At 60.1% G+C, this 56,449-nt stretch carries 51 protein-coding genes and 1 tRNA gene (2 of these 52 only partly in view); 24 read left to right on the top strand and 28 right to left on the bottom strand.

All coding sequences use genetic code 11. The features are described from left to right. From tusC to HBR94_RS04750, 3 genes are all read right to left on the bottom strand, one after another. Window positions 1-116 carry the start of a sulfurtransferase complex subunit TusC gene (tusC, locus tag HBR94_RS04760; protein ID WP_057441431.1) on the bottom strand. It extends 235 nt beyond the left edge of the window, so only the first 116 of its 351 coding nucleotides appear in the window; its start codon is at window positions 114-116; the stop codon falls past the left edge of the window. Between the two features lies 1 nt (window position 117). Next, entirely contained in the window at window positions 118-510 is a 393-nt protein-coding gene (gene tusD, locus HBR94_RS04755; protein WP_057960002.1) for a sulfurtransferase complex subunit TusD, read from the bottom strand. A gap of 87 nt (window positions 511-597) precedes the next feature. Next, a complete protein-coding gene (locus HBR94_RS04750; RefSeq protein WP_029293588.1) occupies window positions 598-1,269 on the bottom strand; it encodes a Bax inhibitor-1/YccA family protein in 672 nt (223 codons plus the stop codon). Between the two features lie 152 nt (window positions 1,270-1,421). Between HBR94_RS04750 and HBR94_RS04745 the strand changes: the two genes are divergently transcribed. Next, window positions 1,422-1,512 (top strand) — tRNA-Ser (locus tag HBR94_RS04745). Between the two features lie 128 nt (window positions 1,513-1,640). Here HBR94_RS04745 and HBR94_RS04740 read toward each other — a convergent pair. From HBR94_RS04740 to HBR94_RS04705, 8 genes are all read right to left on the bottom strand, one after another. Beyond that, window positions 1,641-2,705: a tyrosine-type recombinase/integrase gene (locus tag HBR94_RS04740; protein WP_170044279.1), complete on the bottom strand. Its 1,065-nt coding sequence runs from the start codon at window positions 2,703-2,705 to the stop codon at window positions 1,641-1,643. Window positions 2,706-2,709: 4 nt separating this feature from the next. Beyond that, window positions 2,710-2,946, bottom strand: coding sequence for a DUF4224 domain-containing protein (locus tag HBR94_RS04735; protein WP_170044278.1), 237 nt, complete (start codon window positions 2,944-2,946; stop codon window positions 2,710-2,712). Window positions 2,947-2,957: 11 nt separating this feature from the next. Further along, the gene (locus tag HBR94_RS04730; protein ID WP_170044277.1) at window positions 2,958-3,188 is read right to left on the bottom strand and encodes a hypothetical protein; all 231 of its coding nucleotides are present in this window, start codon (window positions 3,186-3,188) and stop codon (window positions 2,958-2,960) included. A 393-nt stretch (window positions 3,189-3,581) separates the two neighbouring features. Next, complete coding sequence (locus tag HBR94_RS04725; RefSeq protein ID WP_170044276.1) at window positions 3,582-3,848, bottom strand: hypothetical protein; 267 nt, start codon at window positions 3,846-3,848, stop codon at window positions 3,582-3,584. Next, the gene (locus HBR94_RS04720) at window positions 3,845-4,192 is read right to left on the bottom strand and encodes a hypothetical protein (protein ID WP_346342835.1); all 348 of its coding nucleotides are present in this window, start codon (window positions 4,190-4,192) and stop codon (window positions 3,845-3,847) included. Before HBR94_RS04720 ends, HBR94_RS04725 begins: the two co-directional genes overlap by 4 nt. 16 nt (window positions 4,193-4,208) lie before the next feature. Beyond that, a complete protein-coding gene (locus HBR94_RS04715; protein ID WP_170044275.1) occupies window positions 4,209-5,219 on the bottom strand; it encodes an NAD(P)-dependent alcohol dehydrogenase in 1,011 nt (336 codons plus the stop codon). 54 nt (window positions 5,220-5,273) lie between these two features. After that, the gene (locus HBR94_RS04710; protein ID WP_057959929.1) at window positions 5,274-5,570 is read right to left on the bottom strand and encodes a helix-turn-helix transcriptional regulator; all 297 of its coding nucleotides are present in this window, start codon (window positions 5,568-5,570) and stop codon (window positions 5,274-5,276) included. Between the two features lie 347 nt (window positions 5,571-5,917). Next, window positions 5,918-7,291: a transposase gene (locus HBR94_RS04705; RefSeq protein WP_170044274.1), complete on the bottom strand. Its 1,374-nt coding sequence runs from the start codon at window positions 7,289-7,291 to the stop codon at window positions 5,918-5,920. 567 nt (window positions 7,292-7,858) lie between these two features. On the opposite strand from HBR94_RS04705, the gene HBR94_RS04700 reads away from it, so the two are divergent. The 4 genes from HBR94_RS04700 to HBR94_RS04685 all read left to right on the top strand — a co-directional run bounded on the left by HBR94_RS04700 (window position 7,859) and on the right by HBR94_RS04685 (window position 16,636). Next, window positions 7,859-8,983, top strand: coding sequence for an HDOD domain-containing protein (locus tag HBR94_RS04700; RefSeq protein WP_170044273.1), 1,125 nt, complete (start codon window positions 7,859-7,861; stop codon window positions 8,981-8,983). 93 nt (window positions 8,984-9,076) lie between these two features. After that, a complete protein-coding gene (locus HBR94_RS04695; protein ID WP_170044272.1) occupies window positions 9,077-13,627 on the top strand; it encodes a PAS domain S-box protein in 4,551 nt (1,516 codons plus the stop codon). Next, window positions 13,627-14,574, top strand: a complete 948-nt coding sequence (locus HBR94_RS04690) for a diguanylate cyclase (protein WP_170044271.1) — start codon at window positions 13,627-13,629, stop codon at window positions 14,572-14,574. The genes HBR94_RS04695 and HBR94_RS04690 overlap by 1 nt, the downstream gene beginning before the upstream one ends. Window positions 14,575-15,382: 808 nt before the next feature. Further along, entirely contained in the window at window positions 15,383-16,636 is a 1,254-nt protein-coding gene (locus HBR94_RS04685) for a ferredoxin reductase family protein (RefSeq protein ID WP_170044270.1), read from the top strand. A 142-nt stretch (window positions 16,637-16,778) separates the two neighbouring features. On the opposite strand, the gene HBR94_RS04680 is transcribed toward HBR94_RS04685, so the two are convergent. The 3 genes from HBR94_RS04680 to HBR94_RS04670 all read right to left on the bottom strand — a co-directional run bounded on the left by HBR94_RS04680 (window position 16,779) and on the right by HBR94_RS04670 (window position 19,098). After that, entirely contained in the window at window positions 16,779-17,342 is a 564-nt protein-coding gene (locus tag HBR94_RS04680; protein WP_170044269.1) for a histidine phosphatase family protein, read from the bottom strand. Window positions 17,343-17,722: 380 nt separating this feature from the next. Beyond that, window positions 17,723-18,562 carry an endonuclease gene (locus tag HBR94_RS04675; protein WP_170044268.1) on the bottom strand — a complete coding sequence of 280 codons (840 nt, stop codon included), beginning with the start codon at window positions 18,560-18,562 and terminating at the stop codon, window positions 17,723-17,725. 68 nt (window positions 18,563-18,630) lie between these two features. After that, window positions 18,631-19,098 carry a helix-turn-helix domain-containing protein gene (locus HBR94_RS04670; protein ID WP_170044267.1) on the bottom strand — a complete coding sequence of 156 codons (468 nt, stop codon included), beginning with the start codon at window positions 19,096-19,098 and terminating at the stop codon, window positions 18,631-18,633. A 71-nt stretch (window positions 19,099-19,169) separates the two neighbouring features. Here HBR94_RS04670 and HBR94_RS04665 point away from each other — a divergent pair, with 71 nt between their 5' ends. Further along, the gene (locus HBR94_RS04665) at window positions 19,170-19,691 is read left to right on the top strand and encodes a DUF2938 domain-containing protein (protein ID WP_169990000.1); all 522 of its coding nucleotides are present in this window, start codon (window positions 19,170-19,172) and stop codon (window positions 19,689-19,691) included. Here HBR94_RS04665 and HBR94_RS28460 read toward each other — a convergent pair. From HBR94_RS28460 to HBR94_RS04655, 3 genes are read right to left on the bottom strand one after another with little or no spacing between them, the layout of a single operon-like run. Further along, window positions 19,644-19,892: a DUF6434 domain-containing protein gene (locus tag HBR94_RS28460; protein ID WP_222931998.1), complete on the bottom strand. Its 249-nt coding sequence runs from the start codon at window positions 19,890-19,892 to the stop codon at window positions 19,644-19,646. The two genes, HBR94_RS04665 and HBR94_RS28460, sit on opposite strands and share 48 nt — an antisense overlap. Window positions 19,893-19,946: 54 nt before the next feature. After that, window positions 19,947-20,468: a GNAT family N-acetyltransferase gene (locus tag HBR94_RS04660; protein WP_170044266.1), complete on the bottom strand. Its 522-nt coding sequence runs from the start codon at window positions 20,466-20,468 to the stop codon at window positions 19,947-19,949. Window positions 20,469-20,518: 50 nt separating this feature from the next. Then, window positions 20,519-21,124 carry a hypothetical protein gene (locus HBR94_RS04655; protein WP_170044265.1) on the bottom strand — a complete coding sequence of 202 codons (606 nt, stop codon included), beginning with the start codon at window positions 21,122-21,124 and terminating at the stop codon, window positions 20,519-20,521. Between the two features lie 146 nt (window positions 21,125-21,270). On the opposite strand from HBR94_RS04655, the gene HBR94_RS04650 reads away from it, so the two are divergent. The 3 genes from HBR94_RS04650 to HBR94_RS04640 all read left to right on the top strand — a co-directional run bounded on the left by HBR94_RS04650 (window position 21,271) and on the right by HBR94_RS04640 (window position 22,729). Continuing rightward, window positions 21,271-21,474 carry a hypothetical protein gene (locus HBR94_RS04650; protein WP_169960913.1) on the top strand — a complete coding sequence of 68 codons (204 nt, stop codon included), beginning with the start codon at window positions 21,271-21,273 and terminating at the stop codon, window positions 21,472-21,474. Then, the gene (locus tag HBR94_RS04645) at window positions 21,474-22,271 is read left to right on the top strand and encodes an aminoglycoside phosphotransferase family protein (RefSeq protein ID WP_128593579.1); all 798 of its coding nucleotides are present in this window, start codon (window positions 21,474-21,476) and stop codon (window positions 22,269-22,271) included. The genes HBR94_RS04650 and HBR94_RS04645 overlap by 1 nt, the downstream gene beginning before the upstream one ends. 125 nt (window positions 22,272-22,396) lie before the next feature. After that, window positions 22,397-22,729: a DUF2790 domain-containing protein gene (locus HBR94_RS04640; RefSeq protein ID WP_057959910.1), complete on the top strand. Its 333-nt coding sequence runs from the start codon at window positions 22,397-22,399 to the stop codon at window positions 22,727-22,729. A 319-nt stretch (window positions 22,730-23,048) separates the two neighbouring features. Here the strand turns inward: HBR94_RS04640 and proP are convergent, their stop codons facing one another. The 6 genes from proP to HBR94_RS04610 all read right to left on the bottom strand — a co-directional run bounded on the left by proP (window position 23,049) and on the right by HBR94_RS04610 (window position 31,144). Then, window positions 23,049-24,551 (bottom strand): glycine betaine/L-proline transporter ProP, encoded by a 1,503-nt coding sequence (proP, locus tag HBR94_RS04635; protein ID WP_169960912.1) that lies wholly within the window; start codon window positions 24,549-24,551, stop codon window positions 23,049-23,051. Between the two features lie 130 nt (window positions 24,552-24,681). Further along, window positions 24,682-25,953 carry an FAD-dependent oxidoreductase gene (locus HBR94_RS04630; RefSeq protein ID WP_115128466.1) on the bottom strand — a complete coding sequence of 424 codons (1,272 nt, stop codon included), beginning with the start codon at window positions 25,951-25,953 and terminating at the stop codon, window positions 24,682-24,684. Window positions 25,954-25,955: 2 nt separating this feature from the next. Then, window positions 25,956-27,527: an aldehyde dehydrogenase (NADP(+)) gene (locus HBR94_RS04625; protein WP_170044264.1), complete on the bottom strand. Its 1,572-nt coding sequence runs from the start codon at window positions 27,525-27,527 to the stop codon at window positions 25,956-25,958. Between the two features lie 55 nt (window positions 27,528-27,582). Beyond that, entirely contained in the window at window positions 27,583-28,530 is a 948-nt protein-coding gene (locus HBR94_RS04620) for a dihydrodipicolinate synthase family protein (RefSeq protein WP_057441006.1), read from the bottom strand. A gap of 44 nt (window positions 28,531-28,574) precedes the next feature. Then, entirely contained in the window at window positions 28,575-29,501 is a 927-nt protein-coding gene (locus HBR94_RS04615) for a 4-hydroxyproline epimerase (protein ID WP_170044263.1), read from the bottom strand. A 26-nt stretch (window positions 29,502-29,527) separates the two neighbouring features. Further along, window positions 29,528-31,144, bottom strand: coding sequence for an APC family permease (locus HBR94_RS04610; RefSeq protein ID WP_120733440.1), 1,617 nt, complete (start codon window positions 31,142-31,144; stop codon window positions 29,528-29,530). Window positions 31,145-31,344: 200 nt separating this feature from the next. On the opposite strand from HBR94_RS04610, the gene HBR94_RS04605 reads away from it, so the two are divergent. Beyond that, window positions 31,345-32,112, top strand: coding sequence for an AraC family transcriptional regulator (locus HBR94_RS04605; protein WP_170044262.1), 768 nt, complete (start codon window positions 31,345-31,347; stop codon window positions 32,110-32,112). A 701-nt stretch (window positions 32,113-32,813) separates the two neighbouring features. Here the strand turns inward: HBR94_RS04605 and HBR94_RS04600 are convergent. Continuing rightward, window positions 32,814-33,650 (bottom strand): HAD family acid phosphatase, encoded by an 837-nt coding sequence (locus HBR94_RS04600; RefSeq protein ID WP_169960900.1) that lies wholly within the window; start codon window positions 33,648-33,650, stop codon window positions 32,814-32,816. Window positions 33,651-33,776: 126 nt separating this feature from the next. On the opposite strand from HBR94_RS04600, the gene HBR94_RS04595 reads away from it, so the two are divergent. The 6 genes from HBR94_RS04595 (at window position 33,777) to HBR94_RS04570 (ending at window position 41,362) form a co-directional block, all read left to right on the top strand. Then, on the top strand, window positions 33,777-35,924 hold the full coding sequence (locus HBR94_RS04595) for a TonB-dependent receptor (protein ID WP_170044261.1): 2,148 nt from the start codon (window positions 33,777-33,779) through the stop codon (window positions 35,922-35,924). 168 nt (window positions 35,925-36,092) lie between these two features. Further along, a complete protein-coding gene (locus HBR94_RS04590) occupies window positions 36,093-36,635 on the top strand; it encodes a sigma-70 family RNA polymerase sigma factor (RefSeq protein ID WP_057959224.1) in 543 nt (180 codons plus the stop codon). Next, complete coding sequence (locus HBR94_RS04585; protein WP_170044260.1) at window positions 36,635-37,579, top strand: FecR family protein; 945 nt, start codon at window positions 36,635-36,637, stop codon at window positions 37,577-37,579. Before HBR94_RS04590 ends, HBR94_RS04585 begins: the two co-directional genes overlap by 1 nt. A 102-nt stretch (window positions 37,580-37,681) precedes the next feature. Continuing rightward, on the top strand, window positions 37,682-40,159 hold the full coding sequence (locus tag HBR94_RS04580) for a TonB-dependent siderophore receptor (protein ID WP_170044259.1): 2,478 nt from the start codon (window positions 37,682-37,684) through the stop codon (window positions 40,157-40,159). Between the two features lie 162 nt (window positions 40,160-40,321). Then, window positions 40,322-40,651: a hypothetical protein gene (locus tag HBR94_RS04575; RefSeq protein WP_057959227.1), complete on the top strand. Its 330-nt coding sequence runs from the start codon at window positions 40,322-40,324 to the stop codon at window positions 40,649-40,651. A 462-nt stretch (window positions 40,652-41,113) separates the two neighbouring features. Continuing rightward, on the top strand, window positions 41,114-41,362 hold the full coding sequence (locus HBR94_RS04570) for a DUF1652 domain-containing protein (protein WP_057440802.1): 249 nt from the start codon (window positions 41,114-41,116) through the stop codon (window positions 41,360-41,362). A 3-nt stretch (window positions 41,363-41,365) separates the two neighbouring features. On the opposite strand, the gene HBR94_RS04565 is transcribed toward HBR94_RS04570, so the two are convergent. After that, the gene (locus HBR94_RS04565) at window positions 41,366-41,728 is read right to left on the bottom strand and encodes an NUDIX hydrolase (protein WP_057959228.1); all 363 of its coding nucleotides are present in this window, start codon (window positions 41,726-41,728) and stop codon (window positions 41,366-41,368) included. Between the two features lie 138 nt (window positions 41,729-41,866). On the opposite strand from HBR94_RS04565, the gene HBR94_RS04560 reads away from it, so the two are divergent. The 8 genes from HBR94_RS04560 to HBR94_RS04525 all read left to right on the top strand — a co-directional run bounded on the left by HBR94_RS04560 (window position 41,867) and on the right by HBR94_RS04525 (window position 53,818). Next, complete coding sequence (locus HBR94_RS04560; protein ID WP_170044258.1) at window positions 41,867-42,835, top strand: Gfo/Idh/MocA family oxidoreductase; 969 nt, start codon at window positions 41,867-41,869, stop codon at window positions 42,833-42,835. A gap of 79 nt (window positions 42,836-42,914) precedes the next feature. Next, a complete protein-coding gene (gene lexA, locus HBR94_RS04555) occupies window positions 42,915-43,532 on the top strand; it encodes a transcriptional repressor LexA (protein WP_057440807.1) in 618 nt (205 codons plus the stop codon). After that, on the top strand, window positions 43,532-44,143 hold the full coding sequence (gene imuA, locus HBR94_RS04550; protein WP_057959230.1) for a translesion DNA synthesis-associated protein ImuA: 612 nt from the start codon (window positions 43,532-43,534) through the stop codon (window positions 44,141-44,143). Before lexA ends, imuA begins: the two co-directional genes overlap by 1 nt. Window positions 44,144-44,150: 7 nt before the next feature. Continuing rightward, window positions 44,151-45,566, top strand: a complete 1,416-nt coding sequence (locus HBR94_RS04545; RefSeq protein WP_170044257.1) for a DNA polymerase Y family protein — start codon at window positions 44,151-44,153, stop codon at window positions 45,564-45,566. After that, window positions 45,542-48,640, top strand: coding sequence for an error-prone DNA polymerase (locus HBR94_RS04540; RefSeq protein WP_346342834.1), 3,099 nt, complete (start codon window positions 45,542-45,544; stop codon window positions 48,638-48,640). Before HBR94_RS04545 ends, HBR94_RS04540 begins: the two co-directional genes overlap by 25 nt. A 135-nt stretch (window positions 48,641-48,775) precedes the next feature. Further along, complete coding sequence (locus HBR94_RS04535; protein WP_115128452.1) at window positions 48,776-50,905, top strand: PAS domain-containing hybrid sensor histidine kinase/response regulator; 2,130 nt, start codon at window positions 48,776-48,778, stop codon at window positions 50,903-50,905. 57 nt (window positions 50,906-50,962) lie between these two features. After that, the gene (locus tag HBR94_RS04530) at window positions 50,963-53,500 is read left to right on the top strand and encodes an excinuclease ABC subunit UvrA (RefSeq protein ID WP_169960893.1); all 2,538 of its coding nucleotides are present in this window, start codon (window positions 50,963-50,965) and stop codon (window positions 53,498-53,500) included. Between the two features lie 78 nt (window positions 53,501-53,578). Further along, complete coding sequence (locus HBR94_RS04525; protein WP_032857259.1) at window positions 53,579-53,818, top strand: DUF465 domain-containing protein; 240 nt, start codon at window positions 53,579-53,581, stop codon at window positions 53,816-53,818. A 147-nt stretch (window positions 53,819-53,965) separates the two neighbouring features. Here HBR94_RS04525 and HBR94_RS04520 read toward each other — a convergent pair whose 3' ends face one another. The 3 genes from HBR94_RS04520 to HBR94_RS04510 all read right to left on the bottom strand — a co-directional run. Then, on the bottom strand, window positions 53,966-55,336 hold the full coding sequence (locus HBR94_RS04520; protein WP_169960892.1) for a VOC family protein: 1,371 nt from the start codon (window positions 55,334-55,336) through the stop codon (window positions 53,966-53,968). Window positions 55,337-55,514: 178 nt separating this feature from the next. Next, window positions 55,515-55,829: an SCP2 sterol-binding domain-containing protein gene (locus HBR94_RS04515; protein ID WP_057440819.1), complete on the bottom strand. Its 315-nt coding sequence runs from the start codon at window positions 55,827-55,829 to the stop codon at window positions 55,515-55,517. Window positions 55,830-55,885: 56 nt separating this feature from the next. Continuing rightward, a protein-coding gene (locus HBR94_RS04510) for a histidine phosphatase family protein (protein WP_170044255.1) crosses the window boundary here: on the bottom strand, window positions 55,886-56,449 show its 3' portion. It continues 147 nt past the right edge of the window; 564 of the gene's 711 nt are visible here — the last part of the coding sequence; the start codon falls outside the window, past its right edge — the gene reads right to left on this strand; it ends in the stop codon at window positions 55,886-55,888.

The raw sequence follows: 56,449 nt of genomic DNA, 5'->3' as shown, positions 1-56,449 counted from the left end.
AGCAGCCCGATCGGCAAGTCGAATGCGCCGCCGGCCAGCACCACATCCAGTGCTTCCCGCGCACTGGGCCCGGACCATGGCGCCTGGCGGCTGATGACTAACAAGGATCTGGACATTTCATGGCCCTCCAAAGCAGATCAGGCGGTCGGCGTCCTGAATGGCGTCGTGCAACTGCCCCAGGCCTGACAGCGCCCACGGCGCGTCCAGATTCACCGCACTGCGCTGGTAGCGCGCAGCTTCCTCGGCATTCAACACCCCTCGACGCAGCGCCGCCGCAATGCAGACCACGCCGTCAAGCTGATGCTCGCTGACGAAGGCGCGCCATTGTTGGGCGATATCCTGCTCATCCTGGGGCGTGACCACCGAATTGGCAGCGCTGTAGACGCCATCCTGATAGAAAAACAGCCGCACAATCTCATGCCCGCCGGCCAACGCCGCCTGGGCAAACTGCAGGGCGCGGCGCGAGGAGGGCGCATGGGCGGCGGAAAAAAGCGCAATCGCGAACTTCATGGAACACTCTGTAGGCAAACCTTTGCCAATGATAAAGCCGCAGGCAACAAAAAGCCCGCCGAAGCGGGCTTTTTGATGAGGCTGGGATCAGTCGTCGCGGCTCATGATGCCGAAGATCTGCAACAGGCTGACAAACAGGTTGTAGATCGATACATACAGGCTGATGGTCGCCATGATGTAGTTACGCTCGCCGCCATGGATGATGGCGCTGGTCTGGAACAAAATGCAGACCGAGGAAAACAGCACAAAACCGGCGCTGATCGCCAATTGCAGGCCGCTGATCTGGAAGAACATGCTCGCCAGCACGGCCGCCAGCAACACGAAGAAGCCAGCCGTGATGAAACCGCCGAGGAAGCTCATGTCCTTACGGGTGATCAGCACATAGGCCGACAGGCCACCAAACACCAAGGCCGTCATGGCGAATGCCGAGCTGACCACTTCCGCGCCGCCCTGCATACCCAGGTAACGGTTCAGGATCGGGCCCAGCAGGAACCCCATGAAACCGGTCAGGGCAAACGCCGACACCAGGCCCCAGGCCGAGTCGCGCAGCTTGTTGGTGAGGAAAAACAGGCCGTAGAAGCCGATCAATACCACGAAAATATTCGGGTAGCCGACACGCATCTGCTGCGCCACATACGCCATCACGCCGCTAAATGCGAGGGTGAGGGCGAGCAAGCCGTATGTATTGCGCAGGACGCGGCTAACCTCTAGCTGCTCAGCCTGCACGTTGCTATTAACTGCGTAATCCTGTTCGCGCATGGCGACACTCCTTCAGTTTTGAAACGTTCAGTCGCAAAGATCATAACAGACGCTCTGTAACAAGCTATGCAGAGAGTTTGACAGTGTGTTTCATTCGGGTATTATGGCGCCCGCTGAGACAGGATGGGCTATTATAATCCTGTGTTGCGCAAGGGAAATTGGCAGAGTGGTTGAATGCACCGGTCTTGAAAACCGGCGAACGTTAATAGCGTTCCCAGGGTTCGAATCCCTGGTTTCCCGCCAAGATTCATACGAAAGCCCCGCGATTGCGGGGCTTTTGTGTTTCTGGCGTTCGATAATTGGACAGGGTTTTAAACTAACAGTTTCCGCATCGTTTACGACGCTTTCCGCAACTACTGTCAGATGCTCTATCAACGGGTCGGTTTCACGATCTCGCCAACGCGCCTATAAACCGTCTCGGTTATCCGCTTATCCGTGTGCCCAAGCAGGCGACTGGCATCGCCCAGGTCCAATATCTCACTGGCTGCTTTTGGTCGGATGTCGCGGAACTGGAACTGCCGGATGCTCGCGGCAAGTACGCCGTCTCCCGCCTCTTTAGCAATGGCAATTGCCTTGTTCCTGGCATCGTCAAAGCGTAGGCGTAGCATCGGCTTGGTCACCTGCCGACCATCTTCAGTGATTATTAGGTATGGAGTCCGTACTCCACGCGAGCGCCGCTGCTCTATCAGTCGCTCGACCAGTGTGCCTAGGTCATTAAGGTTTCCGGCAGCGGTAAGGCGGATCCGGAGCTTCTTGGCCGTTTTGCCTTGCGACACCTGCAGGAATTCATTTGCCGCATCAGCCTCGCGCATCGAAAGCACATCTGCGGGGCGCTGTCCGGTCAGGTAGGCCAAGTCCATAGCATCGCGAAGCTCCGAGGCTGCGACTGCGTACACGGCGCTCCAGATCTCCTCTGTTGCGTAGAAGTCCCGAGGCGCCTCCTTGTTCTTGCGCACGCCGGCGGCAGGGTTGTTGTCGGTGAGCCCCCACTCCCGCGCAATGTTGTAGATGTGGGACAGCAGTGATATTTCCCGGTTGGCTCGTACCTTGGCGGTCCGGCTATCCCTGTACTGCGCGATGATCTGTGGCGTAACCGCATCAATAGGGGCGTCGCTGAACGCTTTGCGCAGTTGCTTCAGGCTCAGGAGATTATCGCTCTGCGTCTTGGGCGCCTTGCCTGGGATGATCTCGCGCTCGTAACGGTCAAACACCTGGCCCAGTAGGGCTCCTTTCTTCGGTACCGGCTTGCAGTCGAGCTTTGCCCATTCAGCCTTCGCAATTTCCAGGTCACCCCCGAGCGGAATCTCCACCCGCTTCCCGTCTTCATTCCTCCCGTCGTAGTAATACCCAACCCACTCTTTTCCGCTTTTCAGTGTGCGCACACGCCGAATCATCCTCGGCGGCAGGTCCCTGTTTGCCGCCTTCTTTGCTCGCATCGTTTTATCCTACCTTTGACAAGTCTAGCGACCAGGCTTCGGCCGCGACGTTTTCCGCTGATGGTTTCACGCCGGCCAGCTTCATCCTGGCGTAAACGCGGCCCACCACTGGGCGGCGCGAGCGAGTCAGTACATATTTCCAGCCGTTTTTGTTGAGCCAATCGATCTGCCTGGACGGGATCATGTAGCCCGTTATTGCCGCGATCTCTTCCTCGGCAAGCGTTTCGCTTTGCATTTCCATGGTGTGCACCTCTATGCCCGGGGATTGTCATGCGGGCCAGTAGGCCGCGATATCTTGATGATGTGGATGATGAAACCGAAGGTGAGCAGCATCCAGGCGACGGTGCCTGCGAATGCTGCGACCAGGGTTTGGTCGGTACCGGTGGAGAGCAGCTCCGGCACCTGCCAGAAAAACCAGAAGGTGGACCCCGCCACGTACAACACGATGGCCGTAATGAGCAGGGTGAGTTTCGTTGCGTACATGGGGTGTCCTTGCCGCGCTGGGCGGCAGAAGTTGATAGCGAAGTGCCTCGATGGCGAAGGGTGCAAAAAAGAGCTACAAATACTGTGCAACTTGCTCATGTGTCAGGGAGGGCGCGTGTCACACAATCTCGATGTTCCAGTCGTTCATGCCTATCGGGGGCATACGTTGTTTCTCAAGTTCGAATGGAGGCGGCCAAACGATGACGTACCCGCATTTGCGAGAATCATTGAGCCGGCATCCGTTGATGGGTTGGGCGAAGTCGCCGCCGAGCTGACTGGTCCATGGCCTGACTATCCGGCGGCACTGGGTGACGCAATGGCAGCAGCGGAGCGATGGATCGACAGCCAGTTATCGTGAGTTCGTTCACCGGCAGGCATATAGGGGGATTGGGGTTAGTCTTGTTTGGTGCGGAGGAAGCGCCGGCACTGGCATTGCGCATGTTCGCAGTGCAGCTCGCCAACCCAGTCTGGGAATTGATCGCCCTCGTAACGCTCAATGCGAGAGTGCTTAAGGCCGCTCCGCTTCACATCTTTCACAAAACGCTGCAGGTCTTTGGCGTTGTCATCGCGATCCGGGCTATCCCATCGACTCATTACCAGGAGGCCGCAATCTGTCTTTCCGTGGTCCATCCAGTCGAGGCTATTTGGGGAATCGCTCATGGCGTCAACCGCTTGAACTCGACCACCCATACCCACGGGTTGGCGTTCCAGTCGCCGCCGGTGGACTCCCACAGCTCCCTCCAAGCCGCCGGGTACCAGTCTCGGTAATTCGGTGAAACGTCATCGCTTGCCAGCTCCGGCGGACATTGCAGGCCTTCCGCCCGGATATCGGCGCGGCTGATGTCCTGCAACCGCTCGACGCGCACGTCGGCGATCTCCAGCAGGATGCGGCTGGCCCAGCGGGGCATGTGGATGCTGGGGCGCCATGCGCCGTCATACTCCATGGCTTCAGTATCTGGCTTCCATTCCGCCTTCGCTGGGATCTGATTAGGCGTATGGATCATGCCCATTCGTGCGGGCTTAGATATCCAGGCAAATTTTGCCGAAATGCTGGTTGGTTTCCTGATACTTGAACGCTTCGACAATCTCACTCAAAGGGAAATGACGATCAATAATCGGGCGCATGCCATTAGTATTAATGGCTCGGATCATGTCTTGCTGCTGGCTACGGCTACCCACCAACACACCCTGCAGACGCACTTGCTTGACCAGTGCCGGTACAAAATTCATCGCACCGCTTACACCACTCAATATCCCGATGACGGAGATGTGACCAGCAACCCGAATTGCAATCATCGATTGCTCAAGCGTCGCAGGGCCGCCGACTTCGATGATGTGGTCAACACCACGGCCACCCGTTAGAGCGCGTGCAGTTTCGCCCCAGTTAAGGTCTTTGCGGTAATTGATCACATGATCAGCGCCTAGCGCTTTCAGACGTTCAAGTTTTTCGTCGCTTGAAGAGGTAGCAATGACGGTAGCACCTGCCATTTTAGCGAACTGCAGGGCGAAAATTGAGACGCCACCAGTGCCTTGGACGAGCACGGTGTCGCCCGGCTTGAGTGAGTCATCGGCCATTAGGGCGCGCCATGCTGTAAGGCCAGCGGTGGTAAGCGTCGACGCCTCAGCATGGCTGTAGCCAGTAGGCGCGAGGGTAAAAGATGTGGCTTTGGCCGTCACTTGCTCACGAGCGTAGCCGTCAATGCCATCCCCTGGCACGCTTACAAAGCCTTCAACCAGTGGCGCACCGTTGATCCACTCCGGGAAGAAGGTGCTTACGACCGAGTCCCCCACCTTGAACTCAGTGACATCAGGGCCGACAGCAATGACTTCACCTGCACCATCGGCCATGGGGATGCGTTTTTCGCTAGGGCCCCACATACCGCTGACAACCGCGAAGTCATGGTAGTTGAGTGAGTTGGCGCGAAGGCGTACGGTGATTTCGCCACGCGATGCGGCTGGGACTTCGCTGCTGCCAACCACAACGTTTTCATAGCCACCATTGGGTAGGACGAAGATAGTTTTACTGCTCATGGGGATTCCTTATGTTTTCTAATTACGCGAAATAACGAAATGAAAGTTTAAAAATTACAATTCGAGGATCAGCCTAGCCGCAAAGTCGTCAATCGCCTGCTCATTGCGTCGGTAGTAAGTCCACTTTCCGATGCGGGTGGTTAGAACGAAGCCTGCTCGCTGCAAGATAGCTAAATGTGCAGACGCGGTAGAAGGTGAAAGCCCTGCCTTGTGCTGCAAATGCGTTACGCACACTCCTATCGCAGGATCGCCATGATCCTGAGGTGGGAAATTACTAAGTGGGTCTTTGAGCCACTCCATCATTTGCATGCGAGTGTCATTGCCCAGGGCTTTGAGCTGTTCGAGTATCATGGTCGGCAATGCTACGCTTTTTTCCGAAATGTTCAATAAGTAATCTATGACCCTTCATAAGGGTTTGAAATTAAAAAACTCGTCCAGCCGAATCGGCTCTACTTTTTTGTACATGCCCTGAATGACTGCTTGAACTAACCCGCTCTGGTAGGCATCCCCTATCTATGTTTGAACGTCCGCTTCTGGCCGATTCTGTTGAAAAAGTCGGATTTTCAGATCGCCTGAACTCAGGCACGACCACCACCGGAGAACCTACTCACCACATTGAGTGGTTTTTCGGCCCTTCGGTGACCTTTGCTGCTCTGTTATTGGGTTAATTTGAGGTTTTTTGCTTGGTGCAGGCGCACCTATCCCGTGACTGGTGGCCCTTGAGATGAAAATTTGGCTAGCCGTCGCAGGTTCTGCACCGCAGCGGCCAGCGTGAATTCATCCGTCGCGCCACTCATGCCACGTAGCCGCAGGCGATCCAATTTCAGGATGCGCTTGAGGTGGGCAAACAACATTTCGACCTTTTTACGTTCGTGGCAAGAGCGCTGATATACCGGCGTTGCTGCAATGCGCCGAGCCACATCGCGAGCGGCTTCATGGACGCTGCGAGCGATCTTGCGGAACGCGGTGTTCGGGCAGCACTTGGCTTTCATCGGACACGTAGCGCAGTCGGTCTGCCGGGATCGGAAGATAATGGTGTTGGCTTTGGTGACGTGTGAACGCTCATTCTTGAAGGCTCGCCATTCGCTGCGCAATGGGTTGCCGGCCGGGCAGCGGTATTCCTCAGCCTCTTCATTCCAGTGGAAATCGTTGCTCGAAAAACTGTCGTTCTTGCGCTCGGTTTTGTCCCACACCGGCACATGCGGCTCGATGTCTTTTTCCTCCACCATCCAGGCCAGCATCGGCGCTGTACCGTAAGCAGTATCGCCAATGAGGCGCTCCGGCTTGATGTCGAACTGCGCTTCGACCCGTTCGATCATCGTCTTGGTGCTCTCGACTTCTGCGGTTCGATGAGCCGGTGTGGGTTCCACATCCATGATCACGCCGTGCTCTGTATCGATCAGATAATTCGTGGAGTAAGCGTAGAAAGCTGGGCCTCCTGGAGCAGCGGTCCAGCGGGCTTGAGGATCCGTCAGCGACAGGCGCTTCGGCAGCGTTTCGGCCAAAGCCTCTTCATCAAGTGCCTCAAGGTACTCACGCACGGCGCGGGTCCTCAGAACCGGATCGCTCCAGTTGACCGGTTCACCACCCGGTGCGCCGCGCTGCCGACTCGCATCCGCTTTGATAATGCTGGCGTCCACGGCAAAACCTTCGCCCTTGACCAGACCAGCGTCCATGCAGCGACGCAGCACTTCATTGAACAACCAGCGAAACAGATCACTGTCCCGAAAACGGCCGTGTCGATTTTTGGAAAAGGTCGAGTGGTTGGGGACTTCATCTTCAAGGCTCAATCGGCAGAACCAGCGATACGCCAGGTTCAAATGGGCCTCTTCGCACAACCGCCGTTCGGAGCGGATGCCATAGCAGTAGCCGACGATCAGCATGCGGATCATCAGTTCAGGATCAATCGACGGACGCCCAATCGGGCTATAGAAATCGGCGAGGTAATGGCGCAGGTCGCTCAGATCAAGACACCGATCAATGTTGCGTAGAAGGTGAGTGGCTGGGATGTGATCTTCAAGGTTGAACGAGTAAAACAGTCGCTCCTGCCCACTCGATAACTGTCCCATCATGTTGCGTGCTTCCCTGCTGGCCAATGCGGAGATTTTGCCGGAGGCCAGCCAGGGGAGCTACTTTTTCAACAGAATCGGCCGCAAACCGCGCTACTTTCGACCCGTTGCAGCCATTCGGGAGGTGTTCCCTTGGAAGATGCCAGGATAGTCCATAAGTGTTGGCGTAAAACTAGCCGAAACACGATGGGGCGACTGTCGCTAGGGCCGTTAGCTAAGACTGCTTGGCTCACTGGATCAGAGGGGCAGCGCATTTTTGCGGGCTGAGGCCAGCGAGCAGCAGGCTGGAATCACTCAAGCAATTCCTCTATTGGCGGCGTTCATGCAATAACCCCCGCCAACCTAACTATCTGTGAGCTGCTTGCTTGTATAGTTCGCGGGTCAGGAATAGATTCGATCCTTCAAGGATCCCATCAAGCTACAAGTCAAAGGGAAATTGCCGTGATTTACACAAAATCGCTCGGTAACAACCTCACCCATTGATCTCAGCGACGTCTATGTTTGCTGGTGGCTCATAGTCAGCCACTAAGACATTGCGAGGTTGAGTCTCAAGCCAGTGAGGATTATCTAATGCGCGTGATGATTCTGGATGATGATCCCTGGATATCAGATCTCATAAAACAGCTAGTGTTGAGCATACGTCCGGTTGCTCAGGTCGATTGCTTTATCGATCTCGCTAGCGCTTTAGACGCTTGGCAGCCGAGTACCTATCGGTTGGTGATTGCCGACTGGAATCTACCGGATGCCCCCGGCGTCAACCTGTTGCAGAAAATTCGCGAAAAAGATCAAAGCACGCCGCTGATAATGATCACTGGGCGCGCTGATCGAGAAAGTGTGCTGGCGGTAAAATCGCTGAGGATCAGTGCTTTTTTCACCAAGCCGTTCCAGGTTTCGCGTGTCGTAGAATGCCTGGACGCGCTCCTTCCGCTTGATGAGCCCTCCCGTGCGATCAGTCTCAACACTGAAGACCTGATCAGCTATCTCAGTGGTTTGTCTTCGGGTGATTTGGACCTACCTTTACTGGCCTCGGTAAAAGACAAACTTCAGCTCGGCTATGGCGGGGCGTCAATGGATTTACGAGAACTCGCCAATGATTGGCAGTATGACCCGGCTCTATGCGCCCACTTGATCGCCGCCGCCAACGGTGCCGCGTATCTCGGGCTCGGCCAGCCATGCACGAATTTGAACGGTGCTCTGACACGATTAGGAGGGCTTACCAGCGTTAATTTGGCGATTAGCCAGGCACTGCGACAGACCAGTACTCAACCTGACGGCATGCTGATGACTTTCATCCAGGCTCATCTGGATGATGCCGAGCGTCTAGCTGAAAGGGTTGTGCTCCTAGCTCAACAATGTGGTCTGGATCCCGCTCCGCTGGAAAGTGCCGCCCTGTTGCACCGCATGGGCGAACTCTGTGTGCTGTATCAAACTCAGAAATGGGAGAACCAGGGCAATAGCGTGACCGAAGAAATGCTTACCCACGCTACCCGTGATTTTTCAGCACCTTTTGCCAGTCGCTTGAAAGCGCGCTGGGGGCTACCTATGGTTCTGCGCGAGTTGATAGGCGCAATATATGCTTTGCCCCAAATGCAAGTTCGCCGCGAACAAGTGGTGATGCGCCTTGCTGCCGCCATGAACAACGGCGAACCCGGAGCAGAAATTGACAGACTTCAACGATTAGCCGGCCTGAGCTGAGCGTATTAGTGAATTGCAGGTTGGACGTCTAGCAGCCCCAAAACAGGGTTTGAACTTTAATCTTGAAGGCTGAAGGCCTTCTGCGATGGGACAATGCGGGTGAGAAAACATAAGTTTTTTGCATGGAACTGGGCAGTAGCTATCACTCTGGCCGCGGGGTTAGCGGCAAGCATTCTAGGTGGCTGGATCCTTGAACGCATCAACGAACAGCGGGCTCAAGAAGCGGTTGCAGCGGCGACTGAAGACGCCGCAGATTTGGTTTTAATGCGTCTCAATCTTTACCAATACGGTTTGCGAGGCGCTCGTGGAGTGGTGCTGACAGCCGGTGAATATGGCATTAGCCGTCAAGTGTTTCGCCGATACCACGGAACCCGTGATCTCGCTTTCGAGTTCCCCGGCGCCAGTGCCTTTGGTTTTATTAGGCGTGTACCAACGCGCGATGAAAACGAGTTTCTCAAGCGCGCTCAAACTGACGACGCAGCGGACTTCTCCATTCATCAATTCTCAGCGCATTCAGGCGAGCGCTACGTTATTCAGTATGTTGAACCGGCTGAAGATAACCAGGCTGCCATTGGCCTGGACATAGCGTCAGAGACATCTCGGCGAGAGGCGGCACAATCCTCGATACAAAGCGGTGCGGCACGGATCACTGGGCCCATCACGCTAATACAGTCCATAGGAAAACCGCAGCAGTCTTTTCTGGTATTGATGCCCATCTTTCGCGGCGGAGTGACTCCGCAGACCGCTGCTGAGCGCGAGGCCGCAGCTCTTGGCTGGAGCTATGTCGTTCTGCGGACAGAGGAGGTGCTCAGAAGTCTGCGCATAGAAAACGAGGCGATGCATCTGCGATTAAGTGATATCACCGTCCCAGGTCAAGAAAAGCTGTTTTATGAAAGTACCGACGAATCGGCTCGCAGTGAAACGCTGATGAGCCATCAGATAGAGCGCGAGGTGTACGGGAGGCGTTGGCAAATCGAACTCGACGCAAATTCGCTGTTCATCCAGCGCTTGCATCAGGTCTCGCCAAAAGTTGTCCTGTTTTACGGTGGTTTTCTCACTCTTCTTCTGGCGACCTTGGTGAGTGTCGTGAGTGTCAGCCGTCATCGTCGGCGGGAGATGTTTGCCCAGCAGGCAAGGCTGGCTTCCATCGTTGAAAGCTCGGCAGATGGCATTATCGGACAAACACTCGATGGCACCATCACTAACTGGAACAAAGGAGCTGAGCGCCTTTTTGGGTACACCGCCGAGGAAGCGGTGGGACAGACACTCGTCAATTTGATTGTTCCGGCAGAACTTGTCACAGAAGAAGCTCATATCCTTGCGCAGATTAGGGCAGGTGAGCGTATCGTCAGCTTTGATACCCAACGCCATCACAAGGACAGGCGACTGATCGATGTCTCCGTCAGCATTTCTCCCATTTATGGCGAGGCTGGTCGCGTCATTGGGGCGTCCACGACGTTAAGGGATATCTCGGCGAAAAAAATGGCAGAGGCCCGAATTCTTGAACTCAACTCCAACCTCGAAGAACAGGTTGCGCAACGAACATCCGAGTTGCGGCATCTCAATCTGTTGTTGGACACGGTGCTGCGCTCGGCCACTAAGGTTTCGATCATTGCGACGGATCTCGATGGCGTAATTCGTGTGTTCAACAAAGGCGCCGAGCATTTGTTGGGTTATGACGCCGATGAACTACTAGGCAAAGACACCCCGGCGCTCCTCCATGTCCCAGAGGAAGTCGCTGCACGTGGCGTTGAGCTGAGTGAGGAGTACGCTCAGCCTATCGCAGGTTTCCGTGTGTTTACCCATAAACCAGAGCTTGAAGGCGCAGAAACCCGAGAGTGGACTTACACACGCAAGGATGGCTCGCGGTTTCCTGTCACGCTAGTGGTCACCTCCATGCGCGATGCCGATGGGGTATTGAGCGGTTACCTGGGTATTGCGGTCGACATCACCGAACGTAAAGCGGCAGAAAAGCAGCTGGCTGCGAGCCTGAAGACGACACTGGAACAACGTAGCGAACTGATTGCGGTGCACGATCAACTGCTGTTGGCTGCTGAAGTGGCCGAACTGGGTGTCTGGTCTTGGACGTTGGCGAACAATAAGTTGCAGTGGAATGACCGTATGTTCGAGTTCTACGGACAGCCACTGACGTTGCGCAATACCGGCTTGAACTATATGCACTGGTACTCACGTGTTCACCCTGAGGATGTCGTGGCAGCGGCTGCAAAGCTGAATGCCGCCGTCGAGGGGACTGATGTGTATGACACAGTTTTTCGTGTCGTTCGCCAGGACGGTCAGATCCGCTTTATACATGCTGGTGCGCAGATTGAACGCAGCCCGAACGGTGCGGCATTGTGTGTGACCGGTATCAATCGGGACATCACTGTTCAACGCGAGCTAGAGTCGCATCTGCTTTACGCCAAGGAACAGGCCGATGCAGCAAGTGCAGCCAAGTCTGCGTTCCTGGCTAACATGAGTCATGAAATACGCACACCGATGAACGCCGTGTTGGGTATGTTGCAGTTGGTGCAGAACACTGATCTGAATGGTCGCCAACTCGATTATGTGACCAAGGCGCAGACCGCTGCGAAATCACTGCTGGGTTTGCTCAATGACATTCTCGATTACTCCAAGATTGAGGCGGGCAAGCTGCAACTCGATGTGCACCCGTTCGAGCTTGAACCGCTCATGCGTGACCTCGCCGTTGTGCTGGCAGGTAACCAGGGCAAAAAGGAGGTTGAGGTCATGTTCGATCTGGACTCCAATTTACCCAATGACCTGATCGGCGATAGTTTGCGACTGCAGCAGGTACTGATCAACTTGGCGGGCAATGCCCTCAAGTTCACCCTGGAAGGCCAGATCGTGGTCAGCGTTGAACAACTGATGCGAACGGAAAATACTGTGAGCTTGCGCATAGCCGTTTCTGATACCGGTATTGGTATAAGCCCGGAACAGCTTCAGCGTATTTTTGAAGGTTTCACTCAGGCCGAGGCTTCAACTTCCCGGCGCTTTGGTGGCACTGGTCTGGGCCTGGTGATCTGCAAGCGGTTGGTCACCTTGATGGGGGGGGAACTTCAGGTGGAGAGCCATCAAGGTGTCGGGAGTCGTTTCTGGTTCGATATCACCCTTGATGTAGCGCCGACGTCATCGCTCAGATCGGCCTGGCCTGAAGTCGATTTGCCCATACGAATTCTGGTCGTCGACGACAACGCCATGGCGAGTGAATTGCTGTTACGAACCGTTCGTGCATTCGGATGGATTGCTGACAGCGTGAGTGGTGGTACGCAAGCAGTGGAATGGGTGCAAAAAGCCCAGGCGCTAGGTGAAGCATACGACGTGGTGCTGATGGACTGGCGGATGTCTGATATGGATGGACTGAGCGCTGCGCAATTGATTCAGCAGCAGGGCAACGGATTGCCGCCTCCGATGGTCATTATGATCACTGCTTATGGTCGCGAGGTATTGGCTGACGCACACCAGGCGGGAGATGCCCCCTTTGTGGGTTTCCTCACCAAACCGGTCACTCCCAAGCAGCTAGCCGACGCCGTTCAGCGAGCATTTAACGGCAAAGACCAGCTGCATCCCCCCCTTTCCCGGTCAACAGTTGACAGGCCGCAGCGTCTGGCCGGGCTGCGACTATTGGTGGTGGAAGACAACATGCTCAATCGCCAGGTCGCCGATGAGTTGCTGACAAGGGAAGGTGCCCAGGTGACGCTGGCCGAAGGCGGACTGGAAGGTGTAAGCAAGGTGATGAATGAGGATGTGCCCTTTGACGTCGTATTAATGGATATCCAGATGCCAGATATTGATGGCTTGGAGGCGACTCGTCGTATTAGATCGAACCTACGCTTCGCAACACTGCCGATTGTGGCGATGACCGCAAATGTCTCCAATACCGACCGTGAAGCCTGTCTTGCTGCGGGGATGAATGATCATGTCGGCAAACCTATAGACCTAGAACAACTCGTGGTAACGCTGCTCTTTCAATCGGGCCGTGAAGATAGTCACGCAACTTTAATCTTGGGACAAGTCGATGCAGGAGAAGACGTTTTAGAGTCTCGTAAATCAACTATTGAACGCTTTGGTGGTAACCTCGATTTGATCCGCACGATGCTAGGTACCTTTGGCCCAGAGATGGGAAAACAGCTTGCCCAGTTGCGTGATCATATTCAGCGGCAAGATGCATCGGGGGCCGCGTTTGTACTCCATACCATTAAAGGTAGCAGCGGTACTATGGGCGCCAAGGCATTGTCGTTGCTGGCAGGCGACCTGGAGCACAAACTCAAATCTGCCGATTTAGAGTCTGTAGCGAGTCTTTTGGCCGACCCAATATGGTTTGACGGGTTGAGCAGGTTACTGCAACAAAGCCTTGAGCAAATGAATGCCGATTTTGGTCAGAGCCAGCGTGCAAAAAGTAGTGCTGACGAGGATTCCGTGGCGCCGGCGCAATGGAGAGAGTCCCTCGAGGAGATTTTGCTATTGCTGGAAACGGGTAATCTTCAAGCCATAGAACTGGCAGATGCATTGGCGTCAAAAATACCGAAATCCCTGCGACCACAGTTCGACGAACTGGTTGTCAAGGTGCAGTCACTCGACTTTTCCGCTGCGATGCCGATTGGTCGTGACCTGTTGAGATTTGCCTGATGGAGCAGTTGATGAAAACCTGGTTGCCTCACTCACAGAACCGCCCAAAACTTCTTATTGTCGATGACCTGCCGACTAACATCCGGGTACTGCACGAGCTGTTTCGTGAGGACTGTGATGTATTTATGGCCACCAGCGGTGAACAGGCAATTAGCGTATGCCAAACCCAACTGCCCGATTTGATTCTGCTGGATGTAGTCATGGAGGGTATGGACGGGCATGAAGTATGTCGTCGACTCAAGGTTGACCCTGCGACCCAGGCCATTCCCATCATCTTCATTACCGCACAGCAGCAGGAGTCGGATGAGGTGCTAGGTCTGGAGCTAGGCGCGGTGGACTTCATCAGCAAACCTATCAATCCCACCATTGTCAGAGCACGTGTGCGAACACATCTGACCCTTAAGTTACAGAACGATCTGCTGCGCTCCATGGCGTTGATGGATGGCCTTACTGGAGTGGCTAATCGACGCAAATTCGATGAAGAGATATTGGCGGATTGGCGCCAGTGCTTTCGAGAGCAAAAGCCGCTGTCGCTTATCTTAGTGGATGTCGACTATTTCAAGCGCTACAACGACCGATACGGGCATCTGGCCGGCGATGGCTGTCTGAAATCCGTTGCTCAGGCGTTATCTGAAACGGTTAGACGGCCCTATGACCTGGTCGCTCGGTATGGTGGCGAAGAGTTTGCCTGCGTTCTGCCCAATACAGTTCTTTCTGGTGCGGTCGAGATTGCAGAAAGAATGCAAGCGCGGGTTCGGACATTGGGTATCGAGCATTCTGCTTCTGATGTAGATCGTGTGGTGACTATTTCTCTAGGCGTCGCAACATTGACGCCCACTGGCGAACTGGGATTCGAGGCTTTGATAGAGGCTGCGGACAAGCAACTCTACGAAGCGAAGAGCGGAGGCAGGGCGCGGGTGTCTTCATCTGCAATATCGTCCAGTTAAGAGTTTCTCCTGTTGCTGACTGCATGTTTGGTCGGAGCTTGCTTCCGGCACCAAGTCGGTAAAAGGAGCGCCTAATTAACGCAAAATCAATGGAGATTATCCATTACCTTGCTTTGCGTAAGTTGGCGATCAGGGAAAAGGCATCTGCCCAGTTTGCTGCTTGGCTTTGAGCCGCTGTGGATAGGTCCTTCGTGACTAGAAGCTTCTGGCCGACCGCGGTCATTCGATGAGTCTCAAGACTCGTGGGCTGTTTGGTAGTTTGTGTTCGGTCGGCAGGACGCCGGGGAAGGAGCAAAAACAGTTCCAAAACTAAAACCGCACCCCATGTAGAATGCGGCTTGTAGCTCGGTAACTTTCCTTTAGTAATGGAACTCCGGGAGCCTCCAAGGCCCCGGCCCAGTTGAATTTGCATAGCGGTCTTGAAAACCGGCGAACGTTAATAGCGTTCCCAGGGTTCGAATCCCTGGTTTCCCGCCAAGATTCATACGAAAGCCCCGCGAATGCGGGGCTTTTGTGTTTCTGGGGTTTGATAATTACAGTTTCCACTCGCTCGACCAGTGCGCCAAGAAGGCGAATCCAGAGATTATTGCCGGTGAGCCCTACACTGGACGACCCACAGAAACCCCGCTCCCGAAGACCGCTGTGGCGAGCGAAATCGCGCACGGCTGGGTTCATTCGCATGTTCTCTCTAGATATGACCTGGGTCATCTTCCTATTTCAGTAGCCTGCTAACGTATCAGGTCGCTGACGATTTCAGGGAGGATGAGGTTCAGCCTACGACACCATATTCATAACGGGAGCGTTCACGGTGAAGAGCTGGCACTGCATACTCGGTATCTTAGTGATTACGACACTAACGCTGCTGATTGAAATACCTGTTGATACCTGGCTCACTTCGGCAACTCTCAGCCTGATACTTGGAGCTTGCGCACTGGTTTATATGGCGGCTTCCTGCCTGTTGGCCAGTCGCTGGAGGGTAGTTGAGAATCTATTCGGCGGCTTGGACCGGGTCTATGAGTCACACAAGTGGCTAGGTATCTGGGCGCTTGTATTTGCCACGTATCACTTTGTATTCAAGGCAAATCTGGATGCCTGGAACAGCGTGCCTATTCTGGAGTTGCCAAAATACTGGACGCGGCTAGTGCGCCAGTTGAGCTATGTAGCACTAGGTCTGATCGTACTTCTTGCGTTGAACCGCAATATTCCTTACAGCCTGTGGCGGTGGTGGCACAAGCTCTCCGGGCCATTGTTTCTGGTCGTGATTTTACATTGGTTAAGCTTCAAGTCGCCGATCACTTTGTTCAGCCCTTCAGGCCTCTGGTTGGCGCTGTCCTGCGGGTTGGGTGTGCTGGCAGCCCTTTACAAACTGGTTCTTTACCCCTTTTTTGCCCGTGCTGGCGAGTACAAGGTGAAAACCGTCAATAGGGGCAACAGGGCGCTGCATTTGACGCTGGAGCCCATCCATAAAGGATTTGACTTCAGTGCCGGGCAGTTTGCGTTTCTGGCCATGCAGCAAAAAGGGTTGCGTGAGCCTCACCCTTTCACGATCGCTAGCGCCAACGGTCCGAATGGGCAAATTGAGTTCATTATCAGAGGGCTTGGGGATTACACCAAAAAGCTCTGCGAGTGTGCGAAAGCCGGAATGCTTGCCACTGTCTACGCCCCTTATGGGAGATTTAAACGGGTCTCTCACGCCGAGCGGGAAATCTGGATCGGCGCCGGTGTGGGGATTTCGCCTTTTATTTCCTGGTTGCAAGATCCGAATGCCAAAGACTTCGAAAAGGCAACGCTGGTCTATTGTTTCACCCCCTCGCGCGCCTTCCCTCCGTCCGAAGAGTTGGAAAGTATGGCCACCATGCGTGGTGCGCAATTTGTTCGTAATACGGGGGGGACTGAGCAGTTGGCTGAAACCTTGAGTGACGCGGTGGCTCAAACCAAACCGGACCAAATTCATGTCAGTTTTTGCGGCCCCAAAGGACTACTAAGCAAGGTGTATGAACTAATGGATCTCCATCGAATTCCGAAAGCTAATCTTCACTTCGAACTTTTCGACTTCCGTTGATTCGATAGACTGCCTACTGCAGGTCATGCCAGCTGGTCATCCAGCTCCTGGGGGAGCAGCTAGGCTGCAATCCCTGGAGCCTGTTAGATGATCCGTAAAAACCAGCCTCTACGAAGCGCGCGTGTTGTTCTCTCGACGCGCCTTACTGCTGATTCATCTGATAGACCACTGTGCTCCAGTAGCGGTTTCCGTTACGAATCTGGCGAGTCCAGCCGTTAGCCTCGAGCTGCTTGCCGATCATTCGATTCATAAATCCATGACCGAGCAACAGGACTGGCCCTGCGCTGGAAAGGTCTTGAAGTTGTCGCGCTGCCTTGCCGGCCCTTAGCCTGGCCTGGTGGGCTGATTCGACCGTTCCCGAGAAACCGCACAACCAGGAAATACGCAGGATAAACGCCCACGTAAACCCAGAGAGCTTCGGCAGTCTCCAGCGGCCATGGGGCAGTTGTGCCTCACAGAACACCGGGTCTACCACTGTAGGCTGAAGACACAACGCCCGTACGGAGGAAAGCGCTCGAGGGGCACTACTCGATACGATTACTCGAGCGGTCGCCGCCAGTTGCATGCTCGCCTGCGGGGCGGGCTGGCGGGTGATTTCAGATAAGTTGTAGTGTTCGATCCAGTGTTTCATTTCGAATAATGAAACCTTGCCGAGCATGGTCAGATTCGGCTGGCCATGGCGCATCAGGATGATCTCCCTGTTCATTGTGTTCACGTCCTTGTCTTGCCGCACATTGAGCCGAAAGGGTATCAGCTAGCCAGCAGGTTTGTGGCGCCACAATCATTAAATCAGGCCATCGGATAAGGGCAATCAGCTATTAGCCTTTCTGTGCGAGTTCCTCCGCCAGGGGATCAATGCTGACTTTTTCTTTGTTTTTATTGTGAGAGAGGGTTTTTATGCCTGACCGCTTCTCTGATGCTTTATTGGTTTAATTAAATAAATCCGTCCCCCTAACATGGCTCACATGCCCAGAGTAGGAATGGTCACCTGGCCACACTCTATGAGTTGGCCAGCGGTCACTTGCAGCCCGTCATTGGGTTTTGCGGCGTACCCGGCAAGAAAGCCGGCGGCCACCAAGGCGCCACCTACGACAGCACCACCACACGGGCGCTCTCGAACAGCACCGGACGGACAAGAATTTTGTAGCTGTCAGCATCGAAGGACTGCGGCGGGAGGGTCGACGCCAATCGGGCTTCGGCCTCCGAGGCATAAGTCCCGATGTACCGCCAGTTGTCCACGACGTGGTATTGCTCCATCTGGCCATGGCGTTCGTGCAGCGCAATGGCCGCGGGGTATGGCCAGCGGTGGACGGCCCAGTGCGCCAATGCCTGCAGCAAACGTTCGGTATGGGCTGCATGGGTTTCGTCGCCTCGGCATGCCCCGGCGCATTTACGGATCTGCGCGCGGAAACAGCCCTTTGTGTTGGCTGGCTCTATACCCAACAAGCTATGACAGAGGCGATGCTCGTCGGCGAGCAGCATCAACGCTTCGATTGCCATGCGCCGGCTGCGGAACAGTCCGTACAACTGTGGCCCCTCAGCTAGCGCGGTGGTGTCGATGATCTCGAGTTTGCCTTGGTGCATGCGCAGCGAACACAGGCGTCGCTGCCTGCGCAGGCGCTTGTTCTTCAGGGGCTGCAGCTCTTTGATCAGGCGCGACTCCAGCAACAGTGCACCGATTTCCCCAGCGGTCTGCTGGTACTCGATCCGCTGTGCCTGACGCAGCATGCGGGCTTCTTCGGGAGTGCGCAGGTGTGCCAGCAGACGGCTGCGGATATCGACACTTTTACCGATATACAGCGGCATCGAATCGCCTTGCGCGTAGAAAAAATACACGCCGGGCGCACGCGGCGCAGCTTCGGCCTGGGCGCGAAGGTGGGCAGGGTATTCGAAGGTCAGGGCAGGGGGCGTCGGTCGTAGAGGCATGCCAAATATAGTGCGGCATCAACTGGCGAAACGGGGTGCCGCTGGTCGGGCACCTTGGTGGACACGCCTCAGGGGGTTCGACCCCCTTTGATCTGGGCGGTCTTGAGGTGTGATTGAGACCTGTTGCTGGGATTTCTCCTCACGCTGACCGTCTTCACAGCGCTCAGGATTTTTTGAAAGTTTGCGCACTCGATATGCCGCGCCGCAGGGCAGGCCGCAGCACGCCGCAGTCCATCAAGTATGGCGCTGAGCTGCTGGATCGTACGGTCCAGCTCATCAGCCTTTTCGGCCAGCCGCTGGTGGTCAATGGCCGGCTGGCCATCCGCGCCCAGCATGGTGGCGATATCGTCCAGGGAAAACGCCGCAGACTGGCCGAGGGTGATCAATGACAGACGTTCAAGTACATCCGCAGCAAATACCCGGCTCAGGCCACGGCGACCTATGGAGCGGATAAGGCCTTTTTCCTCGTAGTACCGCAGGGTCGAAGACGGTAGGCCGCAGCGGCGTGCCACTTCACCGATATCCATTTCTTTCATGCTTGACCTCAAGTCGACTTGAACTTGCAGACTGCCGGGATCAAAACCGGCCAAAGGCAAGAGGAAATAACATGGAAACCGCTGAGATGGTACTGCGTATGGTGCTGGTTGGGCTGGGGGCCACGTTGATTATGGACCTGTCAGCGTTGATTCAAGCACGGGTATTTGGCAGCGCATCGCTGGACTACAGGCTTGTCGGCCGTTGGCTGGGCCACATGCCCAAAGGACAGTTTCGCCACGCCTCGATTGTGGCTGCGCACCCTACCTGGCATGAAAGCCTGATTGGCTGGGGGTTCCATTACGTCACCGGCAGCGTCTTCGCGATGGTGCTTCTGGCATTCCAAGGGCAGGCCTGGCTCTGCAGCCCCTCGCTGATGCCCGCGTTGCTGACGGGCTTGATCAGCGTGCTTGCACCGTTCTGCATCATGCAGCCCGCCTTTGGTTTCGGCTTCGCCGCCGCCAAGACGCCGACACCGAACCGAGCCAGGCGCCGAAGCCTGCTTGCCCACCTCACGTTTGGCGCCGGGTTGTTTGTCGCGGGCTGGTTACTGATCCAACTCTTTCCCGCGTCGGTGTGCCTGAGGCAAGGATGACCGAGTCCGACTCCACTGATCCGCCACGTCCCCCATGGTCAAGGGCTCGCCACTCTTGATCCAGGCCATGAACGCCCGATCGAACTTGAATGACCCCCCGCACTCGCCGATCAGGAACTGGCGCACCTTCTGTGTATTCCTGTAATGCTTGTCCAGTGGGGTGGTGCGGGTGATGGGGCCGGAGTGCCAGTCGAAGGTCATTGCCATTCCTTGGGTGATGTAATGCGTTGCGGGTATGAGAAGCGTGACCCTTGTCTACCGGGAAAGATCGCAGCGCATTAGAACCATCCCGATGTCGGCCTTGTCGGTACTGAACGGGATTTCGCCGAGTGCCTCAAATCCGCAGTTTTCATAAAAGCGCTGTGCACTGGTATTGGACTTCAGAACATCCAACCAGATGGAGCCTTCCTTACGGTCTTTTGCGTACTGGTGGATAAACTGCAAGAGTTGCTTTCCGTAGCCTTTGCCCGCCTGTGACTTGAGGAAGTAAATTTTCTGTAGCTCACTGCCAACCTGACCAGGCAGGGGCATAGGTTTGGACCAGTTGACCTTTGAATAGCCTACGGCGTGGTTGGTTTCGTCAAATGCGATAAGCCAGCAATGATGGGCAGGCGACTCGATGGATTTCTGCATTTCGCGGGTCGAGAAATCTTCGTTCAGGAAGTTCTGCATGCCCGCAGCGGTCCAGATTTCAGAGAAATGCTCTCGGTATGTCTTCATGCCGAGCTCCTGAAGGAGGGGGATGTCTTCTATGGTTGCTTCCCGAATGCTGATCACTGCTCTGCTCCTTGCCTGAATTGTCGGACGCAGGTCCTGAATTTTTTCACTCAACAGTTAAATACCGGTGCATAGCGCTCTTCGCGTTTCTTGAAGTGAATCGGCGCCATCGGCACTTTTTCACCGTTCACAAATATAGCCGGGAAGGTGAGGGTGAAATCATCCATATCGCCCTTGCCCAGGGCCGTGCCCTTGCGGCTGCTGCTGGATTGCTTCTTGGGGTCAAAGCCGGTTTTCAGTTGTTCGATACTGACTTGATAGGTCTCGCCTGTCGCCAGCGTAACAGTGACCAACGGCGAATCGGCGCTGACCCACAGCGGCGGGTCAGTTTGTTTGTAAGCCGCCCGGCGCTGATCCGGGGTGTCCAGGTTGCGCAGACGTGGGGGGATGTAAAGCCGGCCAAACAGGCGCAGTTCGGTGTCGGTTGAACGCAGGTTGCCTGGCCAGCTGGATGTTCCGGGCGGTGCTACATAGACCAATACGTGCACCCAATCGAGTTCTTCCGAGAGCGGGGCGTAGCTCATTGCGGCTTTCGGGCCGGGGCAGGTACGTTCGAGTAACGCATGGGTGCCCACTGCCGATTGCGGATGCAGATACGGCCCGTTGCTGCATCCTGCGAGCAGCGCCAAGAGGGGGTAGAGGATGTATTGCTTCATCGGGGGCCAACTCCATTTGCTGTACGGGCGACTATGGCATTTCTGCGGTTGATTCTCATCAGCTCTGTGCAGCATTATTCTGGTGTTTTTCAGGATCGGCGGGTGTAAGTGTGCGGATACCGTCACCATTATCCAGGGATAAACCAATGAAGTACCTGCGCACCTTGAATGCAGCAATGGAACGCTTTCTGAGCCGGTTTCTCCCCACGCAATTCCTGTGCGCCGCCATTGCGTTGACCGCGCTCAACTTCTTATTGGACTACACCGTTGCTTCGTACACCTCTATCTACCTGTCCATGCTCAGTGGTTGGCTGTTTGCCATGAGCTTTCTGAGGTTCCGGGCCCAGTGATGGCGCTGTTTGAGCCTTACCTGAGGCGCTGGGACCTGACCGTCGATGGCGATGCATTCGCCTCGCGCAATGGCAATCTACTGCCCGTTCGCCAGCGCGGCATACCGGCCATGCTCAAAATCTCCCAAGTGGCCGAGGAGCAAGCCGGCAGCTTGCTGATGGCCTGGTGGGACGGCGAAGGCGCAGCGCCGGTGCTGGCACAGGATACCGAGGCTTTGCTGATGGCGCGTGCGCTGGGACCGGCCTCGCTTGTACAGATGGTCAATGGTGGGCGGGATGAGGAGGCCACTCGCATCCTGTGTGGCGTAGTCGCGCGTTTGCATGCACCACGGGCCAAGCCAATTCCCGCCCTGGTTCCCCTGGCGCAGCGGTTCGAGGCACTAGAGTCCGGGGCGGCGAGGCACTGCGGCATCCTGGCACAGTGCGCAAGCACCGCACGCGAACTACTGGCGGCGCCTCAGGATGTCGTGGTCCTGCATGGCGATATCCATCATGGCAACGTGCTGGATTTTGCCGCGTCCGGCTGGCTGGCAATCGACCCCAAGGGCCTTTACGGCGAGCGGGGTTTTGATTATGCGAACCTCTTCTGCAACCCCGATGAAAACGCCCTGGCCCCCGATTGCTTCGCGCGGCGGATCGAGGTTGTCGCCAGCGTGTCAGGTATCGAACGGCGCAGGCTCCTGCAATGGGTGCTCGCCTGGGCAGGGTTGTCGTTGACCTGGATGCTCGAAGACGGTGATGAGCCTGGAGTCACCCTCGGGGTAGCACAACTGGCCGCGTCGGCGCTTAGTCGGTGATGCTTGTTGCCGTTGCAGGCACTGTTTGGTTGCGGATAACAGAAAGGTAATCATCAAGCTACCTTGCTGACAGGGTCGGTTCGTTAATCTCAAGCCTGGAATGAGTGACTTGAGAGGTAAACCCGATGAACCTGTTGAAACTGAGTATTGCTGCATTGGCGTTGTCATTGTCTACGGTCGTGCTCGCCACGGGAGGCAGTGATCGTGCATTTGAGGCGTTGATGAGCGATAACCAGAAAGCCATGGAGGCTTACGCGTTAAAACATGGCAAGGACCGGCCAGTGGTCCAGGACTATCGCTACGGGATGAAACTGGACATCGCCAAGGTGGTCAGCGTGACCCCGCCGATCCGCTCCTGTGACATCGTACCGTCGCGGATGACCTACGAAGATTCGAGCGGCAAGCTCAACACCATCGAATATAAAGTCATGGGGCTGTGCCGTAACAATGGCCGCTGAAAGGACGCCGCGGCGAGCCCTACCCCGCAGGGGAGTAACGCACCGTCTGCTCAAGAAAATGGCCCCACGCGCCGGGTTTTTCTCATAGGGCAGTCCAGTTCAGCAAGCCAGCTTGTATGGTTAGACTTGTAGGGGTGGTGGGACCACAATTCTCTGCCCCAATGAGGTCCCCTGTGGGAGCGGGCTTGCCCGCGATGACGGTGTACCAGTCACTATAGTGGGTGGCTGACCCGCCGACATCGCAGGCAAGCCAGCTCCCACATTGGATTTGTGGTGGGACCACAGTTCTCTGTCCCTATGAGATCCCCCGTGGGATCAGTCAGTCAATCCGCGGATGCTGTTGCGCCAGGTTCTTGCGCTTGGCCTCCAGCTCGGCGATCTGCTCGTCGAGGTCTTCGATTTTCTGTTCGATATTGTCGTGGTGTTCCTGCAACAGCTCCCGAGCTTCTTCAATATCCGACGCCGCCGGCGCCGCGCCGCGCAGGGGTTTGTTGGCGGTTTCCTTCATGGTCAGGCCGGTGACCAGGCCCACCACGGCAATGACCATCAGGTAGTAGGCGGGCATATACAGGTCGTTGGTGCTTTCCACCAGCCAGGCCACGGCAGTCGGGGTCAGGCCGGCGATCAGCACCGAGATGTTGAATGCACTGGCCAGGGCGCTATAGCGGATATGGGTGGGGAACATCGCCGGCAGGGTGGACGCCATCACGCCGATAAAGAAGTTCAGCACCACTGCCAGTATCAGCAAGCCTGCAAAGATCAGCCCCAGCTTGCCGCTGTTGATCAGCATAAAGGCCGGAATCGCCAGGGCCAGCAGGCCGATGCTGCCAGCGATGATAAAGGGCCGGCGTCCGACCTTGTCGCTGATAAAGCCGATCAAGGGCTGCACGAACAGCATGCCCACCATGATTGCGATGATGATCAGCACGCCATGGTTTTCGCTGTAGTGCAGGTTGTGTGTCAGGTAGCTGGGCATGTAGGTGAGCAGCATGTAGTAGGTGACGTTGGTCACCGCCACCACGCCGACACAGGTCATCAGGCTGCGCCAGTGTTGGGTGGCGATTTCCTTGAACGACACGCGGGGGCCGCGTGCCAGGCCTTCGCGGTCACCTTGTTCGAGCTTCTCGACATGCTGCTGGAAGGCCGGGGTTTCCTCCAGGGCGTGGCGCAGGTACAGGCCGATCATGCCCAGGGGCAGGGCGAGGAAGAACGGCAGGCGCCAGCCCCATTCCAGGAACTGTTCTTCACCCAGTACCGACGAGATCCCGACTACCACGCCGGCGCCGAGTACAAAACCGGCAATGGAGCCGAAGTCCAGCCAGCTGCCGAGAAAGCCGCGCTTGCGGTCGGGTGCGTATTCGGCGACGAAGATCGAGGCACCGGTATATTCCCCGCCCACCGAGAAACCCTGGGCCATTTTGGCCAACAGCAACAGGATCGGCGCCCAGATGCCTATCGAGGCATAGGACGGGATCAGGCCGATGGCAAAGGTACTGAGGGACATGATCACGATGGTGGCCGCGAGGACTTTTTGCCGCCCGTATTTATCCCCCAACGCACCGAAGAACAGCCCCCCCAGGGGGCGGATCAGGAACGGCACGGAAAAGGTCGCCAGCGCCGCGATCATCTGTACGCCAGGGTCGGCGCCGGGAAAGAACACCTTGCCCAGTACGAAGGCGACAAAGCCATACACGCCGAAGTCGAACCACTCCATGGCATTGCCCAGCGCCGCGGCGGTGATCGCCTTGCGCATCTTGGCGTCGTCGACAATGGTGATGTCTTTCAACCCGATAGGGCTGACACTTTTCTTGCGCGATTTCATACAGGTCACTCTATTGCTGATCGGTGTCGATGCCATTGTTTTAATGGCATGGTCTATTGGGTCAGATACATGAGGACACTAAATAATTCATCGCTTTATGTTTTTTTCCTATTGCTCCTGCAAGGGGCTATCAGAACCGATCCAACCGATAGGCCGCCAATACGGGTAAATCCTGGGGCTGAGGCACATAAATCGGCGATACCCACTGCGCGATCAGCTCGGCAGTGACGGCCGCTTGCGTCAACCCCAAATGTTGATGCCCGAAAGCAAGCAACACTCTGCCGTCGCACACCCGGTCGATGATCGGCAGCGAGTCCGGCAACGACGGCCGAAAGCCCATCCACGGCGTGGCGTCCTCAGCGCTCAGTTCGTCACGCAACAGGCCGCGGCTGAGCCTGTGCAACTGCCAGGCGCGCTGCATGTTTGGCGGGCGGTCGAGGCCGGCGAATTCCACGGTGCCGGCCAGCCGTAGCCCATCGCTCATGGGCGTCATGATGAACTTGCGTTCCAGTGAGGTGACGGCGAAGGGCAAGCGGTCTTGTTCATGGGGCAGCATCAGGTGATAACCGCGCTCGGTGTCCAGGGGCACCTTTTTGCCGGTCAGCGCCTGGGTGAGCCTGGCCGAGTGTGCGCCGCAGGCGATCACCACCTGGCGTGCGGCCAATCGGCCCTGGTCGGTGATCAGTGCAACGCCCTGGTTCTGAAGCTGGCCGTCCTGGACCTGGCGCTTGAGAAAGGTCACGCCGCTGGCCTTGGCGGCCTCGACCAGTTCGCACACCACGCGATACGGATCGAGGAAATGCCCGGTGCGGGGAAAGAACAAGCCCCCCTGGATCCGCTCGCTCAATTGCGGTGCGGCCTGCTGCACGGCGTCGGCCGACCAGCAGTCCACCGGCACGTTCTGCTGGGTCATGCGCGCTTGCAAACCCTCAATTGCTTGCCGCGATTCGGCACGCTCGAACACCAGCAGCGAGCCGTCCTCGCGCATCAACTGGGGCCGGTCGATGTTCGCCAACAAGCGCTGCCAGGCGCCCAGGCTGCTTTCGTTGAGGGCACGGATACCGGCGACCGTGCGCTGGTAGGCGGCCGGGCGCAGGTTTAACAATAGCCGAGCAAACCAGGGCAGCGCACGGGGCAGGTATTTCCAGTCCAGGCGCAGCGGGCCCATGGGGTCCATGAGCATCGCGGGCAGGCGCATCAGGATCGACAGGTCGGCGATGGGGAACACCTGTTCGGTGGCTAGATGCCCGGCATTGCCGAACGAGGCGCCCATCCCCGGTTCCTGCTGGTCGATGACCACCACGCGCCGGCCCTGGTGCGCCAGTTGCAGCGCGCAGGCGACGCCGATGATGCCGGCGCCGACCACCGCGATGTCGATCTCGGGTTGACGATTGTCGAGCATGATCAGGCTTCTCTCTGGCCGTCGAGCAAGCGTCGCAGCCGCAGCGGATTGCCTTGTTTCAGTGCGTCGGGCAGCAGGCTGTCGGGGAAGTCCTGGTAGCACACCGGCCGCAGGAAGCGCAGGATCGCGGCGGTGCCGACCGAGGTCGAGCGCGAGTCCGAGGTCGCGGGGAAGGGCCCGCCATGCACCATGGCATCACACACCTCGACCCCGGTCGGCCAGCCGTTGACCAGCAGCCGGCCAGCCTTGCGCTCAAGTGCCGGCAGCAATGCCCGTGCCTGTTCAACATCGCCCTCATCCAGGTGCAGGGTGGCGGTCAACTGGCCTTCGAGGTGCTCAGTCACTTGGCGCATTTGCGCGTTGTCGGCGCACTGCACCAGGAGCGAGGCGGCGCCGAAGACTTCGGCCTGCAAATGCGGGTTGGTAAGGAAGTCTTGCGCGTGGGCGGTAAACAGCTGCGCCTGGCATTGGTTCGGCCCTTGCGCCGGCAACCCGCTGGCCAGGCAGTGGGCATGCTCAGCCAGTGCGCCGACGCCCGCCTCATAGGCCTGGAAGATGCCCGGTGTGAGCATGGTCTGCGCCGGGCTGCGTTGCAGCAAGTCGCTGGCGAGGCTGACAAACTGCTGCAGTTCCGGACCTTGAACCGCAATCACCAGGCCGGGGTTGGTGCAGAACTGCCCGGCGCCCTGGGTCAATGAGGCAACAAACCCTTGTGCCAGTGCTTCGCCGCGCGCCTTGAGGGCGCCCGGAAACAGGTACACCGGGTTGATGGCGCTCATTTCCGCGTACACCGGAATGGGCTCCGGCCGTGCCTGGGCCGCCTGGCACAAGGCGATACCGCCACTTTGCGAACCGGTGAATCCCACTGCCTTGATCCTTGGGTCGCTGACCAGGGCAATCCCCACTTCGCGTCCGGAACCGTACAGCAGGGAAAACACGCCCTCGGACAGGCCACACTGTTTCACGGCACGTGCCAGCGCGCGGCCCACCAATTCGCTGGTGCCGGGGTGGGCGCCGTGGGCCTTGACGATCACCGGGCAACCGGCGGCGAGGGCTGAAGCGGTATCACCGCCGGCCACCGAGAACGCCAGCGGGAAGTTACTGGCGCCGAATACGGCCACCGGGCCCAGCGGCACCTGGCGTTGGCGCAGGTCGGCACGGGGCAGGGGCTGGCGGCCTGGTTGGGCGCCATCGACCCGCACGTCCAGCCATTCGCCAGCGCGTACGGTGCGGGCGAAGGTGCGCAGTTGCTGGCAGGTGCGGCCCCGTTCGCCCTGAATCCGCGCGTGGGGCAAGCCGGTTTCGGCCACGGCACGCTCGATCAGTTCATCGCCGAGGGCTTCGATTTCGCTGGCGATGGTTTCGAGGAATTCAGCACGCGCCGCCAGGGATGTCTCGCGGTAGTTGTCGAAGGCTGACCACGCCAACGCGCAAGCCTGGGCCACCTGCTCGGTGGAACCGCCGGGATAGGCCGGCTCCAGCGCAGCATCGGTGGCTGGGTTGATCGCACGGATGGCTGTGCGGGTGCCGGGAATGGAGTGCTGACCGATCAGCATATTGCCTGTCAGAGTCATGGCCTGTTCCTGAAAAAAGAAGGGACGCCGCTGTGTAGCAGCGGCGTACGAGCAGTCAGTCGACGTTCTGTTCTGCCGACCAGTTGGCGTACCACTGGCGGAACAGCGCGTACTGGTGTTCGGCATACCGGCGCTGGGCATCGCTGAGCACATCGCTGTCGTTGAAGTGCAGGCTGTATTCCAGGTCGCCATTGAGCACCATCAGGTGCTTGTAATAGAGCACCAGGTCGCAGCCTTCATCGAAGGACGACAGCACCGCCAGCGCCGCTTCCAGCTCACGGGCCTGGCGCCGGGCCTTGGCATCGCCCTTGGCGGCCTTCTTACTCAGGGCCACCAGTTGCAGGACTTCCCGTGGCAGGGCGTTGCCTATGCCAGTGATCGCGCCGGTGGCGTTGCAGTTGACGAAACCGTGCACCACCTGGGTATCGACACCGACCATCAGGGTCACGTCATCGTCCTTGGAGGTGATGTGTTCGGCCGCATAGCGCAGGTCGGCGCCGCCGCCGAACTCCTTGAAGCCGATCAGGTTCGGGTACTCGCGGCGCAGTTCAAAGAACAGGTCGGCGCGTGTGGCGAAGCCGTAGTAGGGGCTGTTGTAGATCACCGACGGCAGGTTCGGTGCGGCGCTGAGGATCGCCGCGAAGTGGGCCTTTTGCGCAGTGGCCGAAGCGCCACGGGACAGCACCCGTGGGATGACCATCAAACCGTGGGCGCCGACCTTGGCGGCGTGGGCGGCATGGGATATTGCTTCACGGCTGTTGACCGCCCCGGTGCCGACAATGGTCGGGATGCCCGCAGCCACCAGGCGCGCCACGCCTTCCTGGCGCTGGGCTTCGGTGAGCAACGGCCAGTCGCCCATGGAGCCGCAATACACCACGGCGCTCATGCCGATGTCGATCAGTTCGCGGCCCTTGGCGACCAGGGCGTCGAAGTCCGGCTGACGCTCGGCGGTGCACGGGGTCATCAGGGCAGGGATGCAGCCGGTGAAAATGTTATCGCTCATGGTTCTATCTCCTTGGAAGGGTCTGTTGTAACGCTGCCGGGTGCTCAAATGCCCCAGGCGAAGGGGTCCTGTTCGTCGATCAGCAAGGTGCTGTCGGCGGTCATATAGGCGCGGCCGGTGATGAAGGGGCGGATGCGTTCGCCCTCCCATTCAAAACGGCCTTCGAATTGGCTGGCGGTGATGCTGGCTTGTACCCAGGGCTCACCGGCCTGAAGTTTTCCATCGGCGGCCAGGCAGGCCAGCTTGGCGCTGGTACCCGTGCCGCAGGGCGAGCGGTCGTAGGCCTTGCCGGGGCACATGACGAAGTTGCGGCTGTCGGCCTGGTCGTCATCGGCGAACAGTTCGATATGGTCGATCAACGCGCCGTCTGCGCCATGGATGCCTTGGGCTTCGAGGGCCTTGAGCATGGCCCAGGTGAAGTCGGTAAGGACCTCGACATTGGCCATGTGCAAATCCTGGCCGTGCTCGGACACCAGGAAAAACCAGTTGCCGCCCCAGGCAATATCGCCGTAGATCCGGCCATGCCCCGGTACATCCACGGGCACCTGCTGGCGATAGCGATAGGCGGGCACGTTGCGCAGGGTGACCGCGCCGTCCTCATGCAGGGTGGCGCTGACTTGGCCCACCGGCGTGTCGATGCTGTGTATCCCTGGCGCGATGCGGCCCAAGTAGTGCAACGAGGCAATCAGGCCGATGGTGCCGTGGCCACACATGCCGAGGTAGCCGGCGTTGTTGAAAAAAATCACCCCGCAGGTGGCCCCCGGCGAGACCGGCTCGCAGTACAGCGCGCCGACCAGTACATCGTTGCCACGGGGCTCCAGCAGGCACGCGCGGCGCCATGGGTCGTGCTCGGTGCGCAGGCTCTCGAGCTGCTCGGCGATGGTCTGGCCGGCCAGCTGCGGGAAGCCATTGATGATCAGGCGCGTCGGTTCGCCGCCGGTGTGGGAGTCAATCACATGCAGTCGTTTCATCCAGCTATTCCTTGGTGATTGGCCAATTACGCGTTCGCCGGGTGCATGCCGGTAGTGGGCAGCACGGCTTCGCTTTCGTCGTCTTCGTGTTCCAGTTCTACCAAGTGCGCCGGCACGCCGGTGGCCGCACCCCAGTAGTAGATGCCCATGGCGCAGGCGGCGACGACCAGGGTGTCGAAGGGATGGCTGAGCACGCCCAGGCCGCCGAAACTGCCAAGTTTCGACAGCACCATGGTCACGGCGTAGAAGCCGATCAGCCACGCGCTGGAGCGCACTTGCTGGGCGATGCTCAGGTGCTGGGTCGGCACCAGGCGGCGGCACAGCAGGTACACCACAAACATCACGATTTGCAGGCCCAGCAGCCAGGACACGGTGTTCCAGCCCGACCAGTAGACGATCAGCGCGGCGATGATGAACGACAGCGGGCCCAGCACACTCATCCACTTGACCCGGAACGGGCGCGGCATGTCCGGCGCATTGCGTCGCAGCGCAGCCACGCACACCGGGGCCACGGCGTAGCTCAACACCAGGGCGGCGGACACCACATTGATCAGCGCCTCCCAGGACGGGAACGGCAGGGTCCAGAACACCGACAAGCCAAAGGTCAGCCACAACGCCGGGCGCGGGATGCCGGATTTCTCATCAATACGCGTGAAAATCTTGAAGAAGGTGCCGGTCTGCGCCCAGCCATAGATCACCCGTGGCGTGGCGTTCATATAGATATTGCCGCAGCCGCTGGGGGAGATCACCGCGTCGGCCACCACCAGGTAGGCCAGCCAGCCCACGCCCAGGGCCAGGGCGATATCGCGATAGGGCAGGGCCAGTTCCTTGCTGATGCCGGCCCAGCCATTGGCGAGCATTTCGGTGGGCACGCCGCCGAGGAAGGCCACTTGCAGCAGCACATAAATTGCCGTGGACAGCAGCACCGAAAGGATCAGGGCAATGGGAATGGTGCGTTGTGGGTTTTTCACTTCGCTGGCCACCGAGATGATCGGCGTCAGCCCCAGATAGGCAAAAATCACCCCGCCGGCGGACACCGCCATTTCAATCCCCGACAGGCCGAACGGCGCGAACCCCTGGGAGTGGAAGTTGGCCGGTTTGAAGAAGGTGAACAGCACGCCGATCACCAGCAGCGGCACGATGAACTTGAAAATGCTGACCAGGTTATTGGCGATGGCGAAGGTCTTGACGCTGCGGTAATTGAGCACGAAAAACAGGCAGAGCAGGCCGAACTGCACCAGCCAGCCGAGGGGGGTGGGGTCGCTGGAGCCAGCCTTGGTCAACTCGGGAAACCAGGCGGCGGCATATTGCCTTGCGGCAACCACTTCAATCGCCACCAGGCTGGAAAACGCGATCAGCGTGATAAAGCCCATCAGGTAGCCCAGCAGCGGGCCGTGGGAATACACCGGGTAGCGCACCACGCCCCCGGCACGGGGCAGGGCGGCGCCCAATTCGCAATACACAATGCCCAGCAACAGCACGGCAAAACCGCCGAGCAACCAGGAAAAAATCCCCGCGGGGCCGGCAATGGACGACACGTGACTGGCGGCAAACAACCAACCGGAACCGAAGATGGCTCCCAGGCCGATAAAGGTGAGGTCGATCAGAGACAGCTGTTTCTTGAACTTGCCTTGGGCTGACATAGCGGCGCCTTCTTGTGGGTTATTGGATAGGCATGCAGTGGCGCTACAGTGAACCCATCGGCGCGCTGGCGATTGATGTTTTGCGCGGCTATCAATGACGAATTCAGCACAATTGCCAGGTGGGCAACGGCACTCGACAGGGCCCCGGCCATCGGGCAATCTGCTGGCCCGGCGAGGCGATAAACGAGGCGGTGAGCGGCATGATGCACAACGCGTTTGCAACCCTGTGCCAGGGCGATGAGCAGCGCCCCCACAGCCTCGAACAGCTGCTGGCGGGCGTGGCCATGCTGTTGCCGATGCTCGACGTGATCCCCAATGCGACGATGTTTATCAAGGATGTGCAGGCGCGCTATGTCATGGCCAACCACACCCTGGTGCAGCGCTGTGGCTTGAAAGACCGGCGCCCGTTACTGGGCAAGACCAGCGCCGAAGTGTTCCCCGCGCAGTTGGGGCCGGGTTATACCGAACAGGATCGGCGCGTACTGGAACAGGGTCTGGTACTGGAGGACCAACTGGAGTTGCACCTGTACGGCAGCCGCGAACCCGGTTGGTGCCTGACCCACAAATGGCCGTTGTATAACCGCGAGGGGGCGATCATCGGCTTGGCTGGGATTTCGGTCGACCTGCAATCCGCCAGCGAGACCCACCCGGCCTATCAGCGCCTGGCGGCGGTGGACGAACACATCCGCGCCCATTTCAACCAGCGCGTGACCCTCGGCGAACTGACACGCATCGCCGGCATCTCGGTGGCGCAACTGGAGCGTTACTGCAAGCGCGTATTCCACCTGACACCCCGGCAGATGATCCAGAAAGTGCGCCTGGAACATGCCCATCGCCTGTTGCACACCGAGTTGCCGATCACCGAAGTGGCCCTGCAATGCGGCTACACCGACCACAGTGCATTCACCCGCCAGTTCAAGGCGTTGACTGGCTTTACGCCGCGTCAGTATCGGCAGGCCACCAGCTAAGGAGTGGGCGCAAGTCCCTGTGACAGATGGCTTGCCAGCGATAGCGGTGGGTCAGCCAACATCAACCCCAGCAATGCCGCCGCCATCGCAGCCTCGCCGGGGCTCGACAGCTCCCACCTCGATCTTCAGGGTTTGGAAGATTGCGTTTCAGCTGCCATCGCAGGATGCACACGGTACTCAATGTACTGAAGATCCAAGGTGGGAGCTGGCTTGCCAGCGATAGCGGTGGGTCAGCCAACATCAACCCCAGCAATACCGCCGCCATCGCAGCCTCGCCGGGGCTCGACAGCTCCCACCTCGATCTTCAGGGGGTGGAGGATTGCATTTCAGCTGTCACCGCAGGATGCATACGATGCTCAATGTGCTGAAGATCCAATGTGGGAGCTGGCTTGCCTGCGATAGCGGCGGGTCAGCCAACATCAACCCCAGCAATGCCGCCGGCATCGCAGCCTCGCTGGGGCTCGACAGCTCCCACCTCGATCTCCAGGGGGTAGGGTTGCATTTCACTGCTACCGCAGGATGCATACGGTGCTCAATATGCTGAAGATCCAAGGTGGGAGCTGGCTTGCCTGCGATAGCGGTAGTTCAGCCAACATCAACCCCCGCAATGCCGCCGCCATCGCAGCCTCGCCAAGGCTCGACAGCTCCCACCTCGACCTTCAGCGGGTGGAGGGTTGCATTTCAGCTGCCACCTTGGATCTTCATTGCTGCAACTGAAGGGCCTCACGCTTGAAAAAGCGCTTCTGCTCAAATGGAATCTCTTCGCGGTCGGCGTAGGGTGCGCTGTACCAGTTGCCGTAGGTGGGATTCGGCAGCAGGAACCAGCGCTGGCCGAACCAGCCTGTATAGGGCTCGACCGCCCGGTGTTGGGCGGCCAGGGTGTTGTGTTCGGCCTGGACGAAATCCCCCAGGGAATCCCCGACCATCAACAGCACCCGCGCCTGGCTGGCGACCCACTGGCGGCGGCAGTTTTTGCCGTAGCCGGCCTGTTCGCAATGGCCGGTCGGGGTGGCGGCCGCCAGTATTTGTTGGTTGCTGTCCACCGGGAAACCACGCAGGCGCAGGTTAGCGACCGTGGCCTGGACCTGGCTGTGTTCGCGGTTGGTCAGGTAATACACTTTGATCCCGCGTTGCTGCGCCGCCTGCACAAACGCCACGGCGCCGGGCAGGGCCTGGGCCTTGGCCTGGTCGACCCAGGTGTTCCAGCGATCATAGGAGTAGACCTGGTTGTTGATGATGTCCCGCGCGTTGAGTGGCACGTTGTCCAGCAGGGTTTCGTCGATATCGACGATCACCGCCGGCGGCAGGCCGCTGAGGTTGCGTGGGGCAAAGGGCAGGGCGTCCCAGTCCTTGCTGGCCAGGGCCACGTCGAGCTGGCGGGTGGCGTTGGCAAACACCTGGCGATAGATCAACTCATGCTCGATGGAGGTTTGGGTCCAGAGCACCGCATCCAGTTGGTCGTTGGCCGGTGGGTGCTGTTGGCAACCGACCAATAGTGAAGAGAACAGGCAGATGCTGGCGAAGGTGAGATTGCGCATGAAAGGCTCGGCCTCAAGAGTGAAGGGGCGCTCAGGGCCAGCACATTAGCCTAATCGACGAGGTTTGTGCGTGACCTGCGTATGATCCGCGGCTTCCAACCGCAGACCTCTTCAAGGATACGGCCCATGCGCCTGCGACAACCTCTGCTTGTTCTTTCCCCGCGCTGGCTCGGCTTGGGGGCTGCCCTGACGTTCAGCCACCTGGCCCAGGCCGATGAGGCGCTGCAGTTGGCGCCGCTGCAAGTCACCAGCACCGAACTGAGCGAAGGCGAAGCGGCCCAGGCGCAACTCAAGCAGGTACCCGGTGGGACCAACTACGTTGACATGGCCAGCGTCGAGCAGGGGCGGGTCAGCAGCAATGAAGACGTGCTCAAGTACCAGGCCGGCATCTATGCCAAGGCGGCGAATAACGAAGGGGTGAAAATCTCCATTCGCGGCTCGGGCATCAACCGTGGCCCCGGCAGCCATGCGTCCGGCCTGTATGAAACCATCGACGGCCTGCCACTCACCGGCCCCGGCGGCACGCCTTATGAACTCAAGGACCCGCTGTGGCTCAGCCGCGTCGAAGTGCTGCGCGGTGCCAACGGTTTCGACCGGGGCGCACTGGCCCTGGGCGGGGCGGTCAACTATGTCACCCGCACCGGCTACGATGCGCCCAAGTTGCGCGTGCGCTACGAGGCCGGCAGCCACGGGTATGCCCAGCGGGAAATCAGCTCCGGGCAAGTGCTGGGCGATGCCGACTATTACATCAGCCTGACCGACACTGACTACGATGGCTTCCAGCAACAAAGCGCCGGCAGTGGCAAGGGCGTGGCGGCCAACTTCGGCTACCGGTTCAACCCGGACCTGGAAACCCGCTTCTATTTGCGTTACCGCGAAACCGCCAACGACAGCCCCGGCAAACTCACGCGCCAGCAGATCGAGCACAGCCCGCGTGCGGCCAATGCGCTCAATTTGACGCGCGACTCCAAGCGCTTGCAGCCGGGTTCTACCTGGATCGCCAACAAGACCACGCTGCAGTTGGACGATAACTCCCGCATCGAAGCGGGGCTGGTGTACCACGACTACCCCATGGACCTGCGCGAAGGCACTAACCGGCTCAAGGTAGCGTATACCGATATCAGCGGCACCTTGAACTACATCCGTCAGGACACCCTGCTGGGACGCGACAGCAAGACCACGGTCGGCCTGCGCACCACCCAGGGCCTGCCCAATAACGGTGTGTCGGAGTACGTGCGGGTGCCTGCAGGTGCCACCGCCGGTTTTGCGCCGGGCACCAAGACCCGTGACTACAGCTACCTGGGGTCGGATACGGTGCTGCACGTGAGCAACGACCTGGAGCTGCTGCCCGATCTGTGGCTGACCACCGGGCTGGCGGCGATCTATACCCGTCGCGAAACCGAAGTCACCTATCCCGAGACCCATGCCCCCTTGAGCACTCATGCCTGGGACTATGCCCCGCGCGTGGGCCTGCGCTATGACTTCAACCCGCAATTGCAGGTGTATGGCAACCTGAGCCGCTCGGTGGAGCCGCCGCATGCCTGGTCGATGATCTGGGGTTCCAATAAGTTCTTTGCCAAAGATGTTAATAATCCGGCTTCCGGCTTGGCCCGCGAAGGCGTGGAACTGCAAAACCAGACCGCCACCACCCTGGAAGTGGGCGGACGCGGCGAAGCCTGGTTCGGCCAATGGGATCTGGCGCTGTATCACTCGCTGGTGCGCCATGAGTTGCTCAGCGTCGAGACCCAGGCGGCTACGCCCAACCTGTCGCAGGTGGTCGCCGAATCCAACGCCAGCCCGACCATTCACCAAGGCCTGGAACTGAGCCTCACCAGCCCGTTGTGGGAGGGCGGCAACACTGGTCGCCTGGCCCTGCGCCAGGCCTACACCTACAGCAACTTCCACTACCGCGACGACCCGCGTTTTGGCGACAACACATTGCCCGGTATCCCCAAGCACTATTACCAGGCGCAGGTGCGCTACAGCCATCCCAGCGGCTTTTTCAGCAGCCTCAATGGCGAGTATTCCTCGCGGGTGGCGGTGGACTACGCCAACTCCTACTACGCGCGAGCCTATGGCTTATTGGGCGCCACCGTTGGCTATGACGCGCCGAAGCAGGACTGGCAAGCCTGGGTCGACCTGCGCAACCTGACCAACCAGCGCTATGCCAATACCGTGACCCCGGGCTATGACGACCATGGCAAGGATATGGCGCGCTCGACGCCGGGCGATGGCATGGGCGTGTATGCCGGGGTGTCCTGGAGCTTGCGCTAAGCAGGCCATTGCCGGCGAATCCCTCGCCATAAGTCGGGCCTCCTGCACCCGTGGGGGACAGCTGGTCTGGATGTGCCTGGGGTTCGTTGCCGAGCTCTTGCCCTGCCATCGTTTTACTGTCATCGTTTGCGCGATTGGTAATCTTTCTTGTTTGAGAAACTTTTGCGCATGCATGACTTTCCTGTGGCCGATTGTGATATAGCCCGCCGCCAGCAGACACTCACCGCGCTCTACAGCGACCACCATTCCTGGTTGCAGGGTTGGCTGCGCAAGAAACTCGGCTGTTCGCAGCATGCGGCGGACCTGGCCCAGGATGCATTTGTGCGGGTGTTGCTGCTGGCCGAGCCCCACAATATTCAGGAGCCTCGGGCATTTCTCGCGACCACTGCCGGGCGCTTGCTGATTGACGGTGCGCGGCGACGCAAGATCGAGAAAGCCTATATGCAAGCCCTGGCGATCCAGTACGAAGACGCTGGCATGCCCGATCCGGCGACCATTCATGTCGCGCTGCAGGCCCTGGAACGCATTGCGCTGATGCTCGCCGGCCTGCCGGACAAGGCCCGCGAAGCGTTTCTGCTCAGTCGCCTGGACGGCCTGACCTACAGTGAAATCGCGGCCCAGCTCCAGGTCTCCTCCAGCACAGTAAAAAACTACATCTCCAGCGCGCTGGTGCATTGCTACCAGACGCTGCATGGCGCGGATCCGCTTTGATGTCCGCCGAACAGATTGTCAGCGAGGCAGCGCAATGGTTGGCGCTGCTCAATGACGAGGAGGTCAGCGCCGCTGACCGCCAGGCATTTGAAGAGTGGTGTGAGGCTGACCCACGCCATCGGGTGGCTTTCGAGCGCATGGGGGCATTGTGGGGCAGCTTCGATGAATTGCCTGCCGAACCGGCACGCCTGGCATTGAATCAAGCCTTCATCCCACGCAAGCCCGGGTACGCTGTGCGCGGCGGGCAGGTCCTGGGGCTGTTGGGTGTGTTGGTGCTCGGCTGGGCGAGCGTCGAGCAACTGCCACTGTGGATGGCCGACCAACGTACCGGCGTCGGCGAACGGAGCCAGGTGGTCCTGGCCGATGGCAGCCAGGTGCAGCTCAACAGCAACTCGGCACTGGACGTGAAATTCGACGGCCAGCAGCGTGTAATCGAGTTGCTCAAGGGCGAGATGTGGGTCGAGGTGGCCAAGGATGCGCAGCGGCCATTTGTGGTGCGTACCGACCAGGGTACGGCGACCGCATTGGGCACGCGTTTCCTGGTCCAGCGCGCGGTGGATGGCTCGACCGTGGTCACGGTGATCGAATCAACGGTGGCCGCCAAAGGCAATCACAGCGAGGCGGTGAAGGTCATGGCAGGCCAGCGCGCGATCCTCAAGCAGGGCCACGCCCAGCCAGCGCAAGCGGTCGGCAGCGGCGACCCGGCGGCCTGGACCCGGGGCTTGCTCACGGTGGATGACCGGCCGTTGAGCGAGGTCCTGCAAACCCTGGCCAGCTATCGCCATGGCGTGGTGCGTTTTGATCCCCAGGCGTTGCAAGGCATGCGCGTGTCAGGGGTGTTCAAGCTCGATGACAGCGACGCAGCGCTGGCGACCCTGGCGGATAACCTGCCGATCAAAGTGGAGCATTTCACCGACCTGCTGGTGGTGATCAAACCCCTCTGATGTGCCTGAAGACACCTGTTCAAATAAAAACCGGTCTCATTCATACCCGATTTCCCGACATGGCCGTCATGGAATATAGAACCCTCTTTTCCAGGACCTCTCATGTCACGCTTTGCTCGTCCGTTGCACCCGCTGGCGCTGTCAGTGGCGATGGCTTTTGCCGCTGTGCCCCTGACCATTCACACCGCATGGGCTGATGAAAGTAGCCATTTCTCGATCCCTGCCGGTGACCTGAGCCAGGCCCTCAACGGCTTTGCCGAACAGGCCGGGCTGGTCCTGGCCTTTGATCCGGCCTTGACCCGCGGCAAGCGCAACAGCGGTTTGAACGGGCAGTTGAGCAGCGACGCGGCACTCGCCCAGTTGCTGGCGGGTAGCGGTTTGCGGGCCCAGGCGCTGTCTGCCCAGCGCTATCGCATCGAGCCGATCCCCCAGGCGGACGGCTCGGTGGAGTTGCAAGCCACCACCATCAGTGCTGCCGAGCAAAGTGAAAGCCCCATTGGCCCGGTGTCCGGCTATGTGGCCACGCGCAGCCTGTCTGGTACCAAGACCGACACCGCGCTGATCGAGACCCCGCAGTCGATCTCGGTGGTCACCAAAGACCAGATGCGCGCGCAGAATGCCGAGAGCCTCAACCAGATCCTGCGCTACAGCGCCGCGGTCGTCCCGGAAACCCGTGGCGCCACTGCCTCGCGCCTGGACCAGTTGACCATTCGCGGCTTCTCGCCGGTGACTTACCTCGACGGCCTGCGCGTGGCGTCGAGCCGCGATGCCTCGCCGCAAAAGGATGCCTTCGACCTGGAGCGCGTGGAGGTCCTGCGCGGCCCGGCCTCGGTGTTGTATGGCCAGGGCAGCCCCAGCGGCGTGATCAATATGGTCACCAAACGCCCGCTGGATACGCCTTTTCACGAAGTGGGCGTGGAGTACGGCACCTTCAACAAAAAGCGCACCACCTTCGATCTCAGCGGCCCGCTGGATGAGCAAGGGGTGTACTCCTACCGCGTCGCCGGCTTGTTCGATGATGCCGACGGCCAGGTCGAGCACACCGAGACCCGCCGCCAATCCCTGTCTTCGGCCTTCACCTGGCGCCCGAACGAGGACACCTCGCTGACCCTGCTCGGGCATTTCCAGAAGGATCCCAAGGGCGCTTCCTACGGTTCGATGCCGGCCTGGGGCTCGGTGTTGCATAGCCCGCTGGGGCGCAAGATTGATGTCGATTTCTACGACGGCGAGAAGAACTTCGAGAAGAGTGACCGCGCGCATTACTCCATCGGTTATGCCTTCGAGCATCACCTCGACGACGTCTGGACCGTGCGCCAGAACGCCCGCTATATGCGCAGCGAAGGGATCTACCGCAGTATCTACAGCAGCAACCTGCAGGCCGATTACCGCACCTTGAACCGCTCGACCATCGCCACCGATGTCGACATGGATGCCTACAACCTGGATAACCAGTTGCAGGGCAAGTTCGACACCGGCCCGGTGCAGCACACGCTGTTGATGGGGCTTGATTACCAGAACACCAGCGTCGATACCAAGGCCGGTTACGGCAAGGGACCGGACCTGGATATTTTCGATCCGGTATATGGCGCGCCAGTCACCACCCCGGCATTTTCCAGCGACGCCACCCAGCGCAGCGAGCAGACTGGCGTGTACCTGCAGGAGCAGGCGAAGTGGGATAAGTGGGTGCTGTTGATGGGCGGTCGTTATGACTGGGCCAGCACGGATAACAGCTCATTGAGTTTGACCGACGGCAAGAAAACCAAATCCTCCCTGGACAGCAAAGCCTTCACCGGTCGTCTGGGGGTGGTCTACCTCTTCGATAACGGCCTGGCGCCATACGCCAGCTATTCCGAATCCTTCTCCCCGCAATCGGGCACCGGCTACGGTGGTTCGGTGTTCAAGCCCACCGAAGGCAAACAGTACGAAATCGGCATCAAGTACCAGCCGCCGGGCAGCAACAGCTTTATCACCGCGGCCATCTTCGACCTGCGCCAGAACAACGTACCGACCATGGACCCGGACCCAACTCACTTGTGCGGCAATGGTCGCTGCCAGGTCCAGGACGGTGAAGTGCGCTCCCGTGGCTTTGAACTCGAAGGCAAGGCCAGCCTCAACGACAACCTGGATATCACGGCGGCCTATGCCTACCTCGATAACCGCATCAGCAAATCCAACAGCACCGTGCGCTATGCGCCGATCACCGACATTGGCGTCGGCCCGGCCGTGCCGACCCAGGGCACCACGACCTATGCTGTGCCGCGCCACACCGCCTCGGTGTGGGCCGACTACACCTTGCATGACGGTAACCTCAAGGGCTTCGGCGTGGGCGCAGGCGCGCGGTATGTCGGCTCGTCCTGGGGCGATACCGCCAACACCCTGAAGGTTCCGGGCTACACCTTGTTCGATGCGTCGGCGCACTACGACATCCCGCACATCAATACCCAGGGCGACAACCTGCGCCTGGCGCTGAACGCCACCAACCTGGCGGATAAAGAGTACGTGGCGTCCTGCTATTCGTACTCGTGGTGCTGGTACGGCTCGCAACGGACGGTGCAGGCCAGTGCGACGTATCAGTGGTAAGTTGAAAAACCGTTCTGCATAGCAGTATCGGAACAGGTCAGTTCGTTTCGAGCTGACCTTTTTATTTCACTCAAATGCATCGAGAAGGCATTTTAATGGCCCCCAACTGGCCGATGTTTCGCCAAAATCACTTTTATTTTCAGGTGGTTAGGTGGGATGCCAATGCGTAACGTAAAAATCACGCTGATTGCCTTGGCCCTGGCGAGCGGGGCGGCGGCGGCCCAGGGCAAGACGCTGCGCGAAGGGGATCGGTACATGTGCAGTTGGGGCGCGGGCACGGCGGCCAGGGCCCAGGAGCTGAAGTTGGCCGGTGTTTCGCTGTATGCCGCGCGGCAGAAAATCCAGCGGTACAAGTTCGACAAGTCCTGGATGCGCATGATGGCCATGGGGATCACCGAGCAGACCTATGACAGCCCCTCGCGGCTCAAACCGACGGCTGTTCGTTCGAGCTTTTATGAAGAGTGCGTGCGCTACAAACGGGCGCGTAAATAGACACGCTACATACTCGGTTATTAACCTGATAGTTATTAGGGTTTTAACCCGGCAAGTTTGGAAGTCGCACCAAAAAGTGGCACGAAAGATATCGCGAACCCTGAAAAATGTGTGGTTATTGAATGACTTAGCGATGTTTCAATCCGACGAAAGGCTAATAATCAACTTGTTACAGGTTGTCTCGATGGTTATTATGGCCGGGCGTTCACCTCCCACGGTTTATGCATTTTTAAATCCCAAGTTTCCATCAGCTACTTGGGATTTTTTTTGCCCGCGATTTGACCTTCATACCTGCCTGGCAGATAAACGTCCGTGGTTTTTCTGGCGCCAGTGCACCAACGCTTTCGCAGAAAAGTGTGGGGTAGCTAACACTTTCGTAGGATTGCCTACACGCGTTGCACAACCTGATCTACCCTGCATGGATCACGTCCACCGCGTCATGTGTGAGCAAGGGTGCCCAGGATGATTCCGATCGCTGAGTTGAGCCGCATCATGGCGTCCGGTTTCGTCCCGCTGTCGTGCGATTGTAGTGTCAACCCCCAGGGTTTCTTGACCATCCGAGTCTTCGAACCGGAGTCCGGTCGCGTCGAGCTGCTGTTGACCGGCGTGTCGCCCCAGGGTCTGGACAGCATCCGTGCCATCTCCAACCTGATTGGCGAACTGCGCACCGAACTCAAGGCCGGGCGCCGTGGGTTTGCGGCATTCGGCTAGGCGTCAGAGGCGGCGCAGAAACGAGCGGACAATGCGCTTGGTGGCGTCGGTGGTGTCCAGTTGCTCCAGGGCACTATAGGCATGCCACTGGCAGTCGGTGATTTCATTGCAGGGCCGGGCCTGGTCGATGTTCACCACCGAGGCTTCAAACACGTGATGCAGCGTGTCACTGGCCTTCAACTCCTGCAGATACAGCAAACCATCCACGTTCAGCCCGGTTTCCTCCTGTAACTCCCGCTCGGCCGCGCCGACTGGGCGCTCATCGCGCTCGACCTTGCCACCGGGCAATGCCCATTTCGACCTGGCCTTGCGCACGAACAGAATGTGCCCCTCACTTTCGCAAATCACCGTTGCGCGTATTTTCATCGTCTGTGCCCCCGCAAGATGATAGTCACAAAAGTGTAATGCAAATGTCATGCTGGGTCTTTATAGGCGGAGGCTGGAGACCGCGCAGGAAAACGCTGATACTGCCCGACTGAAAAAGTACCGATGAAGGAAAGTCATATGAGCACCATCCGCTGGGGCATGATCGGTTGTGGCAGTGTTACTGAAATCAAGAGTGGACCCGCTTTCTACAAAGCGCCAGGCTCGGCCCTGGTGGCCGTGATGGGGCGCCGTGAGGAAGCCGTGCGCGATTATGCGGCACGCCATGGGATTGCCCGGTTTTACACAGATGCCCAGGCGCTGATTGATGACCCCGAAGTGGATGCGGTGTACATCGCTACGCCCCCCGACAGCCACCTGGAATACAGCCTGCTGGTGGCAGCGGCGGGCAAGCATTGTTGTGTCGAAAAGCCGATGGCGCTGAATGCCGAGCAGAGCGCCTTGATGCAGCGCACCTTCGAGCGGGCCGGGCTGCATCTGTTTGTTTCCTATTACCGCCGCTCCCTGCCGCGCTTCCAGCAGGTGCGTGCCTGGCTGCAAGAGGGGCGCATCGGCGAGTTGCGGCAGCTGAACTGGACGTTGTGCAAGCCGCCATCGCCCACGGACACCAACGCGAGCAACTGGCGTACCGATCCGGCGATTGCCGGCGGTGGTTATTTTGCCGACCTCGCCAGCCATGGCTTCGACCTGTTCCAGTACCTGGTAGGGGATATTGTCGAGGTCACGGGTTATACCGCGCGCCAGGCCGGGCGCTATGCGGCGGAAGATGCGGTCACCGCCTGCTGGAGCTTCAGCTCGGGCGCGCTGGGGATGGGCTGCTGGAACTTTGTGGCTGACCGACGCGAGGATCGGGTCGAGTTGATCGGCAGTAAAGGGCGCATCAGTTTTTCCGTGTTCGACGAGCAGCCGTTGCAACTTGCAGCCGAGGTCAGCGAAACCCTGCATATTGCCCATCATCCCCATATCCAGTGGCACCACGTGCTGGGCATGAACGCGCATATTCGCGGCGAGAGTGTGCACCCGGCACTGGCGATCGAGGCCCTGAAGACCGACCGCATCATGGATCGGGTGTTGCAGCGCAAGCCCTGACGCCGCCCACCCTTGTCGGAGCCGGCAAGGTGTTGGTCTGACTGGCGGCTATTGTCAGGAATTTCCCGCAGGAGTACAAATGTACTCCATGACGACTCTCACTCCCCGCCGTTCCGCCATCCTGAACTTCATCCGCGAGCGTATCGCGCAGCAAGGTCAGCCCCCCAGCCTCGCCGAGATCGCCGAGGCCTTTGGTTTTGCTTCGCGCAGTGTGGCGCGCAAACACGTGCTGGCGCTGACCGAAGCCGGGTTTATCGAGGTCAACCCGAACCAGGCCCGGGGGATTCGCCTGCTCAATCAACCGGCGCGGCCTGAGTGGCTGGAGGTCCCTGTGCTGGGCCGCGTGGCCGCCGGCCTGCCCATCGGCGCCGACGCCGAAGTGCACACGCGGCTGATGCTCGATCCGGCGACCTTCGCCCGGGTCCCGGATTACCTGCTGCGGGTTCAGGGGGACTCGATGATCGAGGACGGCATTCTCGATGGCGACCTGGTGGGCGTACGACGCAGTGCCGAGGCGCTGAACGGGCAGATCGTGGTCGCGCGCCTGGACGGCGAAGTCACCATCAAGCGTTTCGAGCGAGTGGGCCACAGTGTGCGCCTGTTGCCGCGCAATCCTGCCTATCAACCTATTGTGGTTCGTGCCGACCAGGACTTGGCCATCGAAGGCGTGTTCTGTGGCCTGGTGAGGCAAGGTTGATGGGCGCCGTGGTTGCGCTGGACTCGCTGTTCAATGGCGGGCGGGTGTGGAAGGGGCGGCCGGCTGCGCCGCCGGCCAGTGTGCACCCCACCGGGCTGGCGGCCCTGGATGCGGTGTTGCCCAGCGGTGGCTGGCCGGAGGCGGCCTTGAGTGAAATCCTTGTGGCCCAGCAGGGGGTGGGCGAGCTGCGACTGGTCTGGCCAACCCTGGCGCGGCTGTCGGCGGCCGGCGAGCGGATTGTGCTGGTGGCGCCGCCGTATACCCCATACCCCCACGCCTGGCAGAACGCCGGGGTGGACCTGCGCCAGCTCTCGGTGATCCAGGCCGATGAACGCGATGCCTTGTGGGCGGCCGAGCAATGCCTGCGCTCCGGCAGTTGCGGCGCGGTGCTGTGCTGGCCGCACAAGGCCGATGACCGGGCCTTGCGCCGTTTGCAGGTGGCCGCCGAAACCGGCCAGACCCTGGCGTTTGCCTGGCGGGCCCTGAGCGAGGCGATCAACCCGTCACCGGCCGCCCTGCGCCTGGCCGTCGAACCGAGCCAGGTGCGGGTGCTCAAGTGTCGGGGCGGCCTCGCCCATCCCGCGCCGATTGCCCTGGCCAGCGGGCACTGAGGTTGGTATGCGCTGGGTGTGCATTGTCTTCCCGCAATTGGCGTTGGACGGGGTCTTGCGTCAGCGTCCCGAACCCGACCAACCCTTGGCGTTGTTGGCCGGCCCGCCGCAACGCCGGGTGTTGCAAACCGTCAATGCCGCTGCACGTGCCCTGGGCTTGCGGCCCGGCCAATCCCTGACGGCGGCCCATGCCCTGACCAAGGCTTTTACCTGCGTCGAATACGACCCGGTGGATATCGAGCGCTGCCAGCAATTGCTCGCGGCCTGGGCCTACCGTTTCAGTTCCCAGGTCAGCGTGTTCTATCCGCGGGCCTTGTTGTTTGAAATCGAATCGAGCCTGGGCCTGTTCGGGCCGTGGCCGCTGCTGGAAGCACGCTTGCGCGAGGAACTGACCGCCCTGGGTTTTCGCCACCGTATCGTCGCCGCCCCCAACCCGGCCGCTGCGCGGGTGTTGGCCAATGCCTACGATGGCCTGGCGGTGGCCGATGTCGAGGGTTTACAGCACGCCCTTGGGTCGATGCCGATTGATCGCGTCGGCCTCGACCCGCAAGCCGCCACGGCCTTGTCGCGCATGGGCCTGCGGACCCTGGCCCAGCTGCAGGCGTTGCCCCGGCATACCCTGGCCAGGCGCTTCGACGCGGGGGTGCTCAAGCACCTGGATGCCTTGACCGGGCAACGGCCACTGGCCCTGGATTTTTATCAGCCGCCGGATCGTTTTGATCTGCGCATCGAGTTGAATTTCGATGTGCAGTCCCACCAGGCGCTGCTGTTTCCCTTGCGGCGCCTGACCGGCGACCTTGCGGCGTTCCTTTGTGGCCGCGACAGTGGCGTGCAGCGTTTTGCCCTGCACCTGGAGCATGCCGAGGCGCCCGACAGCGTGATCCAGGTGGGCCTGCTCAGTGCCGAGCGCGAACCCTCGATGCTGTTTGAACTGGCCCGTGGCCGCCTGGAGCAGGTGCAAGTGGCGGCGCCGGTGCGTGGCCTGCGCCTGCTGGCCGAAGACTTGCCGGTGTTTGTACCGCAGCGCCAGGACCTGTTCGACGAGCGCCCGCAGCAAACCCTGCCCTGGGTGCAATTGCGCGAGCGTCTGCGCGCGCGCCTGGGGGATGAGGCGGTGCAGGGCTTGCGTTTTCATGCCGACCATCGTCCCGAGTGCGCCTGGCTGCCGGGCGCCGACAGCCGTGCCTGCCCGGCCTTGAGCCCGGTGCAACGCCCTGGCTGGCTGCTCCATGAACCGACTCTGCTCGCCGAGCAGGGCCTGCAGATCCTGCTGGGCCCGGAGCGCATCGAGTCCGGTTGGTGGGATGGCGCGGATATCCGCCGCGATTACTACCTGGTGCGCACTCGCAGCGGGCAGCAAGGCTGGGCCTATCGCACCGTGGGTGACAGCGCCGGGCTGTGGCTGCAAGGCTGGTTTGCATGATGGAGGGCTACGCCGAGCTGCACTGCCTGTCGAACTTCAGCTTCCAGCGCGGCGCGTCCAGTGCCCGCGAGTTGTTCGAGCGCGCCAAACAGCAGGGGTATCAGGCCCTGGCAATCACCGACGAATGCACCCTGGCCGGCATCGTGCGGGCCTGGCAGGCGGCCAAGGAGGTTGGGCTGGGGTTGATCGTCGGCAGTGAGGTGCGCCTGGAAAACGGCCCGAAACTGGTGCTGCTGGTGGAAAACCTGCAGGGCTACCAACACCTGTGCCGACTGATCACCCAGGCCCGGCGCCGTGCCGCAAAAGGCCAGTACCGCCTGTTACGCGAAGACTTTGCCGAGCCGGTACCGGGGCTGCTGGTGCTGTGGCTGGCCGAGGAGGGCGACACACCTGCCGACGGCCAATGGTTGTGCGAAACCTTCAGCGGGCGGCTATGGCTGGCGGTAGAGCTGCATTGCGCCCAGGATGATGCCCACCGCCTGGCGCAACGCCTGCAACTGGCCGCCGACCTGCACCTGCCGGCCGTGGCCTGTGGCGATGTGCATATGCATGTGCGCAGCCGGCGTGCCTTGCAGGACACCATGACCGCGATCCGCCACCACCTGCCGGTGGCGCAAGCTGGCCAGCGCCTGCACCCCAATGGCGAGCGGCACCTGCGCAGCCTGGAGGCCCTGGGTGCGCTGTATCCGGCGCACTTGCTCGAAGAATCGCTGCACATCGCCCGCCGTTGCAGCTTCGACCTGAGCCAGTTGCGCTATCAATACCCCAGGGAGCTGGTGCCAGAAGGGCAGAGCCCAAAATCCTGGCTGCGTGCCTTGACCGAAGAAGGCATTGCCCGGCGCTGGCCCGAGGGGGTAGCAGCCAAGACTCTGGAGCAGATCAATAATGAGCTGGAGTTGATCAGCGAGCTGGGCTACGAAAGCTACTTTTTGACGGTGCACGACATCGTGCGCTTCGCCCGCAGCCGTTCGATCCTCTGCCAGGGCCGTGGCTCGGCGGCCAACTCGGCAGTGTGCTTTGCCCTGGGTATCACCGAAATCGACCCCAGCCGCATGAACATGCTGTTCGAGCGCTTCCTGTCCCGGGAACGCAACGAGCCACCGGACATCGACGTGGATTTCGAACACGAGCGTCGTGAAGAGGTGCTGCAATACGTGTTCCAGCGCTATGGCCGGCGCCGCGCGGCCTTGACCGCAGTGGTCAGCAGCTACCACGGTGCCGGCGCGGTGCGTGATGTGGCCAAGGCCCTGGGCCTGCCACCGGATCAGGTCAATGCCCTGGCCGATTGCTGTGGGCGCTGGAGCGATGAAGCGCCGCCATTGGAGCGCCTGCGCGAAGGCGGTTTCGACCCGGACAGCCCGGTATTGCGGCGGGTGTTGGGCCTGACCCAGCAACTGATCGGCTTCCCGCGTCACCTGTCCCAGCACCCCGGCGGTTTCGTGATTTCCGAGCAGCCGCTGGACACCCTGGTGCCCGTGGAAAACGCCGCCATGGCCGAGCGCACCATCATCCAGTGGGACAAGGACGACCTGGACGCCGTGGGCCTGCTCAAGGTGGATATCCTCGCGCTCGGTATGCTCAGCGCGATCCGCCGCTGTTTTGACCTGCTGCGCCGCCATCGTCACCTCGACCTGACGCTGGCGACGGTGCCCTCGGAGGATGCGGCGACCTACGCAATGATCAGCCGCGCCGACACCATCGGCGTGTTCCAGATCGAATCCCGGGCGCAAATGTCCATGCTGCCCCGACTCAAACCCAAGACGTTCTATGACCTGGTGATCGAGGTGGCCATCGTGCGCCCAGGGCCGATCCAGGGCGGCATGGTGCATCCGTACCTGCGCCGGCGGAACAAGGAAGAGCCCACGACCTATCCATCGCCCGAGCTGGAGGCGGTACTCAAGCGCACCCTGGGTATCCCGCTGTTCCAGGAGCAAGTGATGCAGATCGCCATTGTCGCGGCGCACTACACACCCGGCGAAGCTGACCAGTTGCGCCGCTCGATGGCCGCCTGGAAGCGCCATGGCGGTCTGGAGCCCCATCGCCAGCGGCTGCGCGACGGCATGCTCAAGAACGGTTACAGCGAAACCTTCGCCGCCCAGGTGTTCGAGCAGATCAAGGGCTTTGGCAGCTATGGTTTTCCTGAGTCCCATGCGGCCAGTTTCGCCTTGCTGACCTATGCCAGTTGCTGGCTCAAATGCCATGAACCGGCGGCGTTCGCCTGTGCCCTGATCAACAGCTGGCCCATGGGCTTCTACAGCCCGGATCAGATCCTGCAGGATGCGCGTCGCCATCATTTGCAGATTCGCCCGGTGGACGTGACCGCCAGTGACTGGGATTGCAGCCTGGAACCCATTGACGGCCAGCAGCCGGCGATTCGCATGGGCTTGCGCATGATCAGCGGCTTTCGCGAAGAGGATGGCCGGCGTATCGAAACCGCCCGCCAGGTCGCTGGGTTTTGCGGGATCGCCGACCTGGGCGAGCGCGCCCAACTGGACAGCCGTGCCCAGGAACTGCTGGCCGATGCCGGGGCCTTGCGCCAGTTGGCCGGGCACCGGCACCGGGCACGCTGGGACGTGGCCGGGGTGGAGCAACAGTTGGGGTTGTTTGCCGGGGTGTCGAGCCCGCAGGAGGAGGCGGTGCAACTACCGGCTCCCAGTGTCGGTGAGGACCTGTATGCCGACTATGCCAGTGTGGGCACCACCCTGGGGCCCCATCCCCTGGCGCTGTTGCGTGATCAACTGCGTGCGCGGCGCTGCCGCAGTTCACAGGAATTGCAGGTGGTGGAGCACGGACGCAATGTCAGCGTTGCCGGCCTGGTCACCGGGCGCCAGCGCCCGGGCACGGCCAGTGGCGTGACCTTCGTGACCCTGGAAGATGAGTTTGGCAACCTCAACGTGGTGGTCTGGCGTGAGCTGGCCGAGCGTCAGCGCCAGGTGCTGGTGGGCTCACGGCTGCTCAAGGTGGATGGGCGCTGGGAGGCGGTGGGCGAAGTCCGCCATTTGATCGCCGGCCGCTTGAGCGACCTGACGCCGCTGTTGGCGGGGATCAGCGTGCGTAGCCGGGATTTCCACTGACGGGTAGGGCGCACCGACCTAATCGTCTCTCCTGTGGGAGCCGGCTCCTGCAATGGTTCTTCTACACAGTGAAACCATCGCGCCCGGCTATGCTCCAACATTGGCGACTGTCCTCTCTCTGCACTGAGCTGATCCATGCAATTTCTATCCAATACCTACGGCTGTGACGGTTGGGGCGGTGAAATGGCCCAAAGGATTCGTGCCTTTGACTGGTCCACCACTGACCTGGGGCCCATTGACACTTGGTCCACCAGCCTGACCTGCGCGGTGCAGATGCTCCTCGCTTCGCCAGTGCCGATGGTGATGCTCTGGGGCCGCGCCGGGTACATGATCTACAACGACAGCTATTCGGTGTTTGCCGGCGGGCGCCACCCGTTTTTGCTGGGGGTGCCGGTCGAGCAGGGCTGGCCGGAAGTGGCCGAGTTCAACCGGCATGTCATGGACACCTGCCTGGCCGGTGGCACCTTGTCCTATCGCAACAAGGCCTTGATGCTGCTGCGCAATGGCCGCCCCGAGGATTTGTGGCTGGACCTCTATTACAGCCCGGTGGCCGGCGACGACCAGCATCCGGCCGGCGTGTTGGCGATCGTTGTGGAAACCACCGAGCATGTGCTGTCCGAGCGTTTGCGCCAGGAAGCCGAGGGGGCTTACCGGGTGGCGGACGAACGCTTGCAGCTGGCCCTCAATGCCGGGGCGTTGCTGGGGTCGTTTGTCTGGGATGTGCTGCCGGATCGCCTCTCGGGCGACGAGCGTTTCGCCCGTACCCTGGGCCTGTCCATGGACGACGTGGAGCGGGGTGTTTCCATTGCAGTCGCCACCCAGGCCATCCACCCCGACGACCTGGCGCGGGTCAACCGCCTGATTGCCCAGACCCTGGCGACGGGTGGGCCATATAACGTCGAGTTTCGCGTGCGACGCCCGGACGCCAGCTATCTGTGGGTACTGGCCAGCGGGCGTTGCGAGCTGGACGCGGGCGGCCAGCCGTTGCGCTTTCCCGGGGTGATCATTGATATCCATGTGCGCAAGATCGCTGAAGAGTCTCTGCTCAAGCTCACCCATAACCTGGAGCAGCGCGTCGCCGCCGAAGTCCAGGCGCGCTCGGCCGCCGAGGAGCAGTTACGCCAGTCGCAAAAGCTCGAGGCCATTGGCGGGCTGACGGGGGGCGTGGCCCATGACTTCAATAATCTGCTGCAGGTGATTGCCGGCAACCTGCACCTGCTGGCCCGCCATGAGCGCGATAACGCCCAGGTCCAACGGCGCGTCGGTGCTGCCCTGGCGGCCGTCGAGCGCGGTGCCAAGCTGTCCTCGCAACTGCTGGCCTTTGCCCGGCGCCAGCCACTGTCACCGGCGGTGTTCAACCCGCGGCGCATTTATGAAGGCCTGGGTGAGTTGCTGCAGCGGGCCCTGGGGGAAACCATCCAGATTGATGTGCAGTTGCCGCAAGACCCGTGGTGCATCCATGTCGATCGCAATCAACTGGAAAACGCCGTGCTCAACCTGGCGATCAACGCCCGGGATGCGATGAAGGGCGAGGGGGTGATCCGCATCACCGGTGAAAACATCACGTTGTCGCCCGAAGATGGCAGCCGCAACGGGATTGCCCCCGGCGAATATGTGCGCCTGTCGGTCAGCGACACGGGGGCCGGCATGTCGCCGGCGGTGCTGCAGCGGGTCTTCGAGCCGTTCTTTACCACCAAGCCTGACGGTCACGGCACCGGCCTGGGCTTGAGCATGGTGTTTGGCTTCGTCAAGCAAAGTGGCGGGCATGTGCAGATCAGCAGCGAGCCAGGCCAGGGCACCCTGGTGCAGATGTACTTCCCCCACAGCCTTGAGCCGGAAAGCCAGGAAGCGCCCGACCAGGTGGAGCAGCAGGAAGGCGGCCGGGAAACCATCCTGGTGGTGGAGGACAACGAAGGCGTCCGCGGCGCAGCGGTGGAACTGCTGCAACAGGCCGGCTACACGGTACTCACTGCCACCGATGGCGATGACGCCATGCTGATGCTGCGCACCGGCTTGCGGCCGGACCTGATCTTCACCGATGTGGTCATGCCGGGGCGGATCAAAAGTACCGACCTGGCCACCTGGGCCAAGGCGCAACAGCCGCCCATTGCAGTACTGTTCACCTCCGGGCATACCCGTGACATTCTTTCCAGCGACCACCTGCTGGGCAACGACATTCATCTGCTGGGCAAGCCCTACAGCCCCGAGGAACTGGCGCGACAGGTACGCTCGGTATTGACCACGCAGGTGAGCTACTGCGATTGAACGTTTACCCCTGTTGCCGGATCCACCCCTGGACCGCTGACTCTTATAAGGTTGACCATGACTTCATCGCGCCACTTGCCGCCTGCCACTGATCTTCTGGCCGCGCGCCCCGGTTTTGTCCGGGTGCGCGGCGCCCGGGAACATAACCTGCGCAATGTTGATGTGGACATCCCACGGGATGCTCTGGTGGTGTTCACCGGGGTCTCGGGGTCGGGCAAATCCTCCCTGGCGTTTTCCACGTTGTACGCCGAGGCGCAGCGGCGTTACTTCGAGTCGGTCGCGCCTTATGCCCGGCGCCTGATTGACCAGGTGGGCGTGCCGGATGTGGACTCCATCGAGGGGCTGCCGCCGGCCGTGGCCCTGCAACAGCAGCGGGGCACGCCGAGCACGCGCTCGTCGGTGGGCAGCGTGACCACCTTGTCCAGCCTGATCCGCATGCTCTATTCCCGTGCCGGCAGTTATCCGCCGGGGCAGCCGATGCTGTATGCCGAAGACTTCTCGCCGAACCTGCCCCAGGGCGCCTGCCCGCAGTGCCACGGCCTGGGCCGCGTGTATGAAGTGACCGAGGCACTGATGGTGCCCGATCCGTCCCTGACCATCCGCCAGCGGGCGGTCGCTGCCTGGCCGCTGGCCTGGCAGGGGCAAAACCTGCGGGACATCCTTGTGACCCTGGGTTATGACGTCGATATCCCCTGGCGCGAGCTGCCGAAAAAACAGCGCGACTGGATCCTCTTCACCGAGGACACGCCCACGGTGCCGGTGTATGCCGGCTTGACCCCGGAGCAGACCCGCGAGGCCCTCAAGCGCAAACTCGAACCCAGCTACCAGGGTACTTTCAGCGGCGCCCGTCGCTACATTCTGCACACCTTCACCCACACCCAGAGCGCGCTGATGAAAAAGCGTGTCGCGCAATTTATGCAAGGCAGCCCGTGCCCCTTGTGCGAGGGCAAGCGCCTGACCAAGGCCGCGTTGTCGGTGAAGTTTGCCGGGGTGGATATTGGCGAGCTGTCGCAACTGACATTGTTGCAACTGGCGCAGCTCCTGCGCCCGGTGGCCGAGGGCAAGGGTCGGGTAAAACTCTCGGTGGAAAAACGCCTGGCCGCCCAGCGCATCGCCCAGGATTTGCTGGAGCGGGTCAGCACCCTGACCGACCTGGGCCTGGGCTATCTGTCCCTGGAGCGCAGCACGCCAACCCTGTCCTCTGGCGAATTGCAGCGCCTGCGCCTGGCGACGCAACTGGGCTCGCAACTGTTCGGCGTGATCTATGTGCTGGACGAACCGTCGGCCGGCTTGCATCCGGCGGATGGCGAAGCCCTGTTCACGGCGTTGGAGCGCCTGAAAGCCGCCGGCAATTCACTGTTTGTGGTGGAACACGACCTGGAAACCATGCGCCGTGCCGACTGGTTGATCGACGTCGGCCCGGCGGCGGGCGAGCAGGGTGGCCAGGTGCTGTACAGCGGCCCACCGGCAGGCCTGGCACAGATTGCAGCATCACAGACCCGCGAATACCTGTTTGCCGAGCCGCGCCCGCTGAACACCTCGCGCCGTGCGCCGAGCGGCTGGCTCAGCCTGGAAGGGGTCAGCCGCAATAACCTCGACGAGGTGAGCGTGGACTTTCCCCTGGGCTGTTTTACTGCTGTGACGGGGATTTCCGGCTCGGGTAAATCCAGCCTGGTCAGCCAGGCCCTGCTGGACCTGGTGGGTGAGGGGCTGGGTCGGGTGGTGGTCAGCGACGACGAGCCCGACCTCGAAGACCCGGCGCCGCAAACCAGCAGTGGCCGCATCCGCGCGGGCCTGGAGCAGATCCGCCGGTTGGTGCAGGTGGACCAGAAGCCCATTGGCCGCACCCCACGCTCCAACCTCGCGACCTACACTGGCCTGTTCGATAACGTGCGCAAGCTGTTCGCCGCCACCCCAGCGGCAAAAAAACACCACTACGATGCCGGACAGTTCTCCTTCAACGTCGCCAAGGGTCGTTGCCCGAAGTGCGAGGGTGAGGGGTTTGTCAGCGTCGAATTGTTGTTTATGCCCAGCGTCTACGCACCTTGCCCGACCTGTCACGGCGCGCGCTACAACCCCCAGACCCTGGCGATTACCTGGCAGGGCCTGAACATTGCCCAGGTGCTGGGCTTGACCGTTGAGCAGGCGGTGGACGTCTTCGCCGAACAACCCAGCGTGCTGCGCGCGTTGCGGGTCCTGCGCGACATCGGCCTGGGCTACCTGCGCCTGGGCCAGCCGGCCACCGAGCTGTCCGGTGGCGAGGCCCAGCGGATCAAACTGGCCACCGAACTGCAACGTACCGCACGGGGCGCAACCCTGTATGTCCTCGACGAGCCCACCACCGGTCTGCACCCCCGTGATGTCGACCGCCTGCTGCTGCAACTCAACCACCTGGTGGATGCCGGTCACACAGTGATTGTGGTCGAACACGAAATGCGCGTGGTGGCCCAGAGCGACTGGGTCATCGACATCGGCCCAGGCGCCGGCGACCAGGGCGGCAACGTCGTCGCCAGCGGCACGCCACAGCACCTCGCCCAGAACCAAACCAGCCGCACCGCCCCCTTCCTCGCACGCGAGCTGGGGCAAGGGAATTGACCTTGGGCATGACAAGAGACCCCTGGATGGGCTAGCTTCAAGGTGGACCAGTCATTGATTAACTTGCGGAGGTACTTCATGCCAGTGAAACATGATCTTTATCAGGATTTGGGGTTGAGCAAGGAGGATGTCCAGCAGCGTCGGGCAAGCCACCATCGGTTGGATGTATTGCTCACCCAGTATGACGTTGCCGACAAGGAGGTGCTGGAGGCTGAATCTGCAAGTGCCAATGACGATGATGTGGAGAACCTGAAGAAGAAACGCCTGTTGATCAAAGATAAAATCGTCGAACAACTGGAGCAGACCAAGGGGCATTAGCCAACGCTGGGGGAGGGGGTCCATATTTGTTCAGAATTGCCCCAAGGACAACAACCCCGCCACTGCCTATTATCCCAACCGTTCGCCCGACCCTGGGGCACGTTGACTGCGCATGGAATGCGTTGTGGTGTCGGGCGAACTCTTTTTCTAGGTGCGCAGCACCTGCAGGCAGGCGTCGATCGAGCGCTGCTGGGTGTCTGCATACAGCTGCAACTCATCAAGAGTCTGGCGGCCCAGAGCCTGTTCAAACTCAGCCTGGTTGGCGTTGGCCGCGTAGTGACTCTGCGCCGCATCGCCCAGGTTCGACTGGAAAATCCCCGCCGCGCTGACCGGCAGAAAATCTTCATACACCAACGGTTCGATATCGACGTAACCCGCCTCGATCAACGCGTCCAGACTCTGTGGCGCGTCCTTCTCGGCGGCACGGCCCTTGTCGGTCACTCGGTAGCGAAAGTACGCCAAACCTTGCTCGCGCATGGCCCGATGGTTATCCGGGAAGGCCTGGAAGTGCTGTGCCATCAGTTCGGTATAGCGCTGGGCGTTGGCTTCATTGGGAAAGGCACCCAGTTCGTCCCGCGCGGCGTTGAGCAGTTGGTCATAGAGCGCCCGGCCCTTGGGTGTCAGGGCCACGCCACGTTGTTCGATTTCGCCAAAGCGTGCGCTGTGGCTGCCCCTGGCATCGGTAAAGGCAATGGCTTCGTCGAGGGCCTTGAAACTGGTCTGGCGCAGCAGGATCGGGCATTGGCGGCGGGGTGGGCCTTCGATCACGGCTTTGGGGGTGATGCCTTTGCCGGGCATGTCGGCTTGTACGCGGTCGATGTCCAGGGTGCGTGGGGTCAGGTGATTGATATGCGGGCCCTTGAAGGCCACCACGTCGGCAATCAGCCGGTGCTGGTCGCTGAGTTGCTGGTACTGGGCCGCGCTGACCGTGGCGGTGTGGTGCCAGCGAAAGGTTTCCAGGGCTTGCTGGATAAAGGCCTGGGCATCGCTGGCATTCAGGCCGCCGTCGGCTTCGGCCTGTTCGATCAGGGCCAGGGCCCGTGGGGTGAAGATGGAGCGCTTGGCCAGGGCTGATTCGGCAAAGGCCCGCAGTTCAAGGTTTTCGATCAGCTCCAGGCGCAGCAGCGAGGTGAAGACCCGGAACGGGCTGGTCTGCAAGGCGCTTTCATGCACGGCGCGAAAGGCCGTGGAATGCACCGGCACGCCGGCCGGGGTGAGGTCGTAGTAACCCACCGGGTGCATGCCCATTACTGCAAACAGGCGGCTGATGGTTGCCAGCTCATAGGCGCTGCCCAGGCGGATGGCGCCGTGGCGCTCCATGTCCAGGCGCTGGATTTCGCCGGTGTGCTGCAGTTGCTGCGCCAGGTCTGGATCGCTCGCCAGCACCCGGGCATTGGTTTCGGCCACCAACTCCAGCAGCGCGCCATACAGCGGCACTTCCTCGCGGTACATGTCGGACATGGCCTTGGAGAAGTCTTTGCGGATGGTATCGGGGCTGATAAAGCGCGGGGTAGGCATAGAAAAATTCCTGGCTGCGGTAACGGTGGTGTGGGCCGTAAGCCAGATTTTGTTGGGCGCTGCCCGAGGGCGCAAACGAAGATTCCTCTGGACTTCATTCTGCAAATGAATGAGCGCCACAGGCACACACAAAAATCCCGCCTGGTAGGCGGGATTGGTCAACCCAGGTTGCCCTGGATCAGGCCGGGAACAGTTCGCTCAGTTTCATCGCCAGCATCATGTCGCCTTCGGCGCGCAGTTTGCCGCCCATGAAGGCCTGCATGCCGTCGGTTTCGCCGCTGACGATACCTTTCATGGTTTCAGCGTCCATCACCAGAGTTACCTGGGCGTCAGGGTTCACGCCTTCTTGCAGTTCGCAGGTGTTGTCCTTGACGATCAGGGAGAAGTTCTGGCTCTCGTCGATACGGAAACCGAACACCAGGTCCAGGCCGTCGGCAGCGGCTGGGTTGAATTTGGCTTTCATTGCTTCTACGGCTTTAGCTACGTCAGTCATGGTTCGATCCTTTTATGGGTGGTGCCAGTGACCTTGGGGTCACGGTTGGCCGCAATTCATCGGAAGGTGATGAGCTGCGGCGCCTTCAACAGTTGCAAGTGGGTATGGCTGTTGAAGGAAGCCAGTGCCACTTCGCGTCCACGGAACTTCAAGTGGTTGAGCGAAGTGTTGACAATCTGCCAGTTCAGCTCGAAAGCCTGGGTGGCAGGTATGCGGGTAATCAGGTGGAGCAGGGCGGTGATGGTGCCGCCAGAAGTAAATACGGCGATCTTGTGGGAACTGTCGGCAGTCTCCAGCAGGCGCTGCAGGCCACCCTGGACGCGCTCGACAAACCCCAGCCAGCTTTCCAGGCCGGGGGTGTCGTAGGTGCCGCTCAGCCAGCGTTCGATGATCAGGGCAAAGATACGCTGGAACTCGCCACGGTTATGCTGGGCGTTGCGCAGGATATCCAGGGCTTCGGGCTCGCTGTCGAGCAGGTCCGGGAGCAGGGCGCGGATGATCGCGTCGGCGTCGAATTCGTTGAAGGCACTGTCGATTTCCAGGGGCGGCACCGGCAAGCCCTGGGCGCCGATGGACTCGAACGTGGCATTGGCCGTGTGCTGCTGGCGCCGCAGGTCGCC

Source organism: Pseudomonas sp. WS 5412, assembly GCF_012985615.1.
GTDB classification, from domain to species: domain Bacteria; phylum Pseudomonadota; class Gammaproteobacteria; order Pseudomonadales; family Pseudomonadaceae; genus Aquipseudomonas; species Aquipseudomonas shahriarae.
This window is presented reverse-complemented; position numbering and strand designations above follow the sequence as displayed.

What these genes read in the sequence shown, in the direction of transcription:
- HBR94_RS04515 (WP_057440819.1), bottom strand. Translation starts at nt 55,829, where the DNA reads ATGACTGACGTAGCTAAAGCCGTAGAAGCAATGAAAGCCAAATTCAAC.
- HBR94_RS04750 (WP_029293588.1), bottom strand. Translation starts at nt 1,269, where the DNA reads ATGCGCGAACAGGATTACGCAGTTAATAGCAACGTGCAGGCTGAGCAG.
- HBR94_RS04580 (WP_170044259.1), top strand. Translation starts at nt 37,682, where the DNA reads ATGTCACGCTTTGCTCGTCCGTTGCACCCGCTGGCGCTGTCAGTGGCG.
- HBR94_RS04720 (WP_346342835.1), bottom strand. Translation starts at nt 4,192, where the DNA reads ATGATCCATACGCCTAATCAGATCCCAGCGAAGGCGGAATGGAAGCCA.
- HBR94_RS04690 (WP_170044271.1), top strand. Translation starts at nt 13,627, where the DNA reads ATGGAGCAGTTGATGAAAACCTGGTTGCCTCACTCACAGAACCGCCCA.
- HBR94_RS04595 (WP_170044261.1), top strand. Translation starts at nt 33,777, where the DNA reads ATGCGCCTGCGACAACCTCTGCTTGTTCTTTCCCCGCGCTGGCTCGGC.
- imuA (WP_057959230.1), top strand. Translation starts at nt 43,532, where the DNA reads ATGGGCGCCGTGGTTGCGCTGGACTCGCTGTTCAATGGCGGGCGGGTG.
- HBR94_RS04700 (WP_170044273.1), top strand. Translation starts at nt 7,859, where the DNA reads ATGCGCGTGATGATTCTGGATGATGATCCCTGGATATCAGATCTCATA.
- HBR94_RS04565 (WP_057959228.1), bottom strand. Translation starts at nt 41,728, where the DNA reads ATGAAAATACGCGCAACGGTGATTTGCGAAAGTGAGGGGCACATTCTG.
- HBR94_RS04730 (WP_170044277.1), bottom strand. Translation starts at nt 3,188, where the DNA reads ATGTACGCAACGAAACTCACCCTGCTCATTACGGCCATCGTGTTGTAC.
- HBR94_RS04600 (WP_169960900.1), bottom strand. Translation starts at nt 33,650, where the DNA reads ATGCGCAATCTCACCTTCGCCAGCATCTGCCTGTTCTCTTCACTATTG.
- HBR94_RS04655 (WP_170044265.1), bottom strand. Translation starts at nt 21,124, where the DNA reads ATGAAGCAATACATCCTCTACCCCCTCTTGGCGCTGCTCGCAGGATGC.
- HBR94_RS04590 (WP_057959224.1), top strand. Translation starts at nt 36,093, where the DNA reads ATGCATGACTTTCCTGTGGCCGATTGTGATATAGCCCGCCGCCAGCAG.
- HBR94_RS04610 (WP_120733440.1), bottom strand. Translation starts at nt 31,144, where the DNA reads ATGTCAGCCCAAGGCAAGTTCAAGAAACAGCTGTCTCTGATCGACCTC.
- HBR94_RS04570 (WP_057440802.1), top strand. Translation starts at nt 41,114, where the DNA reads ATGATTCCGATCGCTGAGTTGAGCCGCATCATGGCGTCCGGTTTCGTC.
- HBR94_RS04530 (WP_169960893.1), top strand. Translation starts at nt 50,963, where the DNA reads ATGACTTCATCGCGCCACTTGCCGCCTGCCACTGATCTTCTGGCCGCG.
- HBR94_RS04650 (WP_169960913.1), top strand. Translation starts at nt 21,271, where the DNA reads ATGAAGTACCTGCGCACCTTGAATGCAGCAATGGAACGCTTTCTGAGC.
- HBR94_RS04675 (WP_170044268.1), bottom strand. Translation starts at nt 18,562, where the DNA reads ATGCCTCTACGACCGACGCCCCCTGCCCTGACCTTCGAATACCCTGCC.
- HBR94_RS04575 (WP_057959227.1), top strand. Translation starts at nt 40,322, where the DNA reads ATGCGTAACGTAAAAATCACGCTGATTGCCTTGGCCCTGGCGAGCGGG.
- HBR94_RS04705 (WP_170044274.1), bottom strand. Translation starts at nt 7,291, where the DNA reads ATGATGGGACAGTTATCGAGTGGGCAGGAGCGACTGTTTTACTCGTTC.
- proP (WP_169960912.1), bottom strand. Translation starts at nt 24,551, where the DNA reads ATGAAATCGCGCAAGAAAAGTGTCAGCCCTATCGGGTTGAAAGACATC.
- HBR94_RS04630 (WP_115128466.1), bottom strand. Translation starts at nt 25,953, where the DNA reads ATGCTCGACAATCGTCAACCCGAGATCGACATCGCGGTGGTCGGCGCC.
- lexA (WP_057440807.1), top strand. Translation starts at nt 42,915, where the DNA reads ATGTACTCCATGACGACTCTCACTCCCCGCCGTTCCGCCATCCTGAAC.
- HBR94_RS04640 (WP_057959910.1), top strand. Translation starts at nt 22,397, where the DNA reads ATGAACCTGTTGAAACTGAGTATTGCTGCATTGGCGTTGTCATTGTCT.
- HBR94_RS28460 (WP_222931998.1), bottom strand. Translation starts at nt 19,892, where the DNA reads ATGACCTTCGACTGGCACTCCGGCCCCATCACCCGCACCACCCCACTG.
- HBR94_RS04735 (WP_170044278.1), bottom strand. Translation starts at nt 2,946, where the DNA reads ATGGAAATGCAAAGCGAAACGCTTGCCGAGGAAGAGATCGCGGCAATA.
- HBR94_RS04545 (WP_170044257.1), top strand. Translation starts at nt 44,151, where the DNA reads ATGCGCTGGGTGTGCATTGTCTTCCCGCAATTGGCGTTGGACGGGGTC.
- HBR94_RS04670 (WP_170044267.1), bottom strand. Translation starts at nt 19,098, where the DNA reads ATGAAAGAAATGGATATCGGTGAAGTGGCACGCCGCTGCGGCCTACCG.
- HBR94_RS04535 (WP_115128452.1), top strand. Translation starts at nt 48,776, where the DNA reads ATGCAATTTCTATCCAATACCTACGGCTGTGACGGTTGGGGCGGTGAA.
- HBR94_RS04665 (WP_169990000.1), top strand. Translation starts at nt 19,170, where the DNA reads ATGGAAACCGCTGAGATGGTACTGCGTATGGTGCTGGTTGGGCTGGGG.
- HBR94_RS04560 (WP_170044258.1), top strand. Translation starts at nt 41,867, where the DNA reads ATGAGCACCATCCGCTGGGGCATGATCGGTTGTGGCAGTGTTACTGAA.
- HBR94_RS04620 (WP_057441006.1), bottom strand. Translation starts at nt 28,530, where the DNA reads ATGAGCGATAACATTTTCACCGGCTGCATCCCTGCCCTGATGACCCCG.
- HBR94_RS04625 (WP_170044264.1), bottom strand. Translation starts at nt 27,527, where the DNA reads ATGACTCTGACAGGCAATATGCTGATCGGTCAGCACTCCATTCCCGGC.
- HBR94_RS04615 (WP_170044263.1), bottom strand. Translation starts at nt 29,501, where the DNA reads ATGAAACGACTGCATGTGATTGACTCCCACACCGGCGGCGAACCGACG.
- HBR94_RS04740 (WP_170044279.1), bottom strand. Translation starts at nt 2,705, where the DNA reads ATGCGAGCAAAGAAGGCGGCAAACAGGGACCTGCCGCCGAGGATGATT.
- HBR94_RS04645 (WP_128593579.1), top strand. Translation starts at nt 21,474, where the DNA reads ATGGCGCTGTTTGAGCCTTACCTGAGGCGCTGGGACCTGACCGTCGAT.
- HBR94_RS04605 (WP_170044262.1), top strand. Translation starts at nt 31,345, where the DNA reads ATGATGCACAACGCGTTTGCAACCCTGTGCCAGGGCGATGAGCAGCGC.
- HBR94_RS04520 (WP_169960892.1), bottom strand. Translation starts at nt 55,336, where the DNA reads ATGCCTACCCCGCGCTTTATCAGCCCCGATACCATCCGCAAAGACTTC.
- HBR94_RS04585 (WP_170044260.1), top strand. Translation starts at nt 36,635, where the DNA reads ATGTCCGCCGAACAGATTGTCAGCGAGGCAGCGCAATGGTTGGCGCTG.
- HBR94_RS04695 (WP_170044272.1), top strand. Translation starts at nt 9,077, where the DNA reads ATGCGGGTGAGAAAACATAAGTTTTTTGCATGGAACTGGGCAGTAGCT.
- tusD (WP_057960002.1), bottom strand. Translation starts at nt 510, where the DNA reads ATGAAGTTCGCGATTGCGCTTTTTTCCGCCGCCCATGCGCCCTCCTCG.
- HBR94_RS04715 (WP_170044275.1), bottom strand. Translation starts at nt 5,219, where the DNA reads ATGAGCAGTAAAACTATCTTCGTCCTACCCAATGGTGGCTATGAAAAC.
- HBR94_RS04525 (WP_032857259.1), top strand. Translation starts at nt 53,579, where the DNA reads ATGCCAGTGAAACATGATCTTTATCAGGATTTGGGGTTGAGCAAGGAG.
- HBR94_RS04725 (WP_170044276.1), bottom strand. Translation starts at nt 3,848, where the DNA reads ATGAGCGATTCCCCAAATAGCCTCGACTGGATGGACCACGGAAAGACA.
- HBR94_RS04710 (WP_057959929.1), bottom strand. Translation starts at nt 5,570, where the DNA reads ATGATACTCGAACAGCTCAAAGCCCTGGGCAATGACACTCGCATGCAA.
- HBR94_RS04680 (WP_170044269.1), bottom strand. Translation starts at nt 17,342, where the DNA reads ATGAACAGGGAGATCATCCTGATGCGCCATGGCCAGCCGAATCTGACC.